A 57671-nucleotide genomic window follows, 5' to 3' on the forward strand; every position below is an offset into this window, starting at 1 on the left:
CGGTAAAGAGCGTCCAGTTGCTACTGGCCACGACGAGCAGTCCTGGGCTCAAAACCGTCGCGTCGAACTGCGTAAGTAATTCGTCATGCGAACGTGCCGTCGTGCTCTAACTGTATTGGCTCTCAGCCTCGCACCGCTTGCGGTGTGGGCTGCGGTTCCTGTGGAAGATAGCAACTCTGGCTATAACAATAGCGGGAGCAGTTATCCGCCAGCGGGTTATGGCACGAACGGCGCCTATGCTGGGGGGGCGGCTACGTCCGCCCCCTCGGCACAGGGCGAACTGTTCAACCAGCTGCAACGTATGCAGGATCAATTGTCCCAGCAACAAGGCACGATTGAGGTTCTGCAGAATCAAGTGAACCAGCTGAAGCAAGAAGGCCTGGAGCGTTACCAGGATCTTGATCGACGCATTGGAGCCGGTGTTCAACCTGCCGCAACTCCTGATAATTCTTCTACCGGTGGTGCGCCAAGTGCCGCCGCCGGTGGTGCAGCAGCAGGGGCGGCTGCCAGCCAAGCCCCTGCCGCCAGCAGCGAACCGGGTGATCCGGCGAAGGAAAAACTGTATTACGACGCAGCCTTCGACCTGATCAAGGCCAAGGATTTCGATAAAGCCAGCCAGGCATTTACCGCTTTCCTGCGTAAATACCCCAACAGCCAGTACGCGGGCAACGCCCAATATTGGCTGGGTGAGGTGAACCTGGCCAAGGGTGATCTGCAAGCAGCCGGCCAGGCGTTTGCCAAGGTCAGCCAGTTGTACCCCAAGCATGCCAAGGTACCGGACTCGCTGTACAAACTCGCTGACGTAGAGCGCCGCCTGGGTCATACCGACAAGGTCAAAGGCATTCTGCAGCAAGTGGTTGCCCAATATCCGGGTACCTCGGCTGCGCAGTTGGCACAACGGGATCTGCAGCGGTTGTAAGCAATGCAGCCCGTTTAGAAGAAACCCGCGCCTGGCGCGGGTTTTTTCGTTAGAATCCACGCCCTTTTATGAAACACGCTCCTTGGGGTCTACGCGTTGGCGGGATCCCTTGAAGTGCCTGACGGAGGCGGACAGCCTGTTTAGCTGTTACGCCCGTGGCGACTATGCAAGACACATTACGCATCACCGAAGTTTTTTACTCGTTGCAGGGTGAAACGCGAACCGCTGGCCTGCCCACAGTATTTGTGCGCTTGACCGGCTGTCCTTTGCGTTGCCAATACTGCGACAGCGCCTACGCCTTCAGTGGCGGCACCGTGCGCACTCTTGATGACATCCTGCAGCAGGTTGCCGGTTACCGCCCGCGCTACGTCTGCGTGACCGGCGGCGAGCCCCTGGCCCAGCCTAATGCCATTCCATTACTCAAGCAGCTGTGTGACGCCGGTTATGAAGTGTCCCTGGAAACCAGTGGTGCTTTGGATATTTCCGCGGTAGACCCGCGCGTCAGCCGCGTGGTCGACCTCAAGACCCCCGGCTCCAAGGAATCGCACCGCAATCTTTACGAGAACATGGACTTGCTGACGGCCAACGATCAGGTCAAGTTCGTTATCTGTTCCCGTGACGATTACGACTGGGCGAGCTCCAAGCTCATCCAGTACGGCCTGGATCGTCGCGCCGGCGAGGTGCTGTTCTCTCCTAGTCACCACGACCTGAACGCGCGCGATCTTGCCGATTGGGTGGTTGCGGACAATCTACCAGTGCGCCTGCAATTGCAGTTGCACAAATACCTTTGGAACGATGAGCCAGGACGCTGACATGACTGAACAAACCAACGATCAAAAACGCGCTGTAATCCTGCTGTCCGGTGGCCTCGACTCCGCCACCGTGGTGGCTATGGCGCAAGCCGAAGGCTACAGCTGCTACACCATGAGCTTCGACTACGGCCAGCGCCACCGCGCCGAGTTGAACGCCGCTGCGCGCGTCGCTCGCGACATGGGTGTGGTCGAGCACAAGGTGATCGGCCTGAACCTCAATGGCATCGGTGGCTCCGCGCTTACCGACAGCAGCATCGATGTGCCTGAAACGCCGGGCGAAGGCATTCCGGTCACCTACGTGCCTGCACGTAACACCGTCTTCCTGTCCCTCGCCCTTGGCTGGGCAGAAGTGCTCAACGCGCGTGACATCTTTATCGGCGTCAACGCTGTGGACTATTCCGGCTACCCGGACTGCCGACCAGAGTTTGTCGAGTCGTTCGAGCGCATGGCCAACCTGGCGACAAAGGCCGGTGTAGAAGGGCAGGGCTTCCGCATCCTGGCGCCGCTGCAAAACCTGAGCAAGGCCGATATCGTGAAGGCTGGTGTAGGACTTGGCGTCGATTATTCGCTGACTGTTTCCTGCTACCAGGCAGACGATGACGGCCGTGCTTGTGGGAAATGCGACAGCTGCCGACTGCGTGCGGAAGGCTTCCAATCGGCCGGAATTACTGACCCAACGCGTTATTTCTGATTTATTTTAAATAAGGTGTTGAATAATCCTTAGAAATCAGTATTATACGCGCCACCACACAGCGGGTCGTTAGCTCAGTTGGTAGAGCAGTTGGCTTTTAACCAATTGGTCGTAGGTTCGAATCCCACACGACCCACCATTTTTGGCGGTTTAGAAAATCCGGAAGGCCCACGTAAGTGAGGATTTCCGGGTTTTTTTTTTGCCTGCGATTTAGTGGCTGTGGTGTCGGAGGTTGCGCAAAAGCCGATTCAACCTGTCAGGCGTGCGGCGAGTTTGTTCACGTTGACGTGGCCTTGATGATGCGAAAATAAGTCCACTCGCTCGCCTGTGCAGTAGTCGCCACTGCATCGCCACTGATGCCAGTGCATGTATCCTTGGTTGTCGGCCATATAGGCCAAAAGGTGCCCAGGAGAGGCGAATGGCCGTAACTGTGCGAGTGTCGGGTGTATGAAGCATGTCAGGCTGATACGTCATGGAGAAAGTGCTGCCAATGCTGGTGAACCCAGCCTGGATCACGCGAGCATCCCTCTTACGGTAAGGGGTGTCGAACAGGCGCATCAGGTGGCGTGTTCCTTTGATCATGCTCCCGGTCTGGTCGTTGCCTCGCCGTTTTCCCGGGCCCAGTCAACCGCTATGGCTACAGTAGCGAGGTATCCGGCGATTCGGCTCGAGACGTGGCCCATTCACGAATTTACTTACCTTGAGCCCGCACGGTGCGTTAACACCACTGTGGCTCAGCGGCGGGCTTGGGTCGATGAGTATTGGGTCAGGTCAGACCCGGCGTTTACGGATGGTGCAGGCGCTGAATCCTTCCTGGATTTTTTGTGCAGGGCTCGGTCTTTCCTGGAGCGACTGGCAGCGCACCCTGCCGATGACATTGCGGTGTTTTCCCATGGGCAATTCATCAATGCTGTCGCTTGGCTGATCGAGCGCAAGCCGCAGGGTATTGATGGTCGAGCTATGGCCGACTGGCGTGAATACGAAATCCAGAACCCTGTGCCTAACGGTTGCGGCTACAGGTTGTCCTGGTCCGCAGGCGAGACGGTTTGGATGAAAGCCCTGCCGCTCTCTCCTCGAGACGTGTGCGAGGTGTTGCGCGAGGTTGCCTGGGGGCGGCGCGTGATGACCAGGGTGGGGCGGATGTCCGATAGCGATCACCTTGACGTTGAAGTCGGCGGTTGGCGTATGTCGATCTACAGCAGCTGCGGTGAACTCGACTTCTGCCAAACCTGCATTAGCCCTGATGGGCGGCGCTGGTCGTTTGATTCGGGTGCCCGCTATGGGACTGATCCCGTGGCGTTGCTATCGACTTGGGAGCACAAAACGCTCGGGGATTTGCTGAAGAATCTTTAGGTGGGCGCGCTTACTCGCGCCACGAACAATCCGGAAAGCCACACGTGGGTGTGGCTTTCCGGATTTTTTTTGCCTGTGGATTGGCTCGGTTCTTGAGCGCTTAAAATATCTCCAGGGAATATAGTATTTACAGAAATGTATTCATGGCTTATAAAATGACCAATAACACAAAGTGAAATACAAAATCAATTCACCTGTGAAAATAACATTTCCAAATGAATAAATAGAAAATTCTGCCCTTCATTGAATGATGGCGCTTGCCGTCCTTTTTGCTCCCACCAAGCTCGGGTACCTTGCATGACCACTCTCAAAGCCTTCACCAGAAACCTCCTGTTATCAGCCTCGCTGCTGGTCGGTGGCCTTGGCGCCACTGCCACTCAAGCCGCGACGCCTGCGCCTGTCACCTATGGTGGCTCGACCTGGTTCAGCAGCTTTCCGGTCTGGGTGGGCATTGATAAGGGTATCTTCAAAAAGAATGGCCTGGACGTTAAGTGGCAGCTCTTTGGTACCTCGTCGAGCCGGATGAGCGCGATGGTGTCCGGTAATCTGGACTTCGCCGCGTCCAGCGCGATTCCTGCGTTGTCCTTGATGGCGGCGGGCAGCAAGTCGTTCGAGGTGGTCTCGGAGCCGGATTCCTTTGTGACCGTGCAGGGAGTGTTCACCAACGGCGAGATCAAGGACATCGCCAGCCTCAAGGGCAAGAAGATCGGCGTCACTTACGCATCAAGCGGACACATTCTCATCCTTGACCTGCTCAAACAAGCGCAGATGGACCCGAACAAGGACGTGATGCTGCTGAACATGCCGACCCAGGAAATGCCGGCTGCCCTCAAAACCGGGCAAATCGATGCTGCCGTCGCGTGGTCGCCAACCTTCAACATCCTGCAACAGCAGGGCAGCACGCTTCTGGCCGATGACACCCAGTTCAGCCTCTACAAGCAATTCAAGATCGGCACCGGGCCGGACATCCTGATCGCAAGCCGCGCCTACACCAAAGAGCATCCGAAGGAAGCCCAAGCGTTTGTGGACAGCTACATGGAGGCGATCGCGTTCATCAAGGCAAACCCGGAGGAGGCGGCGAAGTCCATCACCGAGTTGACCAAGCTACCGGTGGAAGAACAGCTCAAGACCATTAACGCCATCGAATGGCATGACCTGGCCGACCAGAAAAAAACCTTGATCGAGACCCAGAGCTTCCAGCACGGCCTCAACCAATTGGCGGCCTTCATGGTGGAGAACAAGCAGCTGTCCAAGGTCCCGGCCGTGGATGACTGGTTCAACACCTCGTTCGTCAGTCATGCAGAGATCCGTCCATGAGTAACTCTGTAGCTCGCCCCTATGTACCCATGGGCACCGGCATCGTGTCGCGGCTGATCATTGGCTTTGCCACGCTGATCATCATCCTGGCTATCTGGGAAGCAGCGGTAAAGATGGGGTTTGTCGAAGCCTTGTTCCTGCCGGCACCATCGGATATCTGGCACCGCGCCGTCGACATGACGGGCGACGGCAGCCTGATTGCCAACATCTTCGCTTCGACCCGCCGTGTCATGGTCGGCTTCCTGCTGGCCACTATCGTCGCTGTCCCACTGGGCATTGCCATGGGCTCGTCGCCGTTGTGCATGGCGATCTTCAACCCGCTGTTGTCGTTCCTGCGGCCATTGCCGTCGATGAGCTGGGTGCCGCTGTCGCTGTTGTGGTTCGGCATTTCCGAGTCGCAAAAGTACTCCATCGTGTTCATGGGCTCCCTGGCACCGGCGTTGCTGTACATCATCGATTCGACCCGTAACGTCGACCCGCTGCTGATTCGCGCCGCCAAGAACCTGGGCGCCAAGCGTCATAACATCATGTTCGGGATCATCCTGCCCGCGGCGCTGCCGCAGATCATCACCGGCCTGAAAGTGATGCTCGGCATCGCCTGGACCTGCGTGATCTCCGCCGAACTGATCGCCGCCCGTGAAGGCCTGGGCTTCATGATCATGAACGGCAAGGAATACTTCCAGACCGACACCGTGGTGTTGGGCATGGTCATGATCAGCATCACCGTACTGCTCACCGACCTGGTGATGCGCATTATCGAGAGGAGGCTCGTATCGTGGCAGGACTGAATCCAATCATTGAGCTCGAAGGCGTGTCCAAGCGCTACGGCGACATGCTGGCGCTGGACAATGTCAGCCTGCGCATCGAGAAAGGCGAGTTCGTGGTGATTGTCGGCGCCTCGGGCTGCGGCAAGAGCACCACCCTCAACATGATCGCCGGCTTTGATCACCCCAGCGAAGGGCTGGTGAAGGTCGAGGGTCGCCAGGTGACCGAAGTGAGCCCCAACACCGGCATGGTGTTCCAGCAGTACGCGCTGTTCCCGTGGCTGAGTGTGCTCGACAACATTGCCTACGGCCTGAAGATGAAGGGCATGAAAAAGGCCGAGCGCCGCGCCATTGCCCAGCAGTTTGTCGACATGGTCGGCCTCAAGGGCTTTGAAAACGCCTATCCCAAGCAACTGTCTGGCGGTATGAAGCAGCGCGTGACGATTGCCCGGGTGCTGGCCAACGACCCGGCAGTGATGCTGTTCGACGAACCCTTCGCCGCACTGGATGCCATGACTCGCCAGGTGTTGCAGGAAGAGTTGGTGCGCATCTACGAGCAAAGCGGCAAGACCATCGTCTTCATCACTCACTCCATTGATGAAGCGCTGATGCTGTCCTCGCGCATCCTGATCATGTCGGCCCGGCCGGGCAAGATCGCCCAGGACATCGTCAACGACCTGCCGCACCCGCGTAACGCCGACGTGCAGTTGTCGGAGCAGTATTTGGCAATGAAGCAAAAGATCTGGAAGACCGTTCAGGGCGAGGTGGCTAAAAGTCTAGCAGCGCGCTGACGAAGCCATCGGGCGTAGATCTGCGTTGGAAGGTCTGCGCCGGGGCTTCGCTCGTCCATAGCTTTTCAATAAAAACTATATTTGCAAGCGATTTTGTTAATGCCTTAGATAAAGGTTTTATTGGTAAATAAATTCACTTACGAACTTAAAATTGTCAGGCGAAAAATGAACACTTCCAGCGAATCTTTTATCCTCACCGTCAGTTGCCCGGCCACCTCGGGCATCGTCGCCGCCGTCACCTCTTACCTGGCGCAGCAGAAGTGCTACATCAGTGAGCTGGCACAGTTCGACGACGAATATACCGGGCGCTTCTTTCTGCGGGCGGTGTTTCGTTTCAACGCCGGTGTGGCCGGTGATATTGAAGCGCTCAAGCCAGGCTTTGAGCCTGTGGCCCACGAGTTTGACATGACCTGGCAGATCCACGACCGCAGCCGCCCGATGAAGGTGCTGCTGATGGTCAGCAAGTTCGACCATTGCCTGTCCGACTTGCTGTACCGCCGCCACAAGGGCGAGATGGAGATGGAGATCACCGCCATCGTCTCCAATCATAAAGACCTGCGCGCCATGGCCGAGCGCGAAGGCATCCGCTTTATCCACTTGCCGGTGACCAAAGACACCAAGGCCCAGCAAGAGCAGGCGCTGCTCGATGTGGTGCGCGAAACGGGTACCGAATTGGTGGTGCTGGCGCGCTACATGCAAATCCTCTCTGACGACTTGTGCAAGCAACTCAGTGGTCGCGCGATCAACATTCACCACTCGTTCCTACCCGGTTTCAAGGGTGCCAAGCCGTATCACCAAGCGTTCGAGCGCGGGGTAAAACTGATCGGCGCCACCGCGCACTACGTGACCTCCGACCTGGACGAAGGCCCGATTATCGAGCAGGAAGTGCAGCGCGTGGACCACGCCTACAAGCCTGAGGATTTGGTAGCCATCGGTCGCGACACCGAAACCGTCGCCTTGTCCAAGGCCGTCAAATACCACCTGGAGCACCGCGTGTTCATGAACCACGACCGTACGGTGATCTTTCGATGAACACACCGCACATCATCGATGGGAAGCTGGCCGCACGCGCGGTGCTCGCAGCGGTCAAGCACGAGGTCGAGGTGCTCGGCGCCGAGGGCCTGCAGCCGTGTCTGGCCGTGGTGCTGGTGGGCAACGACCCGGCCAGTCGCGTGTATGTACGCAACAAGGTCGAGCGCTGCGCAGAGGTGGGTATCTGCTCCATGGAGCATCTATTGCCGGCAGATATTGACCAGGCCACGGTGCTGGCGTTGATCACCGACCTGAATGCCGACCCGTTGGTCAACGGCATTCTGGTGCAGATGCCGTTGCCCGGGCAGATCGACGAAGCGGCGGTGATCCAGGCGATTGACCCGCGCAAGGATGTCGATGGTTTCCACCGCGAAAACGTCGGCGCGTTGACCCTCGGCCAACCGGCGTTGTACCCGTGCACCCCCAGCGGCTGCATGTACCTGCTCAACCAAGTGCTTGGCGACTTGAACGGCAAGCACGCGGTGGTGGTAGGGCGTTCGAACATCGTCGGCAAGCCGATGGCCGCGCTGCTGCTGCAAGCCCATTGCACGGTGACCGTATTGCATTCGCGCAGCGTGGATGCGCCGCGCCTGTGCCGCGAAGCCGATATCGTCATCGCCGCCGTTGGCCGCCCGCAGTTGATCACGGCGGACTGGCTCAAAGAGGGCGCCGTGGTGATCGACGTCGGCATCAACCGTATTGCCGAAGCCGACAGAACTCGCCTGGTAGGCGATGTGGACTTCGCCAGCGCCTCGCAAAAAGCCTCTGCCATCACGCCTGTGCCTGGTGGCGTCGGTCCCATGACCATCGCCTTCCTGCTGCAAAACACCGTCCGCGCCCTGCGCCAGCAACTGTCCGTACCTGGAGCTCACCATGCCCTTTAGCCTATTGAAATACGGCTTGTCGTCCGAGTACCCGGTGGAAGTGGATTTGCCGGCGCCCAAGGAACTTAAATCGGCCTATGACGTGGTCATCATCGGCGCCGGCGGTCACGGTCTCGCCACCGCTTACTACCTGGCCAAGTACCACGGCATCACCAACGTGGCCGTGCTGGAAAAGGCCTACCTGGGCGGTGGCAATACCGCACGCAACACGGCGGTGATTCGCTCCAACTACCTGACCTCCGAAGGCGTGCGCTTTTACATCGAATCGGTGCGCATGTTCAAAGAACTGTCCAACGAGTTCGATTTCAACATCATGTACTCCGAGCGCGGGCAACTGACGTTGGCGCACACCGACGCCACGGTGCGTGCGTTTCGCCAGCGTGCGGAAGTGAACAAACACTTTGGCGGACGCTGCGAAATGATCGACCGCCAGCAGATCCGCGAACTGGTGCCGTCCCTCAACCTTGACCCGGGCCATCTGCCGGTGCTCGCAGGGCTCTGGCACGAAGACGGCGCCACCGCGCGCCACGATGCAGTGGCCTGGGGCTACGCCAAGGAAGCGGCCAAGCGCGGCGTAGAAATCCATCAGCTCACCGAAGTGCAGGACTTGGTCATCACCAACGGCCGCATCACCGCCATCAAGACCAATCGCGGCAACATCCAATGTGGCTGTGTGGTGCAAGCGGTGGCCGGTTCCAGTTCGATCCTGCTGAACAAGGCCGGGATCAAGGCGCCGATCCATACCTACCCCTTGCAGGCGATGGTCACCCAGCCGTTCAAGCCATTCCTCGACCCGCTGGTGAGTTCGTCGGCGCTGCACTGCTACGTGCAGCAGACCAGCCGTGGCGAGATCGTCTTCGGCGGCGGCTCCGACCCGTACCCGCTGTACAACTCGCGCTCCACCCTGGACCTCAAGGAAAGCCTGCTAACCGCCGCCATCGAGATGTTCCCGTTCATGGCCAACGCCAAGCTGATGCGCCAATGGGGCGGCATGACCGACATGACCCCCGACTACAGCCCGATCATGGGTTTGTCTCCGGTGGAAAATTACTACCTCGACGCCGGCTGGGGCACCTGGGGCTTCAAGGCCACGCCCATCACCGGCAAGACCATGGCCGAACTGGTCGCCAGCGGCGGCCAGGTGCCGGACCTGATCAAACCGTTTGCCCTCGACCGGTTTTCCACCTTCCAGCAAGTCAACGAGATGGGCGCGACAGCGGCCAGCCACTGACGGAGTGCACGTATGAAAATCATGACCTGCCCCCTCAACGGCGCGCGCAACATCAACGAGTTCACCTACGGCGGCGAAGTCAAAAGCATGCCCGACCCTGCCACCTGCTCCACGGCCGAGTGGGCCGACTACGTGTTCAACAGCGAGAACATCGCCGGTGTGGTCACTGAATGGTGGATGCACAACGCGTCCAGCTACTGGTTTATCGCCGTGCGCCATACCGTCACCGACCAGATTCTGCGCACCTTCGACCCCAAGGAACTGTTCACCCGGCGAATCGACTTCGCCACGGAGGCTTCCCAATGACGCGCCTGCCTGCCCCGATGGGCCTGTTGATCGACCGCAACAAGCCTGTAAGTTTTTCTTTCGACGGCCGCCAGTTTCAGGGCTTCAGCGGTGATACCGTCGCCAGCGCCTTGCTGGGTAGCGACCAGTGGCTGATGTCCCGCTCGTTCAAATACCACCGCGCCCGTGGCCCGCTGACCATGGCCGCCCAAGACGCCAATACCCTGGTGCAGTTGCCAGACGAGCCGAATGTTATCGCCGACCTGCAACCGCTGTTGCCGGGCTTGCAAGTGACCCCGCAAAACATCAGCGGCACGCTGGAGAAAGACAAGGACGCCTACCTGGGCAAGTTCTCCAAGTTCATGCCGGTGGGGTTCTACTACCGCGCGTTCTACAAGCCCAAGGGCATGTGGAAGCGCTGGGAGCCGTTGATTCGCAAGAAAGCGGGCCTGGGTGTACTCGACCTGGAGTTCAAGCCTGAGTACCACGACAAGGCCTTCCTGTTCTTTGATGTGGTAGTCATCGGCAGCGGCCCCGCAGGCCTGAGCGCAGCGCTGACCGCAGCGGACGCCGGCGCCAAGGTGCTGCTGGTCGAACAGCAGCCGGTCCTCGGCGGTGCGCTGACCTATGCGCGCTTCGACCTGGACGCCAACTTGGCCAGCGGCACCCGTGAGCAAATGGTCGGCGCGGCAAGCAATCACCCGAATATCCGCGTGATGACCGACGCCACCTGCAATGCCTGGTTTGCCGACAACTACCTGCCGATCCACCAGGGCAAGCGCATGTACAAGGTGCGGGCGCGCCAGTGCATCGTCGCCAGCGGCGCGTTCGACCAGCCGGTGGTGTTCCGCAACAACGACCTGCCGGGCGTGGTGCTCACCAGTGCGGTGCAGCGCTTGATGCGTTTGTACGCGGTCAAACCGGGCCAGCGCGCCGTGGTCCTCACCGGCAACGACGACGGCTATCTCGCCGCATTGGATTTGCACGAACAAGGCGTGACCGTGGCCGCCTTGCTCGACATGCGCCCACAGCCGGCGTCACCTGCATTGCTGGCGGCGGTGAAGGCCAAGGGCATCGTGGTGCACCTGGAGCATACGGTGTACGAAGCGCTCACCGACAAGCGCGGCCTGCATGTCACCGGCGTGGATGTGCGCCGTATCGTCGGCCAGGGCCGCGTCGCCGACCAGGGCCAAGTGCTGGACTGTGACTTGCTGTGCATGTCTGCCGGCTATATGCCGGTCTATCAACTGCTGTGCCAGGCCGGTGGTGCGCTGAGCTACAACGACACGCGTGCCGCGTTCGCCATCAAGGGCCTGCCGGAAAACTTGCAGATTGCCGGCTCCGTGAATGGGCAGCACGCGCTGGGCAATGTTATCGAAGACGGTCGCTATGCCGCGATCAAGGCGCTGGCTGCGCTGGGCCTGGGTGAAGCGCCGACGCAGGCGCCGGCTGCTGACAGTACACGGGTCAACTTCGACTGGCCGATCTTTGCCCACCCTAAAGGCAAGGAATTCGTCGATTACGATGAAGACCTGCAAATCCGCGACATCATCAACGCCACTCGCCATGGCTACCGCGATGTGCAACTGGTCAAGCGCTTCTCCACCGTGGGCATGGGGCCATCCCAGGGGCGTCACTCCGCTTTGCCGACGGCGCGTTTGGTGGCTGCATCCACTCACCGCAACATCAGCGAAACCGGCGTGACCACTGCGCGTCCGCCGTTCACCGAAGAGAAACTCGCGCTGCTGGCCGGGCGTGGCTTCGACCCTTACCGCCGTACCCCGATGCATGAGCGCCACTTGCAGGCCGGCGCGAAAATGATGTCCGCCGGTATCTGGCAGCGCCCTGCGTTTTACGGCCCGGCCCATGAGCGCGAACGCTGCATGCGTGAAGAGGCCGAGTGCGTGCACAACAACGTCGGCCTGATCGACGTGTCCACCCTTGGCGGCCTGGATGTGCGCGGCCCGGACGCGGCTGAACTGCTGGAGCGCATGTACACGTTCGGCTTCAAGAAGCTGGCAGTGGGTCGTACTCGCTATGCGCTGCTGACCAACGAGCAAGGCGTGGTGGGCGATGACGGCGTGGCGTGCCGCCTGGCCGACAACCACTTCTACGTCTCGGCCACCACCAGCGGCGTGGACCGTATCTACCAGCAAATGCTGCAGTGGAATGCGCAATGGCGTCTGGATGTGGACGTGGCCAACGTCACCGCCGCTTACGCTGCGGTCAACTTGGCCGGGCCGCAATCGCGCAAGGTGCTGGAGAAGGTCTGCACCGATGTCGACCTCAGCGCCGAAGCCTTCCCTTACCTGGGTGTGCGCGAAGGCACCGTGGCCGGCATTCCCGCACGCATCCTGCGGGTGGGTTTCGTGGGCGAACTGGGTTACGAAATCCACGTGCCGGCGCGTTATGCCGAAGCCTTGTGGGACCTCCTGCTGGAGACCGGCAAACCCTTCGGCATTCGCCCGTTCGGCGTCGAAACCCAACGCCTGCTGCGCCTGGAAAAAGGCCACGTGATCATCAGCCAGGACACCGACGGCATGACCCACCCCGGCGAGATCGACATGCAGTGGGCGATTGCCCGCAAGAAGCCGTTCTTCATCGGCAAGCGCTCGGTGGAAATCCTCGAAGCCCAGCCACTCAAGCGCAAGCTGGTGGGTTTCAAGCTGGACAAGACGCAACCGCTGCCCCTGGAAGGCCACCTGGTACTCGAAGGTGCCGATATCAGCGGCAACGTCACCTCGTGTGAGTACTCCAGCACCCTGGACGCCATCATCGGTTTGGCCTACGTCGGCGCCAAGCAGGCCGCACCGGGCAGTCAAGTGCCGATCCGTGTGGAAGGCGGCCAGGTCGTCAGCGCCACGGTGGTCGAACTGCCTTTCTATGACCCTGAAAACAAGCGTCAGGAGCTTTGATATGAATAACCTTGAGCGAAGCCCGCTGCACTCGTTGCACGCCGGCGCGGCGATGGTTTCAGCCGGTGGCAAGCTGTTCGTAGAGGCCTATGACAGCGACGCGCGTGAATGCGGGCTGGTGGACCTGGCCAACCTGCACCGCGTTGGCTTTCGCGGCGCCCAAGCCGCCGACTACCTGACCGGCCACGGTTTCAGCCTGCCATCGCAGCCCAACACCGCCGTACGCCAGCCGGGCGGCGAGTGGATTGCACGGCTGTCGATGAACGAATACTTTTTGCTCGGCGCCCTCAGCGACGGCGGTGAGCGCCTGGCGCAACTGGAAGCCGGGTGGGCACTCAGCCAGCAAGCCAACTACTGCCTGCCACGTCAGGACAGCCACACTTGCCTGGCACTGTTCGGCCCGCGTATCAGCGAGATCATGGCCAAGCTCTGCGGCGTTGATTTGAGCGCTTCGGCGTTCGCACCGGGCAGCGTCGCGCAGACCTCGGTGGCGCGGGTCAATGGCATCATCGTCAACACGGGCACGCGCGACACGCCATGCTTTCACCTGCTGTTTGATCGGGCATCGGCGCACTACCTGTGGCATGTGTTGATCGATGCAATGCAGGAGTTTGACGGCGCACCGGCAGGCATCAACGTCTTCTGCGCCGTATCGCGATAGCGCTTTCTGTAGTGAGCGGGCTTGCCCCGCGCTGGGGGGCGAAGCCACCCCAACCCAGGCACCGCGTTTCTCCAGTTAGAACAAGGTGTCAGGATTTGGGGCGGCTTCGCCACCCAGCGCGGGGCAAGCCCGCTCACTACAACGCCAGTCCCACATTTTGATTTGTGTCGCGCCTGACACTGGTATCTTGTCTGGCATTCGATAGCCAGATCCATTTTGTAGACGAGAGATGCACATGAGCGAGCAGGACCCCTCAGCCAAAGACCTGGACTACATCGTTCCAGCCCTTCAGCGCGGTCTGCGCATCCTGGAACTGTTCAACTCCGACCAACGCAACCTGAACATGAACGAACTGGCCGAACTCATGGGCGGCAGCGTTTCCTCCATCTACCGCATCGTGCAAACCCTGGCTGCGATGGGCTACCTGCAAAAAGTCGGCAAGAACGGTTACGAGCTGGGGCCTCAGCTCATCTCTCGCGGTTTCACTTACCTGGCCAGCCGCGACATCGTCGACGTGGCGTTGCCGCACCTGAACACCCTGCGCGATCGCACCTCGTTATCGTGCCACTTGAGCATCCGCGAACAGCACCACACCCTCTACATCTATCGCTCGTTCGCCCAGCAACGGTTGTCGGTGAATATCCCCATCGGCACCCGTATTCCGTGTCATTGCAACGCCATGGGCAAGATGCTGCTCAGCTCCATGAGCGAAGCGGAGTTGGAGTCGCTGTACCAGCACGTGCGTCTCGACGACCACATGACGTCCGGCCCCAGGAACTTGCCAGACCTCAAGCTGGCTATCAGCGAAGCCCGCGAGCAAGGTTGGGTGCTTAGTCGCTCGGACTACGCCACGGCCATTGCCACCGCGATCCGCGACCATGAGGGCAATGTGGTTGCTGCCATCAACGTGTCTGGACCCGATGCCATGATGGCCGCCGAAGGCGTGCTGGAGCGCACCCGCGACATGCTGCTCGAATGCGCCCGGCAGATTTCCGCCGAGGCCGGTTACCGGCCCGCAGCGCTGGGGTGAAATGAGTCTTGGATGACAGGCCCCCATTGCTGGTTTGCCGGCAGTGGGTTGCTGCTTGCCAGGCGCCGCCTTGGGCGGCAAAAGCCTCACGACTGGCGCTCGAAACCGCTCAGTCAGATTGGGGTTAAAAGGTCTGAAACAGCAACGTAAAGCCAGTCAAAGTCTTTGAAATACCTAGGATTGTCCGACAATCCTGCGCATGAAAAACTCTTCATAAACCCGCTTCTCGAACGTTGGTAGCTTCCTCATCGCTGCCCAATAATTCGAGTCCTAATAATGAATAACAAAACTCTTAAAGGCGCCTTGGCGCTTGCCGTTTCACTGGCCTCCACCCCACTGTTCGCCGGTGGTTTCGCGCTTAATGAACAAAGCATCAGTTCAATGGGTACGGGCTATGCCGGCCGCTCTTCTTCTGCCGACGACGCCAGCACGGTGTTCGGCAACCCTGCGGGCATGTCCCGTCTCAAGAAGAATGAAGTGAGCATCGGCGCGACCTACCTCGATGCCAAATCCAACATCAAGGATGCCCATTCGACCCAGTTCGGTGCCGACAACCCAGGCACCGACAAGGGCAACATGGTGCCTGGCATTGCCGTGCCGATGGGCTACCTGGTCACGCCCATCGACGAACACTGGGCATTCGGCCTGGGGATCTACGCGCCGTTCGGCCTGGTGACCGATTACGAGCACAGCTTCCAGGGCAATGGCTTTGGCAACAAGAGCAAGGTGCAGGTCATCACCGTGCAGCCGACCATCAGCTATGCCTTCAACGATATCGTTTCGGTGGGCTTTGGCCCGACCTTCAACCGCATCAGTGGCGAGTTAGACTCCAACGTCCCCCTAGGTGGTGGCGCGGGTGAAAGCGTCAAGGTCAAGGGCAATGACAACGCCACCGGGTTCAACGCCGGTATCCTTGTGCAACCTCTGGAAAGCACCCGTTTCGGTGTGACCTACCACTCGCAAGTGGTGTACCACCTCACGGGCAAGACCAACGCTTCTGGCCTGATTTCCAACGCGTTCGACGGCGGCCCGCAGCGTTATGACGCCAGCCTCAACGTGACCACGCCGTCCTCGGTGGATTTCTCGGTCACCCACCAACTCAATGACGATTGGACCCTTTACCTGGGCAGCACCTACACCCGTTGGAGCCAGTTGAAAAAGATCACGATCAACAACGATGGGGTGTCCGACCTCACCGCACAGTTCGGTGGCCTGGGCACGATCACCGAACAACAGCACTGGCATGACACCTGGTCCCACGCGATTGGCGCGTCCTATCGAGTGAACAAGGAACTGGTGCTGCGGACCGGCTTCTCGGTGGACCAGACGCCTACAAACAATACGGATCGCTCTGTGCGGATTCCCACCGGCGACCGCACCGTATTCAGCCTGGGTGCCGGCTGGACACCGATCGAAAACGTGACGTTTGACGTGGCGTATTCCTACCTCAAGGAAGAACCGATCAAGGTTCACCAGAACCTGAGCCAGGTCGGCCTGACCTATGACGCCAAGTATGAAAACAGCGCCAATGGTTTCGGTGGGTCGGTGACTTACCGCTTCTGATCGCGCCAAGCAGTGAACACAGGGAACCTCAAGTGAGGTTCCTTTTTTTGCCCGACAGACGCGTCCGCGATTGCCAGATTGGGCTTTTGAATCGATTCGATATTCTGTAGCCTTGCGCAGCTTCACCTTTACCCGTGCTTGATGAACAAAAACACTTCGTCCGGCGGCGCCCGAAGGGCTCCAGAGCCGGTGGTACACTCGACTTTCGCGCAACTGCGCCTGCAGGTCTTGCGAACATGACGCAAATTTCCGAACGCCTTCTGGTTCAAGCCCACCTCGACGCCAAGCAGCCCAAGGCCCTCAGCGCCGACGAAGAGGCGAGCCTGCGTGCCGCCATCGCCGCCGAGCTCAAGGCTCAAGACGCGGTGCTGGTTGCCCACTTCTACTGTGACCCGGTGATCCAGGCCCTGGCCGAGGAAACCGGCGGCTGTGTCTCCGACTCCCTGGAAATGGCCCGCTTCGGCGCCGCCCACCCGGCCAAGACCGTACTGGTCGCCGGCGTGCGTTTCATGGGCGAGACGGCCAAGATCCTCACCCCCGAAAAACGCATCCTCATGCCCACCCTGGAAGCCACGTGCTCCCTGGACCTGGGCTGCCCGGTGGATGAGTTTTCGGCGTTTTGCGACCAGCATCCCGAGCGTACTGTGGTGGTGTATGCCAACACCTCGGCGGCGGTCAAAGCCCGGGCAGATTGGGTGGTGACTTCCAGCTGTGCGCTGGAAATCGTCGAAAGCCTGATGGACAACGGCGAGACCATCATCTGGGGCCCGGACAAGCACCTGGGCACCTACATCCAGCGCCAGACCGGTGCCGACATGCTGCTGTGGGACGGTGCGTGCATCGTTCACGAAGAGTTCAAGTCCAAGCAGCTCGAAGACATGAAGGCGCTGTACCCGGACGCCGCGATCCTGGTTCACCCCGAGTCCCCGACATCGGTGATCGAACTGGCGGACGCCGTAGGCTCCACCAGCCAACTGATTGCCGCTGCACAGCGCTTGCCGAACAAGACCTTTATCGTGGCCACCGACCGCGGCATCTTCTACAAGATGCAGCAGCTGTGCCCGGACAAAGTCTTCGTCGAGGCGCCTACCGCCGGCAACGGCGCGGCGTGCCGCAGTTGCGCGCACTGCCCGTGGATGGCGATGAACACGCTGGAGCGCACGTTGCAGTGCCTGCGTGAGGGTAGCAACGAGATATTCGTCGAACCGTCGGTGATTCCGCAGGCGGTACGGCCGCTTAAGCGGATGTTGGATTTCACCCAGGCGGCGCGCCTCAAGTTGGCTGGCAACGCTTGACTTGAGGCTTGCTCATTAAAAAAATGTGGGAGCGGGCTTGCCTGCGATTGCGGTCTATCAGTCAATGTTGCAGTGACTGGACTGACGCTATCGCAGGCAAGCCAGCTCCCACACTGGTTTTGTTGCGTTCGAACCTACTTCTTTTGCTTCGGGATGCGCACCAACTGCGTATCCGAATAAATGTCATGCCAGCTGCGCTGCTTCTTATCAAACAGCGACCAGATAAACCCCAGCCCCACACACAACCACGACGCAATCGACACCACAAAGCGCAGCAACGCCTGCCATAGGCTGATGCGTGAGCCGTCGGCGTTCTGCACGCGCACGCCCCACACCTGCATGCCCAGGGTCTGCCCGGAGTGGGTCCAGAACTTGGCGAAGAAACCAAACAGCACGAAGAACAGAATCGTCGACAGCAATGGGTCGCCGTCCAGTGCGCCGGACTCGGTGAGGGTGCGCATCTTGGCTTCGCCCACGAAGGCGATCCACACCAGTTTGTAGATGAACGCGGTGACGATCAGCAGGGCAGTGCACAGCAGGAAGTCATAGAACATCGCTGCCAGGCGACGGCCCAGGCCAACGGCGGGAAATTCGCCTTGGGGGCTCAGCAGGGGTTTGGACATGGCAGGGGTCTCTGGAGAAAAACCCATAGTACGAAATAACGGGCACAAAAAAGCCCCTGATGTCATATCAGGGGCTTTTTGTCGCAGTCGGGATCAGCCTTCTGCTTGTACTTCGTCAGCCTGCATGCCTTTTTGGCCCTGCACGGCTTTGAAGGTGACCTTCTGGCCTTCTTTCAGGCTCTTGAAGCCATTGCCTTGAATAGCGCGGAAATGCACGAACAGATCCGGACCGCTTTCTGGAGTGATAAAACCAAACCCTTTCTCGTCGTTAAACCACTTGACGGTACCGCTCTGACGATCTGACATTTTCTTCTTTCCTTTGACGCTAAAAATTAATGACAGTCTCTTTCACATGAAAGAGTACTGGGCTGGGTTGCAGGAAAGTAAGAGACGTCGAACGGGTTGTAGCACAACTACTTCAGCTACTGCCCAGGTCCAGGTTCAAAGCGACCCATGCAAACACAGTCAGCAAACTCTACGCCAACTAAAGGAGAAAAAACAAGTCCTGCCAAAAGCCCAGGTTTTGCTCGGCTTCATGACACTTCGGTCAACAATCAGAATCTGACTTATTCGATAGCGTTGATCTTTGGTTATAGGTTAATTCGTTAAACAATGACTATCGTCAATGCACTGTTTTATGGCGGTTGCGTTACAGTTTAGTGCGCGTAACGCAACCGCGTTACTTATTGGAACAGTCAATCAGCCGCGATAGTAACGTTGCGGTACAAATGGCATTTTACTTACACGAAGTGGCACCTTTTTCCCACGTACCAGCGCTGACACTTCGGTATCCAGCGCGATAAACGCGCTGTCCAGGTAACCCATGGCCAACGGGCCACCCAGGGTCGGGCCAAAGCCACCGCTGCATACGGTGCCGATCACGGTGCCGTGCTCGTCGACAATCTCTGCGCCTTCACGCACTGGGGTGCGCTCTTGTGGCAGCAGGCCGACACGCTTGCGGCTCACACCGGCTTGCTGCTGGGTGAAGATGCGGTCGGCGCCCGGGAAGCCACCGGCACGTGCGCCGTCGGCGCGACGAGCCTTGGAGATCGCCCACAGCAGGCTGGCTTCAATGGGGGTGGTGTCGGCGTTCATGTCGTGGCCGTACAGGCACAGGCCGGCTTCCAGGCGCAGGGAGTCGCGGGCACCCAGGCCGATGGCGTGTACTTCAGTCTCGGCCAGCAGGCTGCGGGCCAGGCTTTCGGCGTTGGCCGCAGGCACGGAGATCTCAAAACCGTCTTCACCGGTGTAGCCCGAACGGCTGACATAGCAGTCCACACCCAGCAGGCGCAGGGTGGCGAACTGCATGAAGGTCATCTTTGTCACTTCCGGCGCCAGGCGTGCCAGCACCTTCACCGCCGCCGGGCCTTGCAGGGCCAGCAGGGCGCGTTCTTCGAACAGTGGTTCGATGCTGCATTGGTCGCCGATATGCTGACGCAAGTGGGTCAGGTCCTGGTCCTTGCAGGCGGCGTTGACCACCAGGAACAGCTCATCGTTACCCAGGTTGGCCACCATCAGGTCGTCGAGGATGCCGCCCTGGTCGTTGGTGAACATCGCGTAGCGCTGCATGCCTACCGGCAGGTCGATGATGTCGACGGGCACCAGGGTTTCCAGGGCCTTGGCGGCGTTGGCGCCGGTGAGGCGAATCTGGCCCATGTGGGACACGTCGAACAGCCCGGCCTGATCACGGGTGTGCAGGTGTTCCTTCATCACGCCCAGCGGGTATTGCACCGGCATGTCGTAGCCGGCGAAGGGCACCATGCGCGCGCCCAGCTCGATGTGCAGCGCATGCAATGGGGTTTTCAACAGGGTTTCGGTGGACATGTTCAGCTCCTGAAAAACGTGCTGGCGCGCCTTGGGGCGTCAGCACTCGATAATGTTGACCGCCAAACCGCCACGGGCGGTTTCCTTGTATTTGCTTTTCATATCGGCGCCGGTCTGGCGCATGGTGCGGATAACCTTGTCGAGGGACACGAAGTGCTGCCCGTCGCCGCGCAAGGCCATGCGCACCGCATTGATCGCTTTTACCGAGCCCATGGCATTGCGCTCGATGCACGGCACCTGCACCAGCCCGCCAATGGGGTCGCAGGTCAGGCCGAGGTTGTGTTCCATGCCGATCTCGGCGGCGTTCTCCACTTGGGAAACCGTACCGCCCAATACTTCACACAAGGCGCCAGCAGCCATGGAACAGGCCACGCCAACCTCGCCCTGGCAGCCGACTTCGGCACCGGAAATCGAGGCGTTTTCCTTGTACAGAATGCCGATGGCGGCGGCGGTGAGCAGGAAGCGCACCACGCCGTCTTCGTTCGCGCCGGGGATAAAACGCATGTAGTAATGCAGCACCGCCGGTACGATCCCGGCCGCACCATTGGTGGGCGCCGTGACCACGCGCCCGCCGTTGGCGTTTTCTTCATTGACGGCCAGGGCGTAGAGGTTGACCCAGTCCAGCACAGACAATGGATCACGCAGTGCCGATTCCGGGTGCTTGCACAGTTGCCGATGTAACGCAGCCGCACGCCGCTTGACCTTCAAGCCGCCGGGCAAAATCCCTTCATTGCGACAGCCCGCGTCCACGCAGTCCTGCATCACTTGCCAGATTTTCAGCAGCCCGGCGCGAGTTTCAGCCTCGGGGCGCCAGGCACTTTCGTTGGTCAACATGACTTGGCTGATGGACAGCCCGTAGGTAGTGCAATGGTTCAACAAGTCCTTGCCGTGTTTGAACGGGAAGGTCAGCGGCGTGGCATCTTCGACAATGCGGTCGGCGCCTGCTGCGTCTTCATCCACCACAAAACCACCGCCCACCGAATAGTACTCGCGGCTGCGGATTTGAATGTTGGCGGCGTCGAAGGCACGAAAGATCATGCCGTTGGGATGGTAGGCGAGGGGCTTGCGAATCATCGCCAGGTGTTCTTTCTCGTTGAACGCAATGCTGTGTTCGCCGAGCAAATTCAGGCGGCCGTCCTTGCGCATTTGCGCCAGGCGCGTGGCCACGGTTTCGGTATTCACGGTGTCCGGGTGTTCGCCTTCCAGGCCCAGCAACACGGCCTTGTCGCTGCCGTGGCCTTTGCCAGTGGCGCCCAGCGATCCGTAAAGCTCCACCTTGACGCAGGTGGTGGTGCCCAGCAGGTTGTCACGCTTGAGGCCCTCGACGAATCGAGCGGCGGCGCGCATCGGGCCAACGGTGTGGGAACTGGAGGGGCCGATGCCAATCTTGAACAGGTCGAACACGCTTAAAGACATGAGTTGTTCTCCGGTTTCTTATTATTCTTGAAGTCGAACCCTGGTCAGGGTGGGAGCTGGCTTGCCTGCGATAGCATCACCCTGGTCTACCTGATAGACCGAGGTGCCTGCATCGCAGGCAAGCCAGCTCCCACACAAGCCAGCTCCCACATTTGACCGCGTTATGCGTAGCTCTCGATCGACGGGCACGCGCACACCAGGTTGCGATCACCAAACACATTGTCGACCCGGCCAACCGGCGGCCAGTATTTGCCTTCGATCAACGATGGCACCGGGTACACCGCTTGCTCGCGGGTGTACGGATGGGTCCACTCGCTCACCAATTCAGCGGCGGTGTGTGGCGCGTTTTTCAATGGGTTGTCGTCCTTGTCCAGCGTGCCGTTTTCCACCGCGCGGATTTCTTCGCGGATGGCGATCATCGCGTTGCAGAAGCGGTCCAGTTCTTCCTTGGATTCGCTTTCGGTCGGCTCGATCATCAAGGTGCCGGCCACCGGGAACGACATGGTCGGCGCATGGAAACCGAAGTCGATCAGGCGCTTGGCCACGTCATCCACGCTGATGCCGCTGCTGTCCTTGAGTGGGCGCAGATCCAGGATGCATTCATGCGCCACCAGGCCGTTGCTGCCGGTGTAGAGCACGGGGTAGTGCTCTTCCAGGCGACGGGAAATGTAGTTGGCATTCAGGATCGCCAGCTGCGAAGCGCGCTTGAGGCCTGCGCCGCCCATCATGCTGATGTACATCCAGGTGATCGGCAAAATGCTCGCGCTGCCGAACGGTGCCGCACACACCGCGCCTTCCTTGCGTTCCATGGCCGCGTGGCCCGGCAGGAACGGCGTGAGGTGCGACTTGACGCCAATCGGGCCAACGCCCGGGCCGCCACCGCCGTGGGGGATGCAGAAGGTCTTGTGCAGGTTCAGGTGGGAAACGTCGCCACCGAACTTGCCCGGTGCGCACAGGCCGACCATGGCGTTCATGTTGGCGCCGTCGATGTACACCTGGCCGCCGTTGTCGTGAATGATGCCGCAGATTTCGCGGATGCCTTCTTCGAACACACCGTGGGTGGACGGGTAGGTGATCATCAGCGCGGCGAGATGATCGCGGTGCTCGATGGCCTTGGCGCGCAGGTCTTCGATGTCGACGTTGCCACGGGCATCGCACGCGGTGACCACCACGCGCATGCCGGCCATGTTGGCGGTGGCCGGGTTGGTGCCGTGGGCCGACGAAGGGATCAGGCAGATGTCGCGACGTTCATCGCCACGGCTCTGGTGATAGGCACGGATCGCCAACAGGCCTGCGTACTCGCCTTGGGAGCCGGCGTTCGGTTGCAGGGAGATCGCGTCGTAGCCGGTGGCCGCGCAGAGCATGGCTTCCAGGTCGGAGGTCAGCTCCAGGTAACCGGCGCTTTGCTCGGCCGGAGCGAACGGGTGCAGGGCGCCGAATTCGGCCCAGGTCACCGGGATCATTTCGCTGGCGGCGTTGAGCTTCATGGTGCACGAGCCCAGCGGGATCATGGTGCGGTCCAGTGCCAGGTCCTTGTCGGCCAGCTTGCGCAGGTAGCGCATCAGCTCGGTTTCGGAGTGATAACGGTTGAACACCGGGTGGCTGAGCACAGGCGACTGGCGCAGCAGCGCGGCCGGCAGGGTGGCGTCTACCTTGGCGGCGAAGTCCGGCAGGGCTTTGTCGCCTGCAAAGATCGCCCACAGGGTTTCGATATCGGCCTGGGTGGTGGTTTCGTCCACCGACACACCAACACGCTCACTGTCTACCACACGCAGGTTGATGCGCTGGGCGCGAGCCTTGTCGTGCAGGGCGGCGGTGTTGGCACCGGTGTTGAGGGTGATGGTGTCGAAAAAGTTTTCTTGCTCGACCTTGAAGCCCAGGGTCGTCAGGCCGTTGGCCAGGATCGCGGTGAGTTGGTGCACACGCTGGGCGATCTGGGTCAGGCCTTTGGGGCCGTGGTACACGGCGTACATGCTGGCGATGTTGGCCAGCAGTACCTGAGCGGTGCAGATGTTCGACGTGGCTTTTTCGCGACGGATATGTTGCTCGCGGGTTTGCATGGCCAGGCGCAGGGCCGGCTTGCCGAAACGGTCGACAGACACACCCACCAGACGGCCCGGCATGTCGCGCTTGAACGCATCCTTGGTGGAGAAGTACGCCGCGTGCGGGCCACCAAAGCCCAGCGGTACGCCGAAGCGTTGTGCGCTGCCGATGGCCACGTCGGCACCGAATTCACCCGGTGGGGTCAGCAGGGTCAGGGCCAGCAGGTCTGCGGCCACGGCCACCAGGGCGTTGGCAGCGTGGAAACGTTCGGTCAATGCGCGGTAGTCGAATACATCACCGTTGCTGGCCGGGTATTGCAGCAGGGCGCCGAAGAACGGGCTGACGTCGGTCAACTCGCGTTCATCGCCCACGACTACGTCAATGCCCAGCGGCTCGGCACGGGTGCGCAGTACGTCGAGGGTTTGCGGGTGGCTGTGGACCGAGGCGAAGAAGGCGTTGCTGCCCTTGTTCTTGCTCAGGCGTTTGCAGAAGGTCATGGCCTCGGCAGCGGCGGTGGCTTCGTCGAGCAGGGAAGCGTTGGCGATCGGCAGGCCAGTGAGGTCGCTGATCAGGGTCTGGAAGTTCAGCAGCGCTTCCAGGCGGCCTTGGGAAATTTCTGGTTGGTACGGGGTGTAGGCGGTGTACCAGGCTGGGTTTTCCAGCAGGTTGCGCAGGATCGGCGACGGCGTGTGGCAGTTGTAGTAGCCCTGGCCGATGTAGGTCTTGAACAGTTGGTTCTTGTCAGCGATGGCCTTGATCTTGGCCAGGGCCTCGGCTTCGCTCAGGCCGTCTTCCAGGCCGAGCACGCTGGTGCCCTTGATGCTTTCCGGGATCACGCTGGCGCTCAGGGCTTCCAGGGAATCGAAACCCAGGCTGGCGAGCATCTGCTGCTCATCTTCCTGGCGCGGGCCGATGTGGCGGGCGATGAATTCGTTGGCGGTGCTGATGTTGATCGACATGGCGCGCTCCTCAGGCTTCAGCGTTGGCTTTGATCAGGCGGTCGTACGCGTCCTGATCCAACAGTTTAGCTACCGCCTCGGCATCGGCTGGTTTAAAGCGGAAGAACCAGCCTTCGCCCATCGGGTCTTCGTTGACCAGTTCCGGGCTGTCGCTGAGCTTGTCGTTCACTTCCAGCACTTCGCCGGTCAGGGGCATGTATACGCCGCTGGCGGCTTTCACCGATTCCACGGTGGACGCTTCGGCGCCCTTGTCGTAGGCCTGCAACTCTGGCAGTTGCACGAAAACCACATCACCCAGCGCGTTCTGCGCGAAAGCGGTGATACCCACGGTGACGCTGCCGTCAGCTTCGGCGCGCAGCCATTCGTGATCTTCAGTGAAACGCAACTCGCTCATGGAAACTCCTCGGGGCCAGATTCGTCTGGTGGACGGAATAATGGGGAGTTGCTTAGCAAAATCGCGGCCAAGGTTGTTAAACCCTTTTAAATCAATGGTTTGGTGAAAATGGTTATAGGCTTATGCCCAAGGGCTGTAGCGATTTCGCTACAGTTGAGCGCGCGAAAAAAAGCCTATGTGGATCAAAGCCTTGCATGGCGCGCAAAAAACAGGGGTGTAGCGATATCGTTACGCTGTAGCGCTTTCAGTACACAGAATGTCGTTCTCAGACCAAAATTTGCAATGCGATCCCTGTGGGAGCTGGCTTGCCTGCGATAGCATCGCCTCGGTGCAACTGATACACCGAGTAGCCTGCATCGCAGGCAAGCCAGCTCCCACATGTGGACCGCGTTTTGTCAGTCAGGGCTTGTTGGGAATGCCGTACTTGCGCAGGCGATGGGCGATGGCCGTGTGTGACGTTTGCAAGCGGCTGGCCAGTTGGCGAGTCGAGGGGTAGCTGGTGTAGAGCTTTTCCAGCAGGCTGCGTTCGAAGTCTTCCACGGCCTGTTCCAGGCTATCGACTTCGTTGTCGCTTTGGCGCGCCACCGAGGTGCCGGCGATGTCCAGGTCGCCGATGTCCACCAGGTTGCTTTCGCAGATCGCGGCGGCGCGGAAGATCACGTTTTGCAATTGCCGCACATTGCCCGGCCAAGGGTTGCCCAGTAGCGCGGGATAAGTGCCCGGCGCCAGGCGGCAGACCGGGCGCTGGATCTGCGCGCAGGCTTGCTGCATGAAATAGCGGGCCAACAGCAGGATGTCCTGGCCACGTTGACGCAGGGGCGGCACTTCGACGTTCAGCACGTTGAGGCGGTAGAACAAGTCTTCGCGGAAGGTGCCTTCGCTGACCATCTTTTCCAGGTCGCGGTGGGTAGCGCTGAGGATGCGCACATTGACCTTCACTTCACGGTCGCCACCGACGCGGCGGAAGCTGCCGTCATTGAGAAAACGCAGCAGCTTGGCCTGCAGATACGGCGACATCTCACCGATCTCATCGAGGAACACCGTGCCTTGGTTGGCCAACTCCATCAGCCCCGGCTTGCCGCCGCGTTGGGCGCCGGTGAACGCGCCGGGTGCATAACCGAACAACTCGCTTTCGGCGAGGTTCTCTGGCAACGCCGCGCAGTTCAACGCCAGGAACGGCGCACTGTGGCGTGCACTGATGGCATGGCAGGCCCGCGCGACCAGCTCTTTACCGGTGCCGGTTTCGCCTTGAATCAACAGCGGCGCATCCAGCGCGGCTACCCGTTGCGCACGCGCCTTGAGGGTGCGGATCACGGGGGATTCGCCCAGCAGCGCATCAAACCCTTCGGCATGGTCGTGGTGCAGCGCCGACAGTTGTTCGCCGATGCGGTTGGGTGGGTACAAGGTCAGCAGGGCGCCGGCGTCGGTGATCGGCGTAGCGTCCAACAGCAAGGTCTGGCCATTGACGCTGATCTCGCGCAGCGGCAGGCGAAAACCCTGGTCCAGCAAGGTGTCCAGCAGCGCCGGGTCGTTGAACAGTTCGCTGATGCTTTCCCCGGCCGGTTCGCGACCGTACAGCGCGATCAGCGCCGGGTTGGCCAGCAGGATCTTGCCCGCGCTGTCCAGCGCCAGCACCGGGTCGGTCATCGCGGCCAGCAGGGCGTCGAGTTGCAGATGACGGCGTTGGCCGGGGAGGATGTCGACCACCGTCACCGCTTGCACGCCGTGCACGCTGAACAGTGCGTCGCGCAGCTCTTCGAGCACGTCGGCACTCAGGGTTGGCGCGTCGATATAGACGTTGGGCGGCACCATTTCCACCGCATCCAGGTTGAGATTGCGCCCACCGAGCAGGGCCAGGACTTCCTGGGTGATGCCGACGCGGTCGATGAAGCTGACGTGGATACGCATGGGATGGGTGGCGATTCTGCAGAGCGAGAGGTGGCAAGTATGCCTGACAGGTGGTGGAGATCAAAAATGTGGGAGCTGGCTTGCCTGCGATGGCGGTGGGTCAGTCACTCTAGTGTTGACTGATAGTCCGCTATCGCAGGCAAGCCAGCTCCCACATTTGTCCTGTTTTGCCTGTGAGAAAAGGGTTAGGCCAAGTGCTCAGGCTTGATCGGATCGCCTGATTTCACATCCAACTGATGCCGCACATCCTCGAACATCAAGTCGTACTGCTTGTGCATCGAGCCGTTGAGCACTGCAATTTTCGGCATGCCGTACTTCTGCGCGATGTTCATCGCATGCCGTGCAAAGTCGAACGCCTGATCCTTGGGTAAAAAGAACTCTTCCTTGAGGTCCTTGCCCTGTACCGAACCATGCAGTTTGAAGAGCATTCCCTTGCCTTCCTTGGGGTCCTGGCTGACTTCGTAGTCGATGCACAGGTTGTAGCTGTAGTCCTGGGCGTTAAGCGCATGACGTTCGACGTGCAAGTGTCCCGGTTCAAAGGTGGCCATAGGCGTCTCTCCTCGACTTTACAGATAGGTGATGCCAGGTTTTGCCGTGCTGATGCGCGTGCCGGCGCTGCCCTGGACGATGGCTTCGATGTCCGAGAGTGAACCGATGACTGCCGTTTTGCCAGTCTTGCGGGCGAACTCGCAGGCGGCTTGCACCTTGGGGCCCATGGAGCCGGCGGCGAAGCCGAGTTTTTCGATTTCGTCCGGGTGAGCCTGGCCGATGGCCTTTTGGGTGGGCTTGCCGTAGTCGATAAAGGCGGCGTTGACGTCGGTGGCAATCACCAGCAAATCGGCGTCCAGTTGGGCTGCCAGCAGCGACGAACACAGGTCCTTGTCGATCACGGCCTCGATGCCTTTGAGCTTGCCGTCTTCGCCGTACATGGTCGGGATGCCGCCACCGCCGGCGCAGATCACGATGCTGCTTTTTTCCAGCAGCCACTTGATCGGGCGGATTTCAAAGATGCGTTTTGGCCGAGGGCTGGCAACGACGCGGCGGTATTTATCGCCGTCCGGGGCAATGGCCCAGCCTTTTTCTGCGGCGAGTTTTTCCGCTTCGGCCTTGGAGTAGACCGGGCCGATAGGCTTGGTGGGGTTCTTGAAGGCGGGGTCGTTGGCGTCCACTTCGACTTGGGTGAGCAGGGTGGCGAACGGCACTTCGAAATCCAGCAGGTTGCCCAACTCTTGTTCGATGATGTAGCCGATCATGCCTTCTGTTTCGGCGCCGAGCACGTCCAGCGGGTAAGGCGACACCTGGGTGTAGGCCGCCGCTTGCAATGACAGCAGGCCGACTTGCGGACCATTGCCGTGGGCGATCACCAGTTCGTTGCCAGGGTGGATCTTGGCGATCTGTTCGGTGGCAATCCGGATATTGGCGCGTTGGTTGTCCGCTGTCATGGGTTCACCACGGCGGAGCAGGGCGTTACCGCCCAGTGCAACGACGATACGCATACAGAGTGTCCTTCTGAAATTCATCGTTGTGAACACAGGACCAATGTGGGAGCGGGCTTGCTCGCGAAAGCGGTGTATCAGTTGATACATGTGCTGACTGACACACCGCATTCGCGAGCAAGCCCGCTCCCACAGTTGACTGCATTCCTTCAGTTACAAATCGGCGAGGGTCGAGACCAAAATCGCCTTGATGGTATGCATGCGGTTTTCCGCCTGCTCAAAGGCGATACACGCCGGCGACTCGAACACGTCGTCCGTCACTTCAATGCCATTGGCTAGGTGCGGATACTGCTCGGCGATCTGTTTGCCGACCTTGGTATCGCTGTTGTGGAACGCCGGCAGGCAGTGCATGAACTTGGTGCGCGGGTTGCCGGTGGCTTTCATCAGCTCGGCGTTCACTTGGTACGGCAGCAGTTGCTCGATCCGCTCGGCCCAGGCTTCCACCGGTTCGCCCATCGATACCCACACGTCGGTGTGGATGAAGTCCACGCCTTTGACCGCCGCTTTCGGGTCTTCGGTGAGGGTGATGCGCGCGCCGCTTTCTTCCGCGTATTTTTTGCAACGGCCCACCAGGTCATCGTGAGGCCACAGGGCTTTTGGCGCGCAGATGCGCACGTCCATGCCGAGCTTGGAACCCACCAGCAGCAGCGAGTTACCCATGTTATTGCGCGCATCGCCCAGGTAGGCGTAGCTGATGTCGTGGATCGGCTTGTCGGCGTGTTCACGCATGGTCAGCACGTCGGCGATCATCTGGGTGGGATGATATTCATCGGTCAGGCCGTTGAACACCGGCACGCCAGCGAACTTGGCGAGTTCCTCGACGATCTCCTGCTTGAAGCCACGGTATTCGATAGCGTCGTACATACGCCCAAGTACGCGGGCGGTGTCTTTCATGCTTTCTTTGTGGCCGATCTGCGAGGAGCCCGGGTCGATATAGGTGACGTTGGCGCCCTGGTCATAGGCCGCGACTTCGAAGGCGCAACGGGTGCGGGTCGAGGTTTTTTCGAAGATCAGCGCAATGTTGTTGCCCTTGAGGTGCTGCTGTTCGGTGCCGGTGTACTTGGCACGCTTGAGGTCGCGGGACAGGTCGAGCAGGTAGCGCAGCTCGCGCGGGGTGTGGTGTTCCAGGCTGAGCAGGCTGCGGTTGTGGATGTTGAACGCCATGATGATTCTCCTTGGATTCGGTAATCGGCCCGGTCGGCTTCGGGTGGAAGCCGCCGGGTGGATGGTCGCTTAGTAGTCGATAGGGTCGCGGATGATCGGGCAGGTCATGCAGTGGCCGCCGCCACGGCCACGGCCGAGTTCACCGGCGCTGATGGTGATCACTTCCACGCCGGCCTTGCGCAGCAGGGTGTTGGTGTAGGTGTTGCGGTCGTAACCGATCACCACGCCAGGCTCCACGGCCACCACGTTGTTGCCGTCGTCCCACTGCTCGCGCTCGGCGGCAAACGCATTGCCGCCGGTTTCTACTACGCGCAGGGCCTTGAGGCCGAGGGCGGCGGCGACGGTGTCGAGGAAGTTGGTTTTCTCGCGTTGGATGTCGATGCCGTGCGGCTTGCTTTCGTCAGGGCGCAGGGTGAACGCGACGATCTGGTTGACCACTTCGGGGAAGATGGTCACGAGGTCGCGGTCGCAGAAGCTGAACACGGTGTCCAGGTGCATCGCGGCGCGGGATTTCGGCAGGCCGGCGACGATCACCTTCTCTACTGCCTTGTTCTTGAACAGGTTGCGTGCCAATTGGCCGATCGCCTGGTGGGACGAGCGTTCACCCATGCCGATCAACACCACGCCATTGCCAATCGGCATCACGTCACCGCCTTCCAGGGTGGAGGCGCCGTGTTCCTGGTCGGGGTCGCCGTACCAGATCTGGAAGTCAGCGTTGGTGAACTCCGGGTGGAATTTGTAGATGGCTGTGGTCAGCAGGGTTTCCTGGCGTCGCGCCGGCCAGTACATCGGGTTCAGCGTTACGCCGCCGTAGATCCAGCAGGTGGTGTCACGGGTGAACTGGGTGTTCGGCAGCGGCGGCAGGATGAAGCTGGCGTGGCCGAGGAAGTCACGGAACATCTCGATGGCCTTGCCGCCGAATTGGCTCGGCAGGTCATCGGCCGATACACCACCGATCAGGAACTCGGCGGTCTTGCGGGGTTCCAGGCTGCGCAGCCAGGAGCTGACTTCGTTGACCAGGCCCAGGCCAACCGTGTTGGCAGTGATCTTGCGCTCCAGGATCCAGTCCAGTGCTTCAGGGATGGCGACAATGTCGGTGAGCAGGTTGTGCATTTCCAGCACATCAATATCCCGCTCGCGCATCTTGGTCACGAAGTCGAAATGGTCGCGCTTGGCCTGGGCCACCCACAGCACATCATCGAACAGCAGTTCATCGCAGTTGTTGGGCGTCAGCCGCTGGTGGGCCAAGCCTGGGGAGCACACCATGACTTTGCGCAGTTTGCCGGCTTCGGAATGTACGCCGTACTTCACTTTTTCCGTGGTCATTACAGATCCTCCAATAAACACAAGTTACAAGGTCAGGAAACCGTCGTAGAGTCCATAGGCCGCCACCAGGGCGCCAATGACCACTGCGGCGAAAATCAGCTTCTCGACGTTGGTGAAAATCGGTTTGCCCAGTTCACGCTTGGCCTTGGCGAACAGGATCGCGCCGGGGGCGTAGAGCAGGGCGGAGAGCAGCAGGTACTTGGTGCCACCGGCATAGAGCAGCCAGATCGCATAGATCAGAGCGATGGCGCCGATGAACAGGTCTTTCTTACGCTCGGCCAACGCGGCTTCGTAGGTTTCACCACGCACCGCCAGCAACAGGGCGTAGGCCGCCGACCACAGGTAAGGCACCAGGATCATCGAGGTGGCGAGGTAGATCAGCGACAGGTAAGTGCTGGCCGAGAACAGCGTGATCACCAGGAACAGCTGCACCATGGCGTTGGTCAGCCACAGGGCGTTGACCGGCACGTGGTTGGCGTTCTCCTTGCGCAGGAATTCCGGCATGGTGTGGTCCTTGGCGGCGGCGAACATGATCTCCGCACACAGCAGCACCCACGACAGCAGCGCACCCAGCAAGGAAATGATCAAGCCGACGCTGATCAGCACTGCACCCCAGTGGCCCACTACGTGTTCCAGCACGGCAGCCATCGACGGGTTTTGCAGCTTGGCCAGTTCCGGTTGGGTCATGATCCCCAGGGACAGCACGTTCACCAGCATCAGGAACAGCAGCACGGTGATAAAGCCGATGACTGTGGCTTTACCCACGTCGGAGCGTTTCTCCGCGCGGGACGAGAAGATGCTGGCGCCCTCGATACCGATGAACACCCACACGGTGACCAGCATCATGTTGCGCACCTGGTTCATCACACTGCCCAGGTCCGGGTTTTTCACGCCCCAGATGTCAGCGGTGAAGATCTCCAGCTTGAACGCGAACAGCGCGATCAACACGAACAGCACCAGTGGCACGACCTTGGCGACGGTGGTCACCAGGTTGATGAATGCCGCTTCCTTGATCCCGCGCAGCACCAGGAAGTGCACGGCCCACAGCAGTACCGACGCACCAATCACGGCCGCCGGCGTGTTGCCTTCGCCAAAGATCGGAAAGAAGTAACCGAGGGTGCTGAACAGCAAAACGAAGTAACCGACGTTGCCCAGCCAGGCACTGATCCAGTAGCCCCAGGCCGATGAGAAGCCCATGTAATCACCGAAGCCGGCCTTGGCGTAGGCGTAGACGCCGCCATCGAGGTCGGGCTTGCGGTTGGCGAGGGTCTGGAACACGAAAGCGAGGGTCAACATGCCGATGGCGGTAATGACCCAACCAATCAATACCGCGCCAACATCGGCGCTGGCCGCCATGTTTTGTGGCAGTGAGAAGATCCCGCCACCAATCATCGAGCCCACGACAAGTGCAACCAGTGCACCAAGCCTAAGTTTTCCGGGAGTTTCAGACATTGCGTGACTCCAATGCAGGAGAAGAGAGACCACAGAATAATTCTGTGCGCTATTCAAACAGCTGACTCAGATCACTTCATTGGCACATTCCATTGTGAATTAATGACTTAGGTTGAAAACTTGTGGCCGATGGATATCCTCTGAAAGGCGCTTGCCAGAGCGCTCTCTCAATTTGGGGTTAATCATTTAGTCGGGGCTATGGACGTTTGAAGCTAGCCCGTTTTTTCGGATGTGCAAACTTTTTGAACAATGTTTCACCAAAGCGCTATAAGGGCAGGGACAGGGCAGTATTTAAAATCTAAATAAGCCTAAACTTTATAAACTGACAGACCTTTAGGTTATGAGCGTGCCTGTTTTATCGCCTTCTCTAATAAACGCTACACTCGATGAGTTAATTAGTTGAGTGCACAGTTGTCGGCTCAAATTGTTATTTATCCAGGAGTCTCCATGTCCCAACCCGCCCAGAAGCTTCGACTCAGCGCCTTGATCGCCCTGGTAGTGGGGTCGATGATCGGCGGGGGAATTTTTTCCCTGCCGCAGAACATGGCCGCACGTGCCGAGGTGGGCGCGGTACTGATTGGCTGGGGGATCACTGCCGTGGGCATGCTGACGCTGGCGTTTGTGTTCCAGACCCTGGCGAATCGCAAGCCCGAATTGGATTCCGGTGTGTATGCCTATGCCAAGGCGGGCTTTGGCGACTACATGGGTTTCTCATCGGCCTGGGGTTATTGGATCAGTGCATGGATGGGCAACGTCGGTTACTTCGTGTTGCTATTTAGTACGCTCGGCTACTTTTTCCCGGTGTTCGGCCAGGGCAATACGCCTGTGGCAATCGTCTGCGCGTCGCTGCTGTTGTGGGCCGTGCATTTTCTGGTGATGCGCGGAATCAAGGAGGCGGCGTTCATCAACCAGGTCACCACTGTGGCGAAGATCGTGCCGCTGCTGATGTTTATCGTGATCGCCGCCGTGGCGTTCAAGGCCGATATCTTCACGCGTGATATCTGGGGCCTGGGCAATCCGAACATGGGCAGCGTGGTGGACCAGGTGCGCCATATGATGTTGGTCACCGTCTTCGTGTTTATCGGCATCGAGGGGGCCAGTGTCTATTCGGCGCGGGCCGAGAAACGTTCGGATGTGGGCCGCGCGACGGTGATCGGGTTTCTTGGCGTGCTGGCGTTGTTGGTGCTGGTGAATGTGCTGTCCCTGGGGGTCATGAGCCAGCCGGAGCTCGCGCAATTGCAAAACCCGTCCCTGGCGGGCGTGTTGGAACATATCGTCGGGCCATGGGGCGCGATGCTGATCAGCATTGGGCTTGCGGTGTCGTTGCTGGGGGCCTTGCTCTCATGGGCGCTGCTATGCGCCGAGATTCTCTACGCCACCGCCCACGACAAGACCATGCCCGCGTTTTTGAAGAAGGAAAATGCCAACCAGGTGCCGGTCAATGCCCTGTGGCTGACCAATGTGATGATCCAGGTGTTCCTGGTGATTACGCTGTTTTCGCAAAGCACCTACACCACGCTGATCTACCTCGCATCGTCGATGATTCTGGTGCCGTACCTGTGGTCGGCGGCGTACGCGGTGCTGTTGAGTGGGCGTGGCGAAACCTACGAAGGTGCGCCGCACCGGCGCATGAAGGACCTGCTGGTGGGCCTGATCGCCCTGGGTTACGCCGTGTGGTTGCTTTACGCGGGTGGCTTGAAATACTTGCTGCTGTCGGCGTTGTTGTATGCGCCGGGCGTGATCCTGTTTGCCCTGGCCAAGCGTGAGCAGGGCCAGCCCTTGTTTACCCACATGGAAAAAGGCATTTTCAGCTGCGTGGTCGCCGGCGCAGGGCTGGCGGCATATGGGTTGTACAGCGGGGTGTTGTCGTTGTGAGACTGGTATTTGCGCCGCCTTATGACTGGGCGGCGATGATCGGTTTTTTGTCTGCGCGGGCGATCAGTGGGTTGGAGACGGTCGAGGCTGACGTGTATCGGCGCAGCATCAGCGTGGGGCACCAGCATGGCTGGATCAGTGTGACACTGGGGACGGGCGATTGGCTGGATGTCGACGTTGAGTTTGCGAACCCAGCGGCCTTGCCCGAGATCGAGCGCCGGTTGCGCATGATGTTTGATCTGGACGCCCAGCCGCAGTTGATCAACCCACAGCTGGCGACGGACCCGTTGATGGCGCATTTGGTCGCAGCGCGTCCTGGCTTGCGCGTGCCCGGCACCTGGGACGGTCTGGAACTGGCGATTCGCGCGGTGCTGGGCCAGCAGATCACGGTGGCGGCGGCGATTCGCCTGGCGGGAAAATTGGTTGCGCAGTATGGCCAGCCGCTGCAAACGCCACATGCCGGTATCACCCATGTATTCCCGACCCCCGGGGTGCTGGCAGCGGCGGACCTGGCGACCCTGGGCATGCCCAAAGCGCGGGGCCGCACCTTGTCTGGCGTCGCCCAGGCGCTGCTGGATGATCCTCAATTGTTTGAACCCAAGGCCAGCCTCAAAGAGGGTGTGGCACGCTTGGTGGCATTGCCGGGGATTGGCGATTGGACGGCGCAGTACATCGCCATGCGCCAGATGCGCGAGGCGGATGCGTTTGCGTCGGGGGATATCGGCTTGATCAACGCGTTGGTGGCGTTGGAGGGCGGGCCGGTGTCGGCGCGGCAGCTGTTAGCGCGCGCCGAGGCGTGGCGGCCGTTGCGCGCGTATGCGGCGCAGCATTTGTGGACGTCGTTGCAGCGGGGAGATTGAGGGGGACTGTCAGGGCCTCATCGCAGGCAAGCCAGCTCCCACATGTTGAATTGTGAACACCTTCAAATGTGGGAGCTGGCTTGCCTGCGATAGCGATCGTCAGGTCACCACTGAGCCCGATGCGAGCCTAATTCTCCTGCCGGCAAATCCCACTGCAATGGCGTGCCGTTGATGGTCAATGGCGCCAACAACCGATGGGCCGGCCCCCAACTGGTTTGCTCCACCACCAACCCCTGATCGCCTGCTGCTTCTGCCCGCAATACTGGTTGCTCGGGCACGTGCCCAGCCTCCACCAACAACGTCGCCGTACGCGCCAACGACAAACGTGCCGATCCGCCTCGGCCGCTGTTCAAGCGTTCACTCAACGCCTGGATCGCACTGGCCGCCATCAGATACCCGGTGGCGTGATCCAGTGCCTGCAACGGCAGCGGCACCGGTTTATCCGCCTGTTTCCAGGCCATGCCCGCGTCGGCAATCCCGCTGCTCATCTGCACCAGGCTGTCGAAACCCCGGCGATTGCGCCACGGGCCGCTCCAGCCATAGGCATTGAGGCTCACGTCGATCAGGCCGGGGGCAATCCGCTGCAGTTCGTTGGCGGTGTAGCCCAGTTGTTCGAGGGCGTCGGCGCGGTAGCCGTGGAACAGGATGTCGGCGTCTTTCAATAGATTTTCGAAAATCTGGCGGCCTTCGGGACTTTTCAGGTCGAGGCGGGCGCAGCGTTTACCCAGGGTCATCTCTGGCACCACGCCGGGTTCGTTCCAGGTGGGAGAGTCGATGCGCAGCACATCGGCGCCCAAACCCGCGAGGAAGCGGCTGGCCACGGGGCCGGCCAGCACGCGAGTCAAGTCCAGCACCTTGATCCCCGCCAGCGGGCGGGCCGCAGAACCGAGCCAGGATTTGTCGGTAGTGGCCTCATAGGTTTGGCGCTGCACCAGCGCTTCGGCATTGACCGCCAAGCCTTGCGGATGAGCTTGCCAGGCCTGCCACGAACGCATCTGCGCCGCGCAACCGCCCTCATCGACAATCGCTTGCTCCAGTTCGGCGGCATTCCATATGGCAACCTTGCTGGCCATTTCGGCACGGTCGGCAACCTTGCCCAGTACGCGCTCGGCAGCAGCACGGTGATGGGGGGCGTTGGTGTGCAGGCGAATCCAGCCATCGGCGCAGGCGTAGTCGCCGGCCACCGGGTCCCACAGGGGTGGGGTTTGCCAACCTACCGGACGAATCGAGGATGAGAACCAGAAAGACGCGAGACGTCGGTCGACACTGACGTTTGGCAAACGCCCAGTCTGCTGCTGAATCAACTGGGCCACGGACTGGCCTGCAGCGCCGATGGTGGCGCTGGCCAGTTCGGTAACGGCGAAGGTCGAGGGCAGGGCACCGGCTTCGGTCGTGGCGAGAGGTGTGTGCGGTAAATCGAGTGCGGCTTGGATGGGTGTCAGCAGGTCAGTCATCAAAGGCCCTCCGTTAGAGAAGGGCCACTATAAAAGATCATCAGGCCGGTGTGACAACCCCTGGCTCCAACGGCAGGTCGATACTGGCGATAAAACCGCCCTCGGGATGGTTGGCCAGGATCAGGCTGCCACCATGGCGCTCGGCGGCGCGCCGCGCAATCGCCAGGCCCAGACCGTGGCCCTGCGCGGTCTGGCCGGGGGCGCGATAGAACGGCTCGCCCAGTTGGTTCAGGTGTTCGGCTTCAACACCGGGGCCGTGGTCACGCACGCTGATGAGGATACGTTCACCTTGGCGCTGGGCCTGGAGCTCGATTGCCTGGCTCGGCGGGTTGAAGCGCTGGGCGTTACGCAGCAGGTTATCCACCGCCCGTTCGATCATGGTCGGCCAGCCCTTGAGGTGCAGGCCGGTTTCGGTGGTCAGTTGCACCTTTTGTTCCGGTGCGCCGAGCAGGGCGTCTTTTTGCAAGGTCTTGAGCAGTGGGTTGAGGTCTACCTCCTCGGCGCTGGCGTTGTCGGCGTCGACGCGCGCCAACACCAGGATTTCGCTGATCAGTGCTTCCAGGCGATCACATTCGCGTGTCAGGCGCGGCCAGAGTTTTTCCCGTTCTTCGGGGCTGGCGCGTTCGGCCAACGCCAAGGCGATGCGAAGACGAGCCAGGGGCGAACGCAGTTCGTGAGAAACGTCGCGCAGCAGTTGGCGCTGGCTGCTGATCAGGCTTTGCAGGCGTGCGCCCATGCGGTTGAAGTCGGTGGCGAGCACACCGAACTCATCGCGGCGGTTAGCCAATTGCGCCAGGCTGTTTTGTTGGTAGGTCGCTTGCCCGAGGTCATGTACCGCGCCACGCAAACGGCTGAGTGGACGGGTGATGGACAGCGTCACCAGCAAACTGAACAGGGTCAGTACTACCAGGGCAATTGCTAGCGCACTCAGTGGCCAGAGCAGGCTGTTGCGGTGCCAGGCGTCCAGTTCCGGGTGGGGGATGCGGTAGATCAGCAGGTAGGTGTCGCCGGTTTTTTCGCTGGTGTACTCGGCGGTCAGGCGGCGCCAGGGCAGGTGGCTGTCCTTACTGTCATTTTGACGGGCTTCAAAGGCCGCCGCGCGGCGCGGGAAGGTGCCGCGTACCACCGGATCGCCGCTTTCATTCAGCACTTGCACGTCGATGTGGTATTGGCGCTTGCGTTGTTGCAGCAAGTCCTGGGCGGCGTCCTCGCCTTGGGTTTCGTAGAGTTGGGTCCACTCTTCGGCAAGGTTATTGAGGCCGGGGTGACGGCTGAGAATCCAGGCATCTTGATTCAGCATATGCCCAAGCAGGATCGACAATCCGGCAACCAAGGCAATAGCCAGCCAGAAACTGGCCAGGATCCGCCAGAACAATGAACGCACAGGAAACCCTCAAACAGGAAAAGCCCAGCGGCGTTGGCCACTGGGCTGGGGAAGTAAAACTAGATCATTATTGCGCTTTTTGCGGTTGCTGGGCTTTCCAGGCCTGGAATTCCTTCCACTCGGCGCGGCGCTCGGCTTGTTTCTTGACGATCTCGTCGAATTTCTTCTGTTGATCGGGTTTCAGCACGGCGCGGATGTCAGCCTGGGTTTTCTGCTTGCCGGCAGCGATCTCGTCCTGCATGGCTTTCTGGTCAGCGGCTGGCAGTTTGTCCAGGTACTTTTTGACCAGGTCTTTGCGAGCGTGCCATTGGTCACCCATCAGCTTGCCGATTTGCTGGCGCTGTTCGCGGCTCAGGTCCAGTTGGCTGAATGGGCCGCCTTTACCGCGCGGGCCGTGTTCACCGCCGTGGCCCGGGCCGCCCATCATGTGACCTTCAGGGCCACCCTGTGGGCCTGGGCCTTCTGGCATCGCAGCCATGGCAACGGTCGGCAGGGCAGCGGCGAACATCAAAGCGATAAGGGTCTTGCGCATGGTGATTCTCCTGTCTCTATTCCGGTGAGTCCGGATGTGAGTAGATTACGGAGATCAAGGTCAGCGGCGGTCAGGTGAGCGTAAAGCTTGGGTAAAGAGGGTTTTGATCGAGGCTGACAAAACTTTCAGTGTTCAGCTATTCAAATGTGGGAGCGGGCTTGCTCGCGAATGCGGTGTGTCAGTCGCTGCAAATAGTGGCTGATCTATCGCATTCGCGAGCAAGCCCGCTCCCACAGGGATTTTGTAGCGTGTTCAGAGGCTGTAGTAGTAGCCACGGCTGCGCAGGGCGACGATCCGCGGTCGGCCATCCGGGTGCGGGCCGATCTTCTTGCGCAGGTTGCTGACGTGCATGTCCAGGCTGCGATCGTAAAGGGTGAGCTTGCGGCCCAAGGCGATCTGCGCCAGTTCCTGTTTATCCAGCGGCTCGCCAGGCTGGCGCAGCAGGGCTTCCAGCAGGCGACTTTCGGAGACGGTGAGGGCGAACTCCTGCTCATCGATGCTGACCACGCCGCGCACCGGGCTGAAACACAAATCACCCAGCTCAAGCTGCGTAGACACGGCAGCCGGATGGCTGCGGCGCAAGACGGCGCGCAGGCGGGCGGTCAACTCCCGGGGGTCGCAGGGTTTGGCCAGGTAATCGTCGGCGCCGAGTTCCAGGCCGAGGATGCGGTCCAGCGGCTCGCCACGGGCCGAGAGCATCAATACCGGCAAGTCGGGATGATCGGTGCGCAATTGCTTGAGCAACTCCAGGCCGCTGCCATCGGGCAGCATCACATCGAGCACCACGGCGGCGGGCGCACTGTCAGCCAGCGCTTTACGTGCGCTCAACCCATCATGGCAGGCGCGAACCTGGAAACCTTCCTGGCCCAACCAACTGCTCAGCAGCTCACAGAGCTCCTGGTCATCATCTATCAGTAACAGCTCGCTCATGACTCACTCAATTTAGCCATTGTCGACGGCGACGGTGCCCACCGCTGGCGAAGATTCCGCACAGCAAGGCGATCAGCGCGACGGCCCCACCGGTGACAAACCATTGCTGTTGCTCGGTCAGCCACTGGGTCAAGGCGCCACCCTGTGTATCTTTGAGTTGCTGGGCCAGGCGTTGGTTCTCTTGGCGAAGGCGACTCAATTGTGCGCTTTCACGCGTAGCGTCTGCGCTCTGTAGTTGCTTGCCCAATTCTTCACGCAGGCGTTCGCTTTCTTTCAAGCGTTGCTGCAATTCGGAGATCTGGCTGCCGGCACTCAACGACAGGGGCGTCGAATTGCCGGTGTTCGGGGTTTCTTCAGCGTGGGCCGTAGCCCCGATCGTTAACACTGCCAACAGACACAACTGACGTAAGCGCATCGGAACTCCTGATTCCACACGAATATTCAGAACGTTGTCGGCAGGTTACCGAGAATAATGAGCAATTAGGAGCGCGCCGAACCGATTAGGTTCAGCGCGGCTGCATTCAAGGCAGGACTTGCTTGAACGGCTTGATCACGACATCAGCGTAGACGCCGGCCGCCACGTAAGGATCGGCCTTGGCCCAGGCTTGGGCATCGGCGAGGGAGGCGAACTCGGCGACGATCAGGCTACCGGTGAAACCGGCGTCGCCTGGGTCGTTGCTGTCTACGGCAGGGTGCGGGCCTGCCAGTACGATGCGGCCTTCAGCTTGCAGCTGCTTGAGACGCTCGACGTGGGCCGGGCGTACGCTCAGGCGTTTTTCCAGCGAGTTGGCAACGTCAGTGGCAATGATTGCGTAGAGCATGTCAGTCCTCGGTTTTTGGCGTAGTAGGGTCGGTGTCATGCAGGTGGCGCGACAGGTAGATACCCTGGCCGACCAGGAACAATACGGTCATGCCCAGGCTACCGAAGACCTTGAAGTCGACCCAGTAGCTCTGGAAGGTGAATGCCACGAACAGGTTGGCAGCGCCGCAGAAGATGAAAAACACGATCCAGGCCACGTTCAGGCGCGTCCATACCGGCTCGGGCAGGGTCAACGCGTGGCCCATGATCCGCTTGATCAGCAGGCGGTCGCCGATGAAGTGGCTGCCGATGAACGCCAGGGCGAACAACCAGTTCACTACCGGGGCTTTCCATTTAAGGAAGGTTTCGCTGTGGAAGGCCAGGGTCAGGCTGCCGAAGACCAGGCACGCGACCAGGGTCAGCCATTGGCTTTTTTCCAGTTTGCGCTGGGAGATGAAGATGGCGCCGTAGACCACCACGGAGCTGATGATCAGCACGGCAGTGGCGCTGTAGATGCCCCCGAAGGTCAGCTCATGGCCGGCCAGGTCGATGACCCTGGGGTCGAGTTTGTAAACGATGAAAAACAGCAACAGCGGGATGAAGTCGATGAATTGTTTCACAGTAAGAGCCAGAAGCTGGATGTGGCGGCATAATAACAAACATCCTTGGTAGCGAAAGCGCCAGCTGACTTGAGGTTACACACTCCCGTGAATGTTGATTTGCACTGCCACAGCACGGCCTCCGACGGCGCCCTGGCGCCCGCGGTACTGGTTGCGCGAGCGTTTGAACGAGGCGTGCGAGTCCTGGCGTTGACCGACCACGACACCCTCGAAGGCCTCGACGAAGCCCGGGTCGCGGCCCACAGCCTGGGTATGCAGCTGGTCAACGGCGTGGAATTGTCCTGCACCTGGGGTGGCGCCACCATTCATGTGCTCGGCTACGGTTTCGATCAAACGGCCCCTCCCTTGGTGCAGGCCATTGCCGATCTGCACGATGGCCGCTGGCTGCGGTCCGAAGAAATAAGTCGAAAACTCAGCCTTAAAGGCATGCCCAATGCCCTCGACGGCGCCCGTGCCATCCAGCAGGAGCTGGGCGACAGCGGCAACGCGCCGGCCCGGCCGCACTTTGCCGATTGGATGGTGCGTGAAGGTTTTGTTAAAGACCGCGCCGAAGCCTTTCGCAAATGGCTGGGCGCCGGCAAGTTGGGCGATGTAAAGCAACACTGGCCGACGCTTGAAGACACCGTCGAGGCCTTGCGGGCCTCCGGGGCCTGGGTCAGCCTGGCGCATCCCTGGCATTACGATTTCACCCGCAGCAAGCGTCGCAAGCTGATCAGCGACTATATTGGAGCGGGTGGCCACGCTATCGAGGTGGTCAACGGGCACCAGCCCGCCGAACAGGTCGGCAGCCTGGCGATTCTTGCCCGCGAATTTGGTCTGCTGGTCAGCGCCGGCAGTGATTTTCATGGCCCAGGTGGGTGGTCCGAAATCGGCGAGTATCGCCAGGTACCTGAAGACCTGCCGCTTTTGTCGGGGCGATTCAAGCATGACCCCATTACTGCCACCGTCTGAACAGGTAGAACACGTGAGTCAATTCTTCCAGATTCATCCGGAAAACCCTCAGGCGCGCCTGATCAAACAGGCCGTGGAGATCATCCGTGCCGGCGGCGTGGTGATCTACCCTACGGATTCGTCCTACGCCATTGGTTGCCAGATCGGCGACAAGAGCGCGGTGGAGCGTGTAAGACGCCTGCGTCAGCTGGACGACAAGCACAACTTCGCCCTGATCTGCAGCGACCTGTCACAACTCGGGCTGTTTGCCAAGGTCGACACCGGCACCTTCCGCTTGCTCAAGGCCCATACGCCAGGGCCCTACACGTTTATTCTCAACGCCACCCGCGAAGTGCCGCGCCTGTTGTTGCACCCGAAAAAGCGCACCATCGGCCTGCGGGTGCCGGAGCACCCCATCGCCCTGGCGCTGCTCGAAGAGCTGGGTGAGCCGCTGATGAGCGTGTCGTTGATCATGCCCGGCGACACCGAGCCCCTGGAAGACCCGTACGAAATGCGCCAACTCCTGGAAAAACAGGTGGACCTGATCATCGACGGCGGCTTCGGCGGCGGCAAGGCTTCTACCGTGATCAACCTGGCCGACGGCGAGCCAGAGGTGATCCGTGTAGGTTGCGGCGACCCGGCTCCGTTCATGGTCGAGGCCTGAATGTCAGCCGTGGAAACCGTCGACAGCCAGGCGGGCGCCCAGCAGGAACTGCCGTTTGCCATGGTCTACGGCCAGGCCGTGCTGGAAATGCCGCTGGACCTGTACATTCCTCCGGACGCGCTGGAAGTCTTCCTGGAAGCCTTCGAAGGTCCGCTGGACTTGCTGCTGTACCTGATCCGCAAGCAGAACATCAACATCCTCGATATTCCCGTAGCGGAAATCACCCGTCAGTACATGGGCTATGTCGAGTTGATGCAGTCGGTGCGACTGGAGCTTGCCGCCGAGTATCTGGTGATGGCCGCCATGCTCGCCGAAATCAAGTCGCGCATGCTGCTGCCGCGCTCGGAAACAGTGGAGGCGGAGGAAGACGATCCGCGCGCTGAACTGATCCGCCGCCTGCAAGAGTATGAGCGCTTCAAGGCAGCGGCCGAAGGCATCGACGGCCTGAGCCGCGTGGGTCGGGATGTGGTGGTGCCCAAGCTCGACGCTCCCGAGGCCCGTGCACGCAAGTTGTTGCCGGATGTGAGTCTGGAAGAACTGCTGATGTCCATGGCCGAAGTGCTGCGCCGTGGCGACATGTTTGAAAGCCACCAGGTCAGCCGCGAGGCGCTGTCGACCCGCGAGCGGATGAGTGATGTGCTGGAACGTCTCAAGGGCGGTGGTTTTGTGCCGTTTGTCGAGCTGTTCACCAAAGAAGAAGGGCGTCTGGGGGTGGTGGTGACCTTTATGGCGGTCCTTGAACTGGTCAAGGAGTCCTTGGTCGAGCTGGTCCAGAATGAGCCTTTTGCGGCTATCCACGTGCGGGCGCGAGCCGAATAAAGAGCTGAATCGATGAATTTGACTGAACCCCGCGAACTGGCCCCGCTGCTGGAGGCCTTTCTTCTGGCCTCGGGTAAACCCCAATCCCTGGAGCGCCTGTTCGAACTCTTTGAAGAAGCCGAACGCCCTGAACCGCCTGTGTTCAAGAAGGCGCTGGAGATCCTGCGCAAGTCTTGCGACGGTCGCGCCTTTGAACTGCGTGAAGTGGCGTCGGGTTATCGCCTGCAGATCCGTGAAAAGTTTTCGCCGTGGGTTGGCCGGTTGTGGGAAGAGCGCCCGCAGCGTTATTCGCGGGCAATGCTGGAGACCATGGCGCTGATCGCCTATCGCCAGCCGATCACGCGGGGCGAGATCGAGGATGTGCGGGGTGTGGCGGTCAACAGCCATATCGTCAAGACGTTGCTTGAGCGCGAGTGGATCCGCATCGTCGGCTACCGCGACGTGCCCGGCAAACCGGCGATGTTTGCCACTACCAAGGTATTCCTCGACCACTTCAACTTGAAAAACCTCGACGACCTGCCGCCGCTGGCCGAACTGCGCGAGATGGAAGCCGAGGCTGTGCTCGACTTCGACGACGCGCCGGTGCCGGCAGGTTTGCAGGAACTGGCCGATGCCAGTGCCGAGCCGGAAGAGCCGAAGGACGAGACCAGCTTCCACACGTTGTTGCTGGAACTGGATGACATGGAGCAAGGGATCAAGACTGATTTTGATGACTTGCTGCGTGACGGTGCGGCTGAGTTGCAAACCGAGGAAAACGTTGAGCCAGAGCCAGAGCCAGAGCCAGAGCCAGAGCCCGAAGCTAAAGCCGAGTCCGAACCCGAGCCAGAGGAAGACATCCTCGGCGTGGCCGAAGCCCGCGAAAAACTGCTGGCCGCTGTCGCAGCGTTGGAACAGCCGCCCCTGAGCGACGAAGAAGACGAAGCCCGCGCCCTGGCCGAAGCCATCGAAGCCGAACGCCGCCAGTTCGAAGACTGACCAAATCCCGCAAACACTGCTGAACCTCTGTGGGAGCTGGCTTGCCTGCGATGGCACCACCTCGGTCTGCCTGAAACACCGAGGCGCTGCCATCGCAGGCAAGCCAGCTCCCACAGAAGGTCCCTGCGGTTCATGGCGGCACCGGTCGGCGGAAAAGTGAATGACTTGGCGCTTATCGACTACTCTCTGATGCGCAACGCGCGCCATGCGCGTATGATTCGCGACCCTTTGCCGACCTATTCGGCCAAAGCCCCGCTTTCAACACTCTTCAGGCCACGCCTGAATCGACCCACCGGGAGGTGCTTAAGATGAACGACAAAGACCAGAACGACAGCCAGGAAATCGGCCCAGCAGGCGAAAAACTGCAAAAGGTGCTGGCGCGTATCGGCGTGGGCTCGCGCCGCGACGTCGAAGCCTGGATCACCCAGAAGCGCATCAAGGTCAACGGCGTCGAGGCTACCCTCGGCCAGCGCGTCGACCTGCACGATGCAATCACCATTGATGGCAAGGTCATCAAGCGTGAAGAGGCCGCCGAATCGGTGCGCCGCGTGATCATGTACAACAAGCCAGACGGCGAGATCTGCACCCGTGACGACCCAGAAGGCCGTCCGACCGTGTTCGACAAGATGCCCAAGCCTAAAGAAGGCCGCTGGATCAACATCGGTCGTCTGGACATCAACACCACCGGCTTGCTGATGTTCACCACCGACGGTGAGCTGGCCAACCGCCTGATGCACCCGTCCTACGAGATGGACCGCGAATACGCCGTGCGTGTGCGTGGTGAAGTCGATGACGAGATGATCGAGCGCCTCAAGGCTGGCGTAGTGCTGGAAGACGGCCCGGCCAAGTTCACCGACATCAAGCAAGCGCCCGGTGGCGAAGGTTTCAACCACTGGTACCACTGCGTGGTGATGGAAGGCCGTAACCGTGAAGTACGTCGCCTGTGGGAGTCCCAGGGCCTGGTGGTCAGCCGCCTGAAGCGCGTGCGTTTCGGCCCGGTGTTCCTGAACTCCGACCTGCCGATGGGCCGCTGGCGCGAAATGAGCCAGTACGAAGTCGACATCCTCAGTGCCGAAGTCGGCCTGACGCCGGTCGCCATGCCGCAGATGAACGCCAAGAGCAAAGACAAACTTGAGCGTATGCAGCGTAAATCGTCGCGCCCTGTGGCGCGTACCGAGCGTGTTGCCCGCACTCTGCGCCCTGCGCTGAATGCACCGGCAACCGGCGGTCGCATCTCCCGTGAACCGCAGATCGAAGGCGAGCGTCGTCCAACTGCGCCATCGCGTCAGGAAGGCGAGCGCGCTCCACGTGCGCCACGTCCGGCTCCGGCGGGTGGTCGCAGTAATCGTGGTGAGGCGGATCGCCCAGCCGATAACGCCAGCACCAAGCGTCCAGCCAAGCCAGCGGCAAGCAAGCGCCCTGGCCCGAAACTGGTCGCAGACGAGCCGTCGGGCAAGCGCCGTGGCGCGCCGGCCGGTTCCGGTCAGCGTCCTGGTTTTGGTCGCAAGAAGCCGCAGTGATCATTTGATCGCGGCATAAAAAAACGCCAACCCTAGGGTTGGCGTTTTTTTTTGCATTGGAATACGGTCAAAAACTGTGGGAGCGGGCAAGCCCGCTCCCACAGTTTTTTCAGCGGCTGTAACGCCGATTTTCCGGCCTGTAACGATTGGTTTACGGCTTGCCTGAGTATTCATTGGCTTGCTGGACTTTGTAAAAAATCCCTGACACTTCGTCGCACGCACCACTCAGGTGCGTGCCCAATCTGTTTGGCGGTGTACAATGCGCCGCGTTTTACTGTGACCCCCCTTGCGTATCCACGCAAAAGGCCAAGACCTCGGGGTTTACCCACCCTGATCACTCCGCCTGGCCACGAGCCTGGCGGGTTCGATTTCGTCACAGATAAAAACAAACAGGTGACGCATGACCGTTAGAAAGACGCTGTATTCCTGGTGCCTGCGCTGGGGTTTGAGCGGCGCTGCTTGAGTCGAGACTCACGGCAGCCACGTGCATTCAACATCATCAAACCTTGCGTGAGACCCTTTTCATGAGTGGACCCCATTCCTCTTCAGGCGAGCTGAAACGCGGCCTGAAAAATCGTCATATCCAGTTGATCGCCCTCGGTGGCGCCATCGGTACCGGCCTGTTCCTGGGCTCGGCCGGGGTGCTCAAGTCCGCTGGCCCGTCGATGATCCTGGGTTATGCCATCTGCGGCTTTATCGCCTTCATGATCATGCGCCAACTCGGTGAAATGATCGTCGAGGAGCCGGTGGCCGGCTCCTTCAGCCACTTTGCCCACAAGTATTGGGGCGGTTTCGCTGGCTTCCTGTCGGGCTGGAACTGCTGGATCTTGTACATTCTGGTAGGCATGTCGGAGCTGACGGCCGTTGGTAAGTACGTGCACTACTGGTGGCCGGAGATCCCGACCTGGGTCTCGGCGGCCGCATTCTTCGTGCTGATCAACCTGATCAACCTGGCCAACGTCAAAGTGTTCGGTGAAGCTGAGTTCTGGTTCGCCATCATCAAGGTCGTGGCCATCGTCGGCATGATCGCGCTGGGCAGCTACCTGTTGGTCAGCGGCAGCGGCGGGCCGCAAGCGTCGGTGAGCAACCTGTGGGAGCACGGCGGCTTCTTCCCCCACGGTGTGGGTGGTTTGGTGATGGCCATGGCGATCATCATGTTTTCCTTCGGCGGCCTGGAAATGCTCGGTTTTACTGCCGCAGAAGCTGACCAGCCGCGCACGGTGATTCCGAAAGCGATCAACCAGGTGATCTACCGCATCCTGATCTTCTACATCGGCGCCCTGGTGGTGCTGTTGTCGCTGACGCCCTGGGACAGCCTGTTGGAAACTCTCAACGCCTCTGGTGATGCCTACAGCGGCAGCCCGTTCGTGCAAGTGTTCTCCATGCTGGGCAGCAATACCGCGGCGCATATCCTCAACTTCGTGGTATTGACCGCCGCGCTGTCGGTGTACAACAGCGGCACCTACTGCAACAGCCGCATGTTGCTGGGCATGGCTGAGCAGGGCGATGCGCCTAAAGCGTTGGCCAAGATCGACAAGCGTGGCGTGCCGGTGCGCTCTATCCTCGCCTCGGCGGCCATCACCCTGGTGGCCGTGCTGATGAACTACCTGATCCCGCAACACGCGCTGGAACTGCTGATGTCGCTGGTAGTGGCCACGCTGGTGATCAACTGGGCGATGATCAGCTTTTCCCACTTCAAGTTCCGCCAGCACATGAATCGCACCGGCCAGGTGCCGTTGTTCAAGGCGCTGTGGTACCCGTACGGCAACTATGTCTGCCTGGCGTTCGTGGTGTTTATCCTGGTGATCATGCTGATGATTCCCGGCATTCAGGTGTCGGTGTACGCGATCCCGGTGTGGGTGGCGTTTATGGCGGTGTGTTATGGCATCAAGAATCGGCGCAAGGCCAAAGCAGCACTGAGCCCAACGGCGACGGTTCTGGAGTAGGGGCCTGCCCGTAAACAAAGAACCCGGCGTTTTGCCGGGTTTTTTGTTGGCGCGGGCAGGTTAGACTCGCGCCTCGTTTACATTTGTTCCTGGCTCGGAGGCCCCATGCAGCATACCGATATCGACGGCGGCACCTTGCAACGCGACGAGCTGGAAGACTTGATCGACCAGCACAGCGGCCCCTTGCGCCTGATTGGCGTCGACCTGAGTGGTGCCGATCTGTCGCGGATGGTGCTTGAGCACTGGGTCTTCGAACGCTGCGCCCTCATCCAGACCTCCTTCCTCGGCTCGCGCCTGGAAGGCACCCAGTGGAAAAGTTGCCGTGCCAGCCACGCCATTTTCGAAGCGGCCAACCTGCTGGAAGCGCAATTCCACAGCTGCGACCTGAACAACACCCGTTGGCAGCGCAGCAAACTGCCCCAAGCGAGTTTTGAGCACTGCAAGCTGACCGGCGCCAACTTCACCCATTGCGCATCCCTGGGGCTGAGTTTCAGCGAAACCCGACTGAACAGCGCCTTTCTGTCCGGGTTGTCGTTTGCCCGGACTGTGCTGAACAACCTGGATTTCTCCGACAGCGACTTGTCGGACGCTGACTTTCGCAAGGCTGAACTGATCGACTGCAGCCTGGCCCACGCCCGTATCAACGGCGCCAATTTCGCCGGAGCCGACTTGCGTGGCGCAGATTTGAGCGGGTTTCGCCTCAATGATGCCAAACTGTTCAAAGGCGCCGTGATTTCCAAAGCCCAGGCGTCGATGTTGCTGTCCGAGTTGGGCTTGTCCGTTGCCTAAGGTTTTTGATTGATGCTGGTGATTTCCAACAATGTGCACCTCCCCGATGCCGAGATCGAGCTGACCGCCATTCGCGCCCAAGGCGCGGGCGGGCAGAACGTCAACAAGGTGTCGAGTGCGGTGCACCTGCGTTTTGATATACCGGGCTCGTCGCTGCCGGAGTTCTACAAGGAGCGGCTGCTGGCGCTTCGGGACAGCCGCATCACCAGTGACGGTGTGTTGGTGCTCAAGGCCCAGCAATACCGGACCCAGGAGCAAAATCGCGCGGATGCGTTGGAGCGTTTGGTGGAGTTGATCCTCAGCGCCACCAAAGTGGAGAAAAAGCGTCGGCCGACCAAGCCAACCCTGGGCTCGAAAAAGCGTCGACTCGAATCCAAGACCAAGCGCGGCACCATCAAGGCCGGGCGCGGCAAGGTAGACTTTTAGTCGCCGCGTGCCTCGCGAGCTTTAGGCGCCTGGCGATACAGGTATACGCTCAGCAACAGCCCACCCAGTGCGCTGAGGGCAGCGAACAGGAAGATCGACGCAAAGCCGAAGCCTGACGCCACGGCACCGGCCAGCGGCCCGGTGATCCCCAGCGACAAGTCGATGAACAGCGAATAAGCCCCCACTGCCGCGCCTCGGCTGGACGCAGGCACCAGGTTGACCGCCTCCACGCCCAGCGCCGGGAACACCAGGGAAAAGCCAAACCCACTCAACGCCGCACCGGCCAGGGCCAGGTTGGCATCCGGCGCCAGCCATAACAGCAGCAGGCCAAGCACCTCAACCGACAAGCAGGCAATGGCTACCCGGAAGCCGCCAATACGGTTGATCAGGTTGCCGAACAGCAAGCGCGCGCCGATAAAACTGGCGCCGAACAGGCTCAGGGCCCATACCGCGTTTTCCCAATGCTGGGTGGTGTAATACAAGGTGATGAAGGTGGCGATGGTGCCAAAGCCGATGGAGCCCAGCGCCAATGCGCAACCGTGGGGCAATACCCGGCCCAGCACGTTCATGAACGGCAGGCGCACGCCGGCAACAATCGGAGCGGCGACTTTGTTCCAGGCCAACAGCAGGCCAACGATCGCCAGCAAGATGATGCTGACTCCCATGCTCCACAGCCCGAAGTTGCGCACCAGCAGCACACCCAACGGCGCGCCGACGGCCAGGGCGCCATAACTGGCGATGCCGTTCCAGGAAATGACCTTGGCGGTGTTTTCCGCACCCACGCGGCCAATGCCCCAGCCGATGGCGCCCGACCCGACCAGGCTTTCTGCGCTGCCCAGCACCAGGCGCCCGACCAGCAGGCTGCCCAGGCTCACCGCCGGCAGGTTGGAAAACCATGCCGCCAGCAGCATGAACACGCCGCTCAAACCGCAGCCCGCCAGACCAATCAATACCGCGCGCTTGCTGCCCAGGTTATCGATGATCTTGCCGGCATACGGACGGCTGAGCAGGGTGGCCAGGTATTGCACGCTGATCACCAGCCCGGCAATCACGGCGCCATAGCCCAGTTGGCTGTGGACATAACCCGGCAATACGGCCAGGGGAATGCCGATGTTCAGGTAGCCGATAAAGGTAAACAGCACGATGGAAACGACTTGCAGCGTGACCGCTAGGGGGCGCTGGGTATCTGGCATGGGAGAGGTCCACTGTCGCAGCAGGTAAAGATAGGCTGCTAATGATACCGGCGCTTTGGCCGGGCCGGGCGGCTAAAACTTAAAAACTGTCGATCAAAAACGCATCAGGCTTGCGCGGGGGCCAGCAGTTGGGTGGTAACCAGGGCGGCCAGGGCGTTTTCCTGTGTACCGAAGCGCTTGAGCAACAGGGCTTGTTTGTCCGCGCTGAGGCGGTTCCAGACTTCGACCATCTGTAACGCAGCGTCGAGTACGGCAGTATCTGGGGTGTCGGTCATGGCGGGGGTCTCGGTTCATTCAGGCAGTGTGGAAAGCGCTCAAAGCTGCGCTTTCCACACGGTCTGGTACGGCGTCAGTCCTGGCTTTCGCTGTCGACTGGTTTTGCTTCTTTGGCCTCAGGCTGCTTGTCGCTGGCCTGCTGCGGTGTTGGCTGCTCTGTAGGGTGCAGGCTTGGGAAGGGGAGATTAGGTATCTCGTGCATCGTCGTCGCTCCTCGCAAGGTCTGTTTTTTCAATCGCAGGTGATTCCGCGCTCTCAAAAAGCCTTGGCAGGATACAGCACTGCAAATGACAAAAAGAATTTTATGTCGGCGGATGTCGGAACTTTCATTCTTTAACGCAAGTGACATGAGGTCACAGGGCTAGAAAGGTACCTTGCCGAGGATCATGTCGCGGTACATCACGAAATCTCCCAATAAGCTGTAGAACGGGTGCTTAAACGTCGCTGGGCGGTTCTTTTCGAAGAAGAAGTGGCCAATCCAGGCAAAGCTGTAGCCGGCAATCGGCACCGCCAGCAGCAAGCCCAGCGAACCCCGACCAACGGCATAGGCCAAGATGCCAATCACCAGCGTGGTCCCGACAAAATGCAGGCGTCGGCAGGTGCTGTTGCCGTGCTCACTCAGGTAGTACGGGTAGAACTCGGCGAAGCTGTTGAATTGTTTGACGTTTTCCACGGTAGCCGGCCCTTTCATTGTTGTGCCGCCCAACAGATGTTCGGCGGGGAGCTTATTTGAGTCTAGAGTGATCAGTGGTAACAGCCAGTGACAATAGATGCCACTTTAGTATCCTTGGCTTTCCTGGCTGCCGTTTTAAGCCTGCTTTATTAAGAAGACGCCATGAGCGAGAGAACAACTTCTGCAAGCTGGGCGATGGGGATAGTCAAGGCGTTGGAAATGGACGGCCTGGATTGCCGGGCGCTGTTCAAGCAACTGGGCCTGGACTATGCCGCCCTGAAGGACCCCGATGCGCGGTTCCCGCAAGACTCCATGACGCGCCTCTGGCAGCGTGCGGTGGAGCTGTCGGGCAACCCGGCGATAGGCTTGAACATGGGCAAGGTAGTGCGCCCGGCATCGTTTCATGTGGCGGGTTATGCGCTGATGTCCAGCAACACGCTGGCCGAAGGCTTTATGCGCCTGGTGCGCTACCAGCGGATCATCGCCGAAAGCGCCGACCTGAGTTTCCGCCTTTTACCCGAGGGCTATGCGCTGATTCTGACGGTGCATGGCGACCACCTGCCGCCCACCCGGCAAAGTGCCGAAGCTTCACTCGCCAGCGCGTTGGCACTGTGCGGCTGGTTGACAGGGCGCACCCTGCAACCGCGCAAAGTCGTGCTGCAAGGCGAGCAACCGGCGGACCTGGCGCCGTATAAACAAGCGTTCCACGCACCGCTGGAATTCAATGCCCCCTATGACGCGCTGATTTTCGAACGCGCAGATATGGATGCGCCATTGCCTACGGCCAATGAGGCGATGGCGCTGCTGCATGATCGATTTGCCGGGGAATACCTGGCGCGCTTCTCGGAAAGCCGCGTGACCCATAAGGCACGCCAGGTATTGTGCCGCCTGCTGCCCCAGGGCGAGCCCAAGCGCGAAGTGGTGGCCCAGACGCTGCACCTGTCCCAGCGCACCTTGCAACGGCGCTTGCAGGAGGAGGGCACCAGCTTCCAGACACTGCTCGATGACACCCGCCGCGAACTGGCCGAGCAATACCTGGCGCAGCCCAGCATGACCCTGTTGGAGATTGCCTACCTGCTAGGCTTTGCCGACCCGAGCAATTTTTTCCGCGCGTTTCGCCGCTGGTTTGATGTCACGCCCGGCGAGTACCGGACGCGATTGCTGGAAGCGTCGGCGGTCAGTGGCGCCAAAACGCCGGGATGCACAGCACAAACACCGTAATGATCTCCAATCGGCCCAACAACATGCCGAACGACAGGATCCACTTGGCCGCATCCGGCAGGCTGGCGAAGTTGCCGGCCGGGCCGATGGTTTCGCCAAGGCCCGGGCCGACGCCGGATACCGTACTGGCAGCGCCGGTCAGTGCGGTCATCCAGTCCAGGCCCAGCAGCGACAGGGCCAGGGCGATGGCGCAGATTGTGATGGCGAAGAAAAACGAAAACGTCAGGATCGAACGTACGATCTCTTCATCGAGACGGTGGCCGTTGTACTTCTGCTTGATCACCGCGCGCGGGTGAATCAACTGGTTCAAGTTGGCCTTGAGCAAGATATAGGCGACCTGGAAGCGGAAGATCTTGATCCCGCCTGCGGTAGAGCCCGAGCAGCCGCCGACAAAGCCGAGGTAGAAGAACAGCATCAGTGAGAAGTTGCCCCAGATGCTGTAGTCCCCCAGTGCAAAGCCGGTGGTTGTGACGACCGACGTGACGTTCACTGCCACGTGGCGCAGCGCGTCCAGCCAGGGCAAATCTGTGGTCCACCAATACCAGGTGCCGAGCACCAGCCACGTCACGATCAACAAACCGAGCAGCCCTTGTACCTGTTGGTCCTTGATCAGCGCCCGGCGGTTACCGCGCAAGGTGGCGACATAGAGGGTGAACGGCAAGCTGCCGAGGATCATCACCACCACCGCCACCCAGTGCACCGCTGGTTGTTTCCAATGGGCCAGGGACTCATCGGAGGTGGAAAAGCCGCCGGTGGAAATCGCCGACATCGCATGGTTGATCGCGTCGAACAGGCCCATGCCCGCCCACCAGAACGCCAGGCTGCCGAGGATGGTAATGCCTACGTACGTCGCCACAATCAGCCGCGCCACCATGTGCGAGCGGGGCATGACTTTTTCCGAGCGGTCCGAGGATTCGGTCTGGAACAGGCGCATGCCACCAATGCGCAGCAACGGCAGGATCGCCACCGCCATGCCGATAAAGCCGATGCCGCCGAGCCAGTGCAGCAGCGAGCGCCACATCAGGATGCCCGGCGACATGCTGTCCAGCCCGCTCAATACGGTGGAACCGGTGGCGGTGATGCCGGACATGCTTTCAAAAAACGAGTCGGTGTAGCTGATGTGCTGGGTCAGCAAAAACGGCAAGGCGGCGAAGATACACACCACCACCCAGCTTGTAACGGTAAGTAGGTACATGTCCCGGGGACGCAGGTGCACGTGTTCAGGGCGACCGGGAATCACCAGCGCCAGGCCTGCGATAAAGGTGATCAGGCTGGCCCACAGGAACGAGGGCAAGTCGCGGGTGCGTTCGAAGAACACCAGGGTGGCCATTGGCACGACCATGGCGATCGCGAGGGTGATCAGGAAGATGCCGATGATGAAACCGATGATGCGTAGGGTCGGCAACGCCATGAGAGAGCTCGGATATGGGAGAGTGGCGCCATTCTACCTGCGGTACAGGGCATGTAAACCGGGGCTTCGAAGCAACTCCGTTCAAATGTGGGAGCTGGCTTGCCTGCGATAGCGGTGGGGCAGTCACATCTTTGTTAACTGATACACCGCTATCGCAGCGGTGCGGCGATCCGACAAGCCAGCTCCCACATGAATTGTGGGATGGCAGATAGCAGGCACAAAAAAAGCGACCCGAAGGTCGCTTTTTTTCAATTCGGCACTGATCAGAACTCGTGATCAGCGTTATCCGGGTTCAGGTCGCTGATGCCCAGCTTGCCTGCAGCGGCTTCGATCGAACCGGTCTGCTTGACCAGTGCGGCGATGGCGTCACGTACGATCTGGTTGCCCGCGTCGTTGCCGGCGGCGATCAACTGGTCGTAGTGCTCACCCTTGTTGGCGTGATCAACCATGACCTGGATCTTCGCTTCGGTCGCGGCCAGGTCGGCTTTGAGCGCGTTGTCGGCAGCCGGGTCGGCCTTGGCGACCAGGGAGGACAGGCTGGCGCCGGTCATCTTGGTGCCGTCGGTGCGGGTGTACTCGCCCAGGTAGACGTTGCGGATGCCCTTGGCGTCGTAGAAGTGCGAGTTGTGGGTGTTGTCGCTGAAGCAATCCTGTTCGTCTTCTGGCGAGTTGGCTTCCAGGGAAACCTTCATGCGCTCACCAGCCAGTTCGCCCAGGGATAGGCTGCCCATGCCAAACAGCATTTTACGCAGGCCGTCGGTGGCAGGTTCTGCCTCCAGGGTGGCGCGGTAGTTGTCGTCGACGTTGGGTTTCCAGTTGCCGACCATTTCTTCCAGGTCGCTGACCAGCAGTTGGGTCACGGCGCTCAGGTAGGCGCGGCGGCGCTCGTTGTGGCCGCCAGTGGCGCCGTCGCCGGTCAGGTAGTCCGACGCAGGGCGGTTGCCGGCACCAGGGCCGGTACCGTTCAGGTCTTGGCCCCACAGCAGGAATTCGATGGCGTGGTAGCCGGTGGCGACGTTGGCTTCGGAACCGCCCAGCTCGTTGAGGCTGGCGAGTTTTTCCGGAGTGATGTCTTTCACGTCCACCTTGTCTTCGCCGACCTGGATCTCGGTGTTGGCGATGATGTTGGCGGTAGCGCCTGGGTTACCCAGGGCGTGTTCGTAGGATTTGTCGACGTAGTCGATCAGGCCTTCGTCCAGTGGCCATGCGTTAACCTGGCCTTCCCAATCGTCGATGATGGTGTTGCCGAAGCGGAACACTTCGCTCTGCAGGTAAGGCACGCGGGCGGCGATCCAGGCAGTGCGGGCGGCTTTCAGGGTTTCGTCGTTCGGCTTGGCGAGGAACGCGTCGATAGCGGTTTGCAGGGTTTTCGCGGTGGACTCGGCGTCGCTGTAGACCGCGAACACCATGTCTGCGTAATGCGCGACCACAGCCTTGGCGGCTGCTTCGTCGACCTGGCCGGCAGGGGTGGCAGCCGCTGGAGCGGTAGTGCTGGCAGCCGGGGTCGGCGCCTGAGGCGCGGCGGCCTTGTCTTTACCTTCGCCGCAACCGGCGAGAGAAATGGCAATGGCCAGCAGACTGGCGGTGGCCAGGGGCATACGAATCATGGCGAACATCCTGCTTCGGTTGTTGATGGGGCGCGCGGGGGAGCGCAAAAACTGCGACATAATGCGAAAGATTTGCATTTTGTGTAAAGAGTTATACGAGGGAAATATTTAGTATCGGTTTGTTCTGTCAGAGAATGACCGCGTTATTGCGCTCCGCCTGCTTCAAAAAAGCCGCCAGCTCCCGAGCCTGCAAGGGTTTGCTGTAGTGGTAACCCTGACCTTCGTGGCAGCCTTCGGAGACGATGTACGCCTCCTGCTCGGCGGTTTCCACGCCTTCGGCGATCACCTGCATGCCCAGGCTTTTGCCCAACTGGATGATGGCCCGCACGATGGTGGCATCGTCGTCATCGTCCAACAGGTCCTGGACGAAACTCTTGTCGATCTTGATCTTGTCCAGGGGCAGGCTTTTCAGGTAGCTCAACGACGAATAGCCAGTACCGAAGTCGTCAATCGCGATCAGCGCCCCGGACCGACGCAGGCTCAGCAGGTGTTGCGCGGCGGTGCTGATGTCTTCCATCAGGCCGGTTTCGGTGACTTCCAGTTCCAGGCTGCGCGGCGGCAGGCGGTAGATCTGCATCAGGTTATTGACCACCCGAGGCAACTCGGTGTGGTGCAACTGCACGGTGGACAGGTTGACGGCCATGCGCAGCTCGCTGAAGCCTTGGTCGTGCCATTCGCGCAATTGGCGGCAGGCCTGGTCCAGCACCCATTCGCCAATCGCAATGATGGTGCCGTTCTGCTCCGCCAGCGGGATAAACAGGTCCGGCGGTACCAGGCCATGTTCCGGGTGCTGCCAGCGGATCAGGGCTTCGACGCCCACGACATGGTGGTCGCGGTAGCTGATCTGCGGCTGGTACACCAGGTGGAACTGGTTGCGGCTGAGGGCGTCGCGCAGGTCTTTTTCCAATTCACGGCGGCGGCGCATCTCGCTGTCGACGCTGGCGATATAGAACTGGTAACGGTTGCGCGAACGGGTCTTGGCCAGGGTCATGGTCTGTTCGGCTTTTTGCAGCAACTTCTCGGTGCTGTCGCCATCTTCCGGGAACAGGGTGATGCCGATGGTGGCGCGCAGGCGGATGCCTTCATGGTCGAGGGGAAACTCCGCTTCCAGGTCATCGAGAATGCTTTGCGCCAGTTCGGCGGCTTCGTAGGGCTGGTCGATATCAGCCTGCACCAGGGCGAATTGGTCGCCGCCCAAACGGGCCAATGCGCCGAGGCGGCCGCTATGGGCGCGCAAGCGATCGGCCAGGGCCAGCAGCAATTTGTCGCCGGCCTGGTAGGTAAACTGTTCGTTGACGCTCTTGAAGTCATCCAGCCCCACACACAACACCGCCACGCGGCGTTGCCGGCGACCGGCGTCGGTCAGGATCTTGTCCAGTTGCTCCTGCAATTTCTGACGGTTCGGCAGGCCGGTGAGAAAGTCGTATTGAGCCATGCGCAACAGGCTGCTTTCCGCTTCGTGGCGCAGGTGGGTGTTGCGCTCAATAGATTCGAGCAACTGGTTGGCGGTATTGATCCAAATCCCCAGTTCGTTACGCTCGTGGCCCTTGAGCTGGGGGATCTTGTGTTCACTGGGCCGGTCCGGGTTGATCGACGTCAGGTGCTCGATGATCCGCGACAGTGGCTTGGTCAGCAGCCAGTGATAGACCAGGTACAGCACCAGGCCCATGGCCAGGGCGCGCAGCACCCCGGAAATGAAGATGATCACCGAATTGACGATAAAACCCTGGCCGTAGGTGGCCGTGTCCAGGGTGATGCTCAGGTCGCCGTAATACTCACTGTAGGGGCCCTTGCCCACCAGTGGCGTGGTAAAGGTGCGTTCCTGGCCCAAAATAAGGTCTGTCAGCCAGCGGCTGGGGGCCTGTTGCAGCGCGCGGCTTTTTTCCGCCAGCATGGTTTCGTTGGGATGGCCGATGGAGGCCATGCGCACGGCATCGTCCTGGAACAGGCCCTCAATGACCTGCATCCCCATCTCGCGGTCCAGGCTGTAGACGGCCTGGGTCGAGGGGTCGCGAAACATGTCGAGGATGCGCTGGGCATCACCGGCCACGGCCTGGCGCGTCTTATAGGCATCGAAAACGATCTGCGCCACGCTCAGCGCTACGCCCACCACCAATGCCGACAGCAGCACAACCCGTAGCAACTTCACCGACAAGCTGTTTTTGAGTTCCAGCTTCAAAGGGTCATTCCTTGTTCCATGCGGGTAGCCTCAATATGCCATGAGTATTGGCAATCCCGTGATGCCAGTCAAAGGGACATTCTTGCGATCACTTTCTGGAAGTTGGCAGGGCGATCAGCTTTGACGAATCGCGCCCATGAAAAAGCCCGGCATAGGCCGGGCTCTTTCTACTGCAAGCGGTGCTTAGGCAGTGAAGGTTTTGCCTTCGAACTGCTCAGCCACGAACTTCCAGTTGACCAGGTTCCAGAACGCTTCCACATACTTTGGACGCACGTTGCGGTAGTCGATGTAGTAAGCATGTTCCCAGACGTCGCAGGTCAGCAGCGGGGTGTCGCCGCTGGTCAGCGGGTTGCCGGCGCCGATGGTGCTGGCCAGGGCCAGGGAACCGTCAGCCTTTTTCACCAGCCAGCCCCAACCGGAACCGAAGGTGCCGACGGAAG

General features: G+C 60.3%; 54 protein-coding genes, 1 tRNA gene and 1 pseudogene (1 of these 56 running past the window's edge). 29 read left to right on the forward strand and 27 right to left on the reverse strand.

Annotation, left to right across the window (positions count from 1 at the left end; all coding sequences use genetic code 11):
- From CFE47_RS18660 to nadA, 18 genes and pseudogenes are all read left to right on the forward strand, one after another.
- Positions 1-79, forward strand: a pseudogene (locus CFE47_RS18660) (peptidoglycan-associated lipoprotein Pal); the annotation flags it as partial.
- A 6-nt stretch (positions 80-85) separates the two neighbouring features.
- Entirely contained in the window at positions 86-919 is an 834-nt protein-coding gene (gene ybgF, locus CFE47_RS18665) for a tol-pal system protein YbgF (RefSeq protein ID WP_185708065.1), read from the forward strand.
- Positions 920-1083: 164 nt separating this feature from the next.
- Complete coding sequence (gene queE / locus CFE47_RS18670) at positions 1084-1731, forward strand: 7-carboxy-7-deazaguanine synthase QueE (RefSeq protein ID WP_185708063.1); 648 nt, start codon at positions 1084-1086, stop codon at positions 1729-1731.
- A 1-nt stretch (position 1732) separates the two neighbouring features.
- The gene (gene queC / locus CFE47_RS18675; protein WP_286839283.1) at positions 1733-2422 is read left to right on the forward strand and encodes a 7-cyano-7-deazaguanine synthase QueC; all 690 of its coding nucleotides are present in this window, start codon (positions 1733-1735) and stop codon (positions 2420-2422) included.
- 63 nt (positions 2423-2485) lie between these two features.
- Positions 2486-2561 (forward strand) — tRNA-Lys (locus CFE47_RS18680).
- A 308-nt stretch (positions 2562-2869) separates the two neighbouring features.
- Positions 2870-3775: a histidine phosphatase family protein gene (locus CFE47_RS31795; RefSeq protein ID WP_446677024.1), complete on the forward strand. Its 906-nt coding sequence runs from the start codon at positions 2870-2872 to the stop codon at positions 3773-3775.
- Between the two features lie 297 nt (positions 3776-4072).
- Complete coding sequence (locus CFE47_RS18690) at positions 4073-5092, forward strand: ABC transporter substrate-binding protein (protein ID WP_286839285.1); 1020 nt, start codon at positions 4073-4075, stop codon at positions 5090-5092.
- Positions 5089-5880, forward strand: coding sequence for an ABC transporter permease (locus CFE47_RS18695; RefSeq protein ID WP_286839287.1), 792 nt, complete (start codon positions 5089-5091; stop codon positions 5878-5880). Before CFE47_RS18690 ends, CFE47_RS18695 begins: the two co-directional genes overlap by 4 nt.
- Positions 5868-6647 (forward strand): ABC transporter ATP-binding protein, encoded by a 780-nt coding sequence (locus CFE47_RS18700; protein ID WP_286839289.1) that lies wholly within the window; start codon positions 5868-5870, stop codon positions 6645-6647. The genes CFE47_RS18695 and CFE47_RS18700 overlap by 13 nt, the downstream gene beginning before the upstream one ends.
- A gap of 165 nt (positions 6648-6812) precedes the next feature.
- Positions 6813-7679: a formyltetrahydrofolate deformylase gene (gene purU, locus CFE47_RS18705; RefSeq protein WP_286839291.1), complete on the forward strand. Its 867-nt coding sequence runs from the start codon at positions 6813-6815 to the stop codon at positions 7677-7679.
- Positions 7676-8563, forward strand: coding sequence for a bifunctional methylenetetrahydrofolate dehydrogenase/methenyltetrahydrofolate cyclohydrolase FolD (gene folD / locus CFE47_RS18710; protein WP_286839293.1), 888 nt, complete (start codon positions 7676-7678; stop codon positions 8561-8563). Before purU ends, folD begins: the two co-directional genes overlap by 4 nt.
- Complete coding sequence (locus tag CFE47_RS18715) at positions 8553-9794, forward strand: FAD-dependent oxidoreductase (protein ID WP_286839296.1); 1242 nt, start codon at positions 8553-8555, stop codon at positions 9792-9794. Before folD ends, CFE47_RS18715 begins: the two co-directional genes overlap by 11 nt.
- Positions 9795-9806: 12 nt before the next feature.
- The gene (locus tag CFE47_RS18720; protein ID WP_286839297.1) at positions 9807-10100 is read left to right on the forward strand and encodes a sarcosine oxidase subunit delta; all 294 of its coding nucleotides are present in this window, start codon (positions 9807-9809) and stop codon (positions 10098-10100) included.
- A complete protein-coding gene (locus tag CFE47_RS18725; RefSeq protein WP_286839300.1) occupies positions 10097-12994 on the forward strand; it encodes an FAD-dependent oxidoreductase in 2898 nt (965 codons plus the stop codon). Before CFE47_RS18720 ends, CFE47_RS18725 begins: the two co-directional genes overlap by 4 nt.
- Positions 12995-13046: 52 nt before the next feature.
- Positions 13047-13655: a sarcosine oxidase subunit gamma gene (locus CFE47_RS18730; RefSeq protein WP_286839514.1), complete on the forward strand. Its 609-nt coding sequence runs from the start codon at positions 13047-13049 to the stop codon at positions 13653-13655.
- Between the two features lie 235 nt (positions 13656-13890).
- Positions 13891-14685 carry an IclR family transcriptional regulator gene (locus tag CFE47_RS18735; RefSeq protein WP_185708045.1) on the forward strand — a complete coding sequence of 265 codons (795 nt, stop codon included), beginning with the start codon at positions 13891-13893 and terminating at the stop codon, positions 14683-14685.
- Positions 14686-14961: 276 nt separating this feature from the next.
- The gene (locus tag CFE47_RS18740; RefSeq protein ID WP_286839304.1) at positions 14962-16248 is read left to right on the forward strand and encodes an OmpP1/FadL family transporter; all 1287 of its coding nucleotides are present in this window, start codon (positions 14962-14964) and stop codon (positions 16246-16248) included.
- A 236-nt stretch (positions 16249-16484) separates the two neighbouring features.
- Entirely contained in the window at positions 16485-17543 is a 1059-nt protein-coding gene (gene nadA, locus CFE47_RS18745; protein WP_135289433.1) for a quinolinate synthase NadA, read from the forward strand.
- Between the two features lie 134 nt (positions 17544-17677).
- On the opposite strand, the gene CFE47_RS18750 is transcribed toward nadA, so the two are convergent.
- From CFE47_RS18750 to arcD (CFE47_RS18805), 12 genes are all read right to left on the reverse strand, one after another.
- Entirely contained in the window at positions 17678-18166 is a 489-nt protein-coding gene (locus tag CFE47_RS18750; RefSeq protein ID WP_286839308.1) for an RDD family protein, read from the reverse strand.
- Positions 18167-18259: 93 nt separating this feature from the next.
- A complete protein-coding gene (locus CFE47_RS18755; protein WP_034109143.1) occupies positions 18260-18472 on the reverse strand; it encodes a cold-shock protein in 213 nt (70 codons plus the stop codon).
- A 393-nt stretch (positions 18473-18865) separates the two neighbouring features.
- Positions 18866-19990 (reverse strand): glycine cleavage system aminomethyltransferase GcvT, encoded by a 1125-nt coding sequence (gcvT, locus tag CFE47_RS18760; RefSeq protein ID WP_286839310.1) that lies wholly within the window; start codon positions 19988-19990, stop codon positions 18866-18868.
- Between the two features lie 39 nt (positions 19991-20029).
- The gene (locus CFE47_RS18765; protein WP_286839311.1) at positions 20030-21406 is read right to left on the reverse strand and encodes an L-serine ammonia-lyase; all 1377 of its coding nucleotides are present in this window, start codon (positions 21404-21406) and stop codon (positions 20030-20032) included.
- Positions 21407-21567: 161 nt separating this feature from the next.
- Positions 21568-24408, reverse strand: a complete 2841-nt coding sequence (gene gcvP, locus CFE47_RS18770) for an aminomethyl-transferring glycine dehydrogenase (RefSeq protein WP_286839314.1) — start codon at positions 24406-24408, stop codon at positions 21568-21570.
- A 10-nt stretch (positions 24409-24418) separates the two neighbouring features.
- Positions 24419-24802 (reverse strand): glycine cleavage system protein GcvH, encoded by a 384-nt coding sequence (gcvH, locus tag CFE47_RS18775; RefSeq protein WP_185708033.1) that lies wholly within the window; start codon positions 24800-24802, stop codon positions 24419-24421.
- A 399-nt stretch (positions 24803-25201) separates the two neighbouring features.
- Positions 25202-26710, reverse strand: a complete 1509-nt coding sequence (gene gcsR, locus CFE47_RS18780) for a transcriptional regulator GcsR (RefSeq protein ID WP_286839316.1) — start codon at positions 26708-26710, stop codon at positions 25202-25204.
- Between the two features lie 185 nt (positions 26711-26895).
- Positions 26896-27258 carry a DUF5064 family protein gene (locus CFE47_RS18785; RefSeq protein ID WP_286839319.1) on the reverse strand — a complete coding sequence of 121 codons (363 nt, stop codon included), beginning with the start codon at positions 27256-27258 and terminating at the stop codon, positions 26896-26898.
- 18 nt (positions 27259-27276) lie between these two features.
- Positions 27277-28206 carry a carbamate kinase gene (gene arcC / locus CFE47_RS18790; protein ID WP_286839321.1) on the reverse strand — a complete coding sequence of 310 codons (930 nt, stop codon included), beginning with the start codon at positions 28204-28206 and terminating at the stop codon, positions 27277-27279.
- 153 nt (positions 28207-28359) lie between these two features.
- Complete coding sequence (locus CFE47_RS18795) at positions 28360-29370, reverse strand: ornithine carbamoyltransferase (protein WP_185708027.1); 1011 nt, start codon at positions 29368-29370, stop codon at positions 28360-28362.
- 69 nt (positions 29371-29439) lie between these two features.
- Positions 29440-30696, reverse strand: coding sequence for an arginine deiminase (gene arcA / locus CFE47_RS18800; protein ID WP_185708025.1), 1257 nt, complete (start codon positions 30694-30696; stop codon positions 29440-29442).
- A gap of 24 nt (positions 30697-30720) precedes the next feature.
- Positions 30721-32148: an arginine-ornithine antiporter gene (gene arcD / locus CFE47_RS18805; RefSeq protein WP_185708023.1), complete on the reverse strand. Its 1428-nt coding sequence runs from the start codon at positions 32146-32148 to the stop codon at positions 30721-30723.
- 447 nt (positions 32149-32595) lie between these two features.
- On the opposite strand from arcD (CFE47_RS18805), the gene arcD (CFE47_RS18810) reads away from it, so the two are divergent.
- Together arcD (CFE47_RS18810) and CFE47_RS18815 are read left to right on the forward strand one after the other, a co-directional pair.
- Positions 32596-34023, forward strand: a complete 1428-nt coding sequence (arcD, locus tag CFE47_RS18810; RefSeq protein WP_185708021.1) for an arginine-ornithine antiporter — start codon at positions 32596-32598, stop codon at positions 34021-34023.
- Entirely contained in the window at positions 34020-34883 is an 864-nt protein-coding gene (locus CFE47_RS18815; protein ID WP_286839326.1) for a DNA-3-methyladenine glycosylase family protein, read from the forward strand. The genes arcD (CFE47_RS18810) and CFE47_RS18815 overlap by 4 nt, the downstream gene beginning before the upstream one ends.
- Positions 34884-34987: 104 nt before the next feature.
- Here the strand turns inward: CFE47_RS18815 and CFE47_RS18820 are convergent, their stop codons facing one another.
- From CFE47_RS18820 to CFE47_RS18850, 7 genes are all read right to left on the reverse strand, one after another.
- Complete coding sequence (locus CFE47_RS18820) at positions 34988-36337, reverse strand: CoA transferase (protein WP_286839329.1); 1350 nt, start codon at positions 36335-36337, stop codon at positions 34988-34990.
- Positions 36338-36377: 40 nt separating this feature from the next.
- On the reverse strand, positions 36378-37721 hold the full coding sequence (locus CFE47_RS18825) for a sensor histidine kinase (RefSeq protein ID WP_185708015.1): 1344 nt from the start codon (positions 37719-37721) through the stop codon (positions 36378-36380).
- A gap of 67 nt (positions 37722-37788) precedes the next feature.
- Positions 37789-38253: an LTXXQ domain protein gene (locus CFE47_RS18830; protein WP_286839333.1), complete on the reverse strand. Its 465-nt coding sequence runs from the start codon at positions 38251-38253 to the stop codon at positions 37789-37791.
- 252 nt (positions 38254-38505) lie between these two features.
- Positions 38506-39183 (reverse strand): response regulator transcription factor, encoded by a 678-nt coding sequence (locus CFE47_RS18835; protein ID WP_185708011.1) that lies wholly within the window; start codon positions 39181-39183, stop codon positions 38506-38508.
- A gap of 7 nt (positions 39184-39190) precedes the next feature.
- The gene (locus CFE47_RS18840) at positions 39191-39598 is read right to left on the reverse strand and encodes an SH3 domain-containing protein (protein ID WP_185708009.1); all 408 of its coding nucleotides are present in this window, start codon (positions 39596-39598) and stop codon (positions 39191-39193) included.
- 106 nt (positions 39599-39704) lie between these two features.
- A complete protein-coding gene (locus CFE47_RS18845) occupies positions 39705-40004 on the reverse strand; it encodes a YciI family protein (RefSeq protein WP_015885584.1) in 300 nt (99 codons plus the stop codon).
- 1 nt (position 40005) lies between these two features.
- Entirely contained in the window at positions 40006-40602 is a 597-nt protein-coding gene (locus CFE47_RS18850; RefSeq protein ID WP_185708007.1) for a septation protein A, read from the reverse strand.
- Between the two features lie 87 nt (positions 40603-40689).
- Between CFE47_RS18850 and CFE47_RS18855 the strand changes: the two genes are divergently transcribed.
- From CFE47_RS18855 to arfB, 8 genes are all read left to right on the forward strand, one after another.
- Complete coding sequence (locus tag CFE47_RS18855; RefSeq protein ID WP_286839339.1) at positions 40690-41553, forward strand: PHP domain-containing protein; 864 nt, start codon at positions 40690-40692, stop codon at positions 41551-41553.
- Positions 41554-41566: 13 nt separating this feature from the next.
- Positions 41567-42196: an L-threonylcarbamoyladenylate synthase gene (locus tag CFE47_RS18860; RefSeq protein WP_185708208.1), complete on the forward strand. Its 630-nt coding sequence runs from the start codon at positions 41567-41569 to the stop codon at positions 42194-42196.
- Positions 42197-43015, forward strand: coding sequence for a segregation and condensation protein A (locus CFE47_RS18865; protein WP_017737983.1), 819 nt, complete (start codon positions 42197-42199; stop codon positions 43013-43015).
- Between the two features lie 12 nt (positions 43016-43027).
- A complete protein-coding gene (scpB, locus tag CFE47_RS18870; protein ID WP_286839341.1) occupies positions 43028-43990 on the forward strand; it encodes an SMC-Scp complex subunit ScpB in 963 nt (320 codons plus the stop codon).
- Positions 43991-44298: 308 nt separating this feature from the next.
- A complete protein-coding gene (rluB, locus tag CFE47_RS18875) occupies positions 44299-45510 on the forward strand; it encodes a 23S rRNA pseudouridine(2605) synthase RluB (protein ID WP_286839344.1) in 1212 nt (403 codons plus the stop codon).
- Positions 45511-46034: 524 nt separating this feature from the next.
- Positions 46035-47456 carry an amino acid permease gene (locus CFE47_RS18880; RefSeq protein ID WP_286839346.1) on the forward strand — a complete coding sequence of 474 codons (1422 nt, stop codon included), beginning with the start codon at positions 46035-46037 and terminating at the stop codon, positions 47454-47456.
- A 105-nt stretch (positions 47457-47561) separates the two neighbouring features.
- On the forward strand, positions 47562-48245 hold the full coding sequence (locus CFE47_RS18885) for a pentapeptide repeat-containing protein (RefSeq protein WP_286839348.1): 684 nt from the start codon (positions 47562-47564) through the stop codon (positions 48243-48245).
- 12 nt (positions 48246-48257) lie between these two features.
- Positions 48258-48671 (forward strand): alternative ribosome rescue aminoacyl-tRNA hydrolase ArfB, encoded by a 414-nt coding sequence (gene arfB / locus CFE47_RS18890; RefSeq protein ID WP_286839350.1) that lies wholly within the window; start codon positions 48258-48260, stop codon positions 48669-48671.
- Here the strand turns inward: arfB and CFE47_RS18895 are convergent.
- The 4 genes from CFE47_RS18895 to CFE47_RS18910 all read right to left on the reverse strand — a co-directional run bounded on the left by CFE47_RS18895 (position 48668) and on the right by CFE47_RS18910 (position 50813).
- On the reverse strand, positions 48668-49864 hold the full coding sequence (locus tag CFE47_RS18895) for an MFS transporter (RefSeq protein WP_286839353.1): 1197 nt from the start codon (positions 49862-49864) through the stop codon (positions 48668-48670). The genes arfB and CFE47_RS18895 overlap by 4 nt on opposite strands.
- Positions 49865-49968: 104 nt before the next feature.
- Positions 49969-50139 (reverse strand): hypothetical protein, encoded by a 171-nt coding sequence (locus tag CFE47_RS18900; RefSeq protein ID WP_191950551.1) that lies wholly within the window; start codon positions 50137-50139, stop codon positions 49969-49971.
- Between the two features lie 74 nt (positions 50140-50213).
- Positions 50214-50489, reverse strand: a complete 276-nt coding sequence (locus CFE47_RS18905; RefSeq protein ID WP_286839524.1) for a hypothetical protein — start codon at positions 50487-50489, stop codon at positions 50214-50216.
- Between the two features lie 12 nt (positions 50490-50501).
- Positions 50502-50813, reverse strand: a complete 312-nt coding sequence (locus tag CFE47_RS18910; RefSeq protein ID WP_185707991.1) for an Mpo1-like protein — start codon at positions 50811-50813, stop codon at positions 50502-50504.
- 162 nt (positions 50814-50975) lie between these two features.
- Here CFE47_RS18910 and CFE47_RS18915 point away from each other — a divergent pair, with 162 nt between their 5' ends.
- A complete protein-coding gene (locus tag CFE47_RS18915; protein ID WP_185707990.1) occupies positions 50976-52034 on the forward strand; it encodes an AraC family transcriptional regulator in 1059 nt (352 codons plus the stop codon).
- On the opposite strand, the gene CFE47_RS18920 is transcribed toward CFE47_RS18915, so the two are convergent.
- The 4 genes from CFE47_RS18920 to CFE47_RS18935 form a co-directional block, all read right to left on the reverse strand.
- Positions 51991-53445, reverse strand: a complete 1455-nt coding sequence (locus tag CFE47_RS18920; RefSeq protein WP_286839357.1) for a TrkH family potassium uptake protein — start codon at positions 53443-53445, stop codon at positions 51991-51993. The two genes, CFE47_RS18915 and CFE47_RS18920, sit on opposite strands and share 44 nt — an antisense overlap.
- Positions 53446-53708: 263 nt before the next feature.
- Positions 53709-55052: an imelysin family protein gene (locus CFE47_RS18925; RefSeq protein ID WP_185707986.1), complete on the reverse strand. Its 1344-nt coding sequence runs from the start codon at positions 55050-55052 to the stop codon at positions 53709-53711.
- A 127-nt stretch (positions 55053-55179) separates the two neighbouring features.
- Positions 55180-57231: a putative bifunctional diguanylate cyclase/phosphodiesterase gene (locus CFE47_RS18930; RefSeq protein ID WP_286839359.1), complete on the reverse strand. Its 2052-nt coding sequence runs from the start codon at positions 57229-57231 to the stop codon at positions 55180-55182.
- Positions 57232-57414: 183 nt separating this feature from the next.
- Positions 57415-57671, reverse strand: the end of a protein-coding gene (locus tag CFE47_RS18935; RefSeq protein WP_017125974.1) for a superoxide dismutase. Its footprint extends 340 nt past the window's final position; 257 of the gene's 597 nt are visible here — the last part of the coding sequence; its start codon lies beyond the right edge, outside the window; the stop codon is at positions 57415-57417.

It is taken from the genome of Pseudomonas sp. PGPPP1, from assembly GCF_002255865.1.
Classification (GTDB): domain Bacteria; phylum Pseudomonadota; class Gammaproteobacteria; order Pseudomonadales; family Pseudomonadaceae; genus Aquipseudomonas; species Aquipseudomonas cremoris.

Bases quoted from the DNA above. Each gene is read 5' to 3' on its own strand.
- CFE47_RS31795 (WP_446677024.1), top strand. From the start codon at position 2,870: ATGAAGCATGTCAGGCTGATACGTCATGGAGAAAGTGCTGCCAATGCT.
- CFE47_RS18830 (WP_286839333.1), bottom strand. From the start codon at position 38,253: ATGCGCAAGACCCTTATCGCTTTGATGTTCGCCGCTGCCCTGCCGACC.
- gcvT (WP_286839310.1), bottom strand. From the start codon at position 19,990: ATGTCCACCGAAACCCTGTTGAAAACCCCATTGCATGCGCTGCACATC.
- CFE47_RS18690 (WP_286839285.1), top strand. From the start codon at position 4,073: ATGACCACTCTCAAAGCCTTCACCAGAAACCTCCTGTTATCAGCCTCG.
- ybgF (WP_185708065.1), top strand. From the start codon at position 86: ATGCGAACGTGCCGTCGTGCTCTAACTGTATTGGCTCTCAGCCTCGCA.
- queE (WP_185708063.1), top strand. From the start codon at position 1,084: ATGCAAGACACATTACGCATCACCGAAGTTTTTTACTCGTTGCAGGGT.
- CFE47_RS18880 (WP_286839346.1), top strand. From the start codon at position 46,035: ATGAGTGGACCCCATTCCTCTTCAGGCGAGCTGAAACGCGGCCTGAAA.
- CFE47_RS18740 (WP_286839304.1), top strand. From the start codon at position 14,962: ATGAATAACAAAACTCTTAAAGGCGCCTTGGCGCTTGCCGTTTCACTG.
- CFE47_RS18725 (WP_286839300.1), top strand. From the start codon at position 10,097: ATGACGCGCCTGCCTGCCCCGATGGGCCTGTTGATCGACCGCAACAAG.
- arcD (WP_185708021.1), top strand. From the start codon at position 32,596: ATGTCCCAACCCGCCCAGAAGCTTCGACTCAGCGCCTTGATCGCCCTG.
- CFE47_RS18915 (WP_185707990.1), top strand. From the start codon at position 50,976: ATGAGCGAGAGAACAACTTCTGCAAGCTGGGCGATGGGGATAGTCAAG.
- nadA (WP_135289433.1), top strand. From the start codon at position 16,485: ATGACGCAAATTTCCGAACGCCTTCTGGTTCAAGCCCACCTCGACGCC.
- CFE47_RS18885 (WP_286839348.1), top strand. From the start codon at position 47,562: ATGCAGCATACCGATATCGACGGCGGCACCTTGCAACGCGACGAGCTG.
- CFE47_RS18785 (WP_286839319.1), bottom strand. From the start codon at position 27,258: ATGGCCACCTTTGAACCGGGACACTTGCACGTCGAACGTCATGCGCTT.
- CFE47_RS18720 (WP_286839297.1), top strand. From the start codon at position 9,807: ATGAAAATCATGACCTGCCCCCTCAACGGCGCGCGCAACATCAACGAG.
- CFE47_RS18795 (WP_185708027.1), bottom strand. From the start codon at position 29,370: ATGGCGTTCAACATCCACAACCGCAGCCTGCTCAGCCTGGAACACCAC.
- arfB (WP_286839350.1), top strand. From the start codon at position 48,258: ATGCTGGTGATTTCCAACAATGTGCACCTCCCCGATGCCGAGATCGAG.
- rluB (WP_286839344.1), top strand. From the start codon at position 44,299: ATGAACGACAAAGACCAGAACGACAGCCAGGAAATCGGCCCAGCAGGC.
- CFE47_RS18730 (WP_286839514.1), top strand. From the start codon at position 13,047: ATGGTTTCAGCCGGTGGCAAGCTGTTCGTAGAGGCCTATGACAGCGAC.
- purU (WP_286839291.1), top strand. From the start codon at position 6,813: ATGAACACTTCCAGCGAATCTTTTATCCTCACCGTCAGTTGCCCGGCC.
- gcsR (WP_286839316.1), bottom strand. From the start codon at position 26,710: ATGCGTATCCACGTCAGCTTCATCGACCGCGTCGGCATCACCCAGGAA.
- CFE47_RS18750 (WP_286839308.1), bottom strand. From the start codon at position 18,166: ATGTCCAAACCCCTGCTGAGCCCCCAAGGCGAATTTCCCGCCGTTGGC.
- CFE47_RS18715 (WP_286839296.1), top strand. From the start codon at position 8,553: ATGCCCTTTAGCCTATTGAAATACGGCTTGTCGTCCGAGTACCCGGTG.
- CFE47_RS18735 (WP_185708045.1), top strand. From the start codon at position 13,891: ATGAGCGAGCAGGACCCCTCAGCCAAAGACCTGGACTACATCGTTCCA.
- arcA (WP_185708025.1), bottom strand. From the start codon at position 30,696: ATGACCACGGAAAAAGTGAAGTACGGCGTACATTCCGAAGCCGGCAAA.
- CFE47_RS18845 (WP_015885584.1), bottom strand. From the start codon at position 40,004: ATGCTCTACGCAATCATTGCCACTGACGTTGCCAACTCGCTGGAAAAA.
- CFE47_RS18835 (WP_185708011.1), bottom strand. From the start codon at position 39,183: ATGAGCGAGCTGTTACTGATAGATGATGACCAGGAGCTCTGTGAGCTG.
- folD (WP_286839293.1), top strand. From the start codon at position 7,676: ATGAACACACCGCACATCATCGATGGGAAGCTGGCCGCACGCGCGGTG.
- CFE47_RS18820 (WP_286839329.1), bottom strand. From the start codon at position 36,337: ATGACTGACCTGCTGACACCCATCCAAGCCGCACTCGATTTACCGCAC.
- CFE47_RS18900 (WP_191950551.1), bottom strand. From the start codon at position 50,139: ATGACCGACACCCCAGATACTGCCGTACTCGACGCTGCGTTACAGATG.
- queC (WP_286839283.1), top strand. From the start codon at position 1,733: ATGACTGAACAAACCAACGATCAAAAACGCGCTGTAATCCTGCTGTCC.
- scpB (WP_286839341.1), top strand. From the start codon at position 43,028: ATGAATTTGACTGAACCCCGCGAACTGGCCCCGCTGCTGGAGGCCTTT.
- CFE47_RS18920 (WP_286839357.1), bottom strand. From the start codon at position 53,445: ATGGCGTTGCCGACCCTACGCATCATCGGTTTCATCATCGGCATCTTC.
- CFE47_RS18695 (WP_286839287.1), top strand. From the start codon at position 5,089: ATGAGTAACTCTGTAGCTCGCCCCTATGTACCCATGGGCACCGGCATC.
- CFE47_RS18905 (WP_286839524.1), bottom strand. From the start codon at position 50,489: ATGTCACTTGCGTTAAAGAATGAAAGTTCCGACATCCGCCGACATAAA.
- CFE47_RS18755 (WP_034109143.1), bottom strand. From the start codon at position 18,472: ATGTCAGATCGTCAGAGCGGTACCGTCAAGTGGTTTAACGACGAGAAA.
- gcvP (WP_286839314.1), bottom strand. From the start codon at position 24,408: ATGTCGATCAACATCAGCACCGCCAACGAATTCATCGCCCGCCACATC.
- gcvH (WP_185708033.1), bottom strand. From the start codon at position 24,802: ATGAGCGAGTTGCGTTTCACTGAAGATCACGAATGGCTGCGCGCCGAA.
- CFE47_RS18765 (WP_286839311.1), bottom strand. From the start codon at position 21,406: ATGTCTTTAAGCGTGTTCGACCTGTTCAAGATTGGCATCGGCCCCTCC.
- arcD (WP_185708023.1), bottom strand. From the start codon at position 32,148: ATGTCTGAAACTCCCGGAAAACTTAGGCTTGGTGCACTGGTTGCACTT.
- arcC (WP_286839321.1), bottom strand. From the start codon at position 28,206: ATGCGTATCGTCGTTGCACTGGGCGGTAACGCCCTGCTCCGCCGTGGT.
- CFE47_RS18925 (WP_185707986.1), bottom strand. From the start codon at position 55,052: ATGATTCGTATGCCCCTGGCCACCGCCAGTCTGCTGGCCATTGCCATT.
- CFE47_RS18840 (WP_185708009.1), bottom strand. From the start codon at position 39,598: ATGCGCTTACGTCAGTTGTGTCTGTTGGCAGTGTTAACGATCGGGGCT.
- CFE47_RS18865 (WP_017737983.1), top strand. From the start codon at position 42,197: ATGTCAGCCGTGGAAACCGTCGACAGCCAGGCGGGCGCCCAGCAGGAA.
- CFE47_RS18895 (WP_286839353.1), bottom strand. From the start codon at position 49,864: ATGCCAGATACCCAGCGCCCCCTAGCGGTCACGCTGCAAGTCGTTTCC.